The organism is Asanoa sp. NPDC049475 (assembly GCF_040676915.1).
Lineage (GTDB): Bacteria > Actinomycetota > Actinomycetes > Mycobacteriales > Micromonosporaceae > Asanoa.
In genome coordinates, this window is record NZ_JBFAPY010000001.1 from 820,456 (window position 1) to 878,126 (window position 57,671).

The 57,671-nt window shown below is 72.1% G+C and carries 48 protein-coding genes (2 of these 48 only partly in view); 26 read left to right on the forward strand and 22 right to left on the reverse strand.

Annotated features, from left to right (window positions below; translation table 11 throughout):
- On the forward strand, nucleotides 1–499 hold the final stretch of the coding sequence (locus AB0J88_RS03935) for a hypothetical protein (protein WP_364357623.1). It extends 998 nt beyond the left edge of the window; only the last 499 of its 1,497 coding nucleotides appear in the window; the start codon falls outside the window, past its left edge; the stop codon is at nucleotides 497–499.
- A gap of 37 nt (nucleotides 500–536) precedes the next feature.
- On the opposite strand, the gene AB0J88_RS03940 is transcribed toward AB0J88_RS03935, so the two are convergent.
- Both AB0J88_RS03940 and AB0J88_RS03945 read right to left on the reverse strand, forming a co-directional pair.
- Nucleotides 537–1,343, reverse strand: a complete 807-nt coding sequence (locus AB0J88_RS03940) for a chlorophyllase (RefSeq protein WP_364357621.1) — start codon at nucleotides 1,341–1,343, stop codon at nucleotides 537–539.
- 422 nt (nucleotides 1,344–1,765) lie between these two features.
- Nucleotides 1,766–2,680, reverse strand: a complete 915-nt coding sequence (locus AB0J88_RS03945) for an alpha/beta hydrolase (RefSeq protein ID WP_364357618.1) — start codon at nucleotides 2,678–2,680, stop codon at nucleotides 1,766–1,768.
- 86 nt (nucleotides 2,681–2,766) lie between these two features.
- On the opposite strand from AB0J88_RS03945, the gene AB0J88_RS03950 reads away from it, so the two are divergent.
- A complete protein-coding gene (locus tag AB0J88_RS03950) occupies nucleotides 2,767–2,946 on the forward strand; it encodes a hypothetical protein (RefSeq protein ID WP_364357615.1) in 180 nt (59 codons plus the stop codon).
- On the opposite strand, the gene AB0J88_RS03955 is transcribed toward AB0J88_RS03950, so the two are convergent.
- The 7 genes from AB0J88_RS03955 to AB0J88_RS03985 form a co-directional block, all read right to left on the reverse strand.
- Nucleotides 2,943–4,118 carry an acetate kinase gene (locus tag AB0J88_RS03955; protein ID WP_364357612.1) on the reverse strand — a complete coding sequence of 392 codons (1,176 nt, stop codon included), beginning with the start codon at nucleotides 4,116–4,118 and terminating at the stop codon, nucleotides 2,943–2,945. The two genes, AB0J88_RS03950 and AB0J88_RS03955, sit on opposite strands and share 4 nt — an antisense overlap.
- Nucleotides 4,115–6,157: a phosphate acetyltransferase gene (gene pta / locus AB0J88_RS03960; RefSeq protein ID WP_364357609.1), complete on the reverse strand. Its 2,043-nt coding sequence runs from the start codon at nucleotides 6,155–6,157 to the stop codon at nucleotides 4,115–4,117. The genes AB0J88_RS03955 and pta overlap by 4 nt, the downstream gene beginning before the upstream one ends.
- Before the next feature lie 106 nt (nucleotides 6,158–6,263).
- Complete coding sequence (locus AB0J88_RS03965; protein WP_278080947.1) at nucleotides 6,264–6,440, reverse strand: DUF6104 family protein; 177 nt, start codon at nucleotides 6,438–6,440, stop codon at nucleotides 6,264–6,266.
- A gap of 2 nt (nucleotides 6,441–6,442) precedes the next feature.
- Nucleotides 6,443–10,198: a multifunctional oxoglutarate decarboxylase/oxoglutarate dehydrogenase thiamine pyrophosphate-binding subunit/dihydrolipoyllysine-residue succinyltransferase subunit gene (locus AB0J88_RS03970; protein WP_364357606.1), complete on the reverse strand. Its 3,756-nt coding sequence runs from the start codon at nucleotides 10,196–10,198 to the stop codon at nucleotides 6,443–6,445.
- Between the two features lie 133 nt (nucleotides 10,199–10,331).
- A complete protein-coding gene (locus tag AB0J88_RS03975; protein WP_364357603.1) occupies nucleotides 10,332–11,150 on the reverse strand; it encodes an ABC transporter permease in 819 nt (272 codons plus the stop codon).
- A complete protein-coding gene (locus AB0J88_RS03980; RefSeq protein ID WP_364357600.1) occupies nucleotides 11,147–12,061 on the reverse strand; it encodes an ABC transporter ATP-binding protein in 915 nt (304 codons plus the stop codon). The genes AB0J88_RS03975 and AB0J88_RS03980 overlap by 4 nt, the downstream gene beginning before the upstream one ends.
- 65 nt (nucleotides 12,062–12,126) lie before the next feature.
- Nucleotides 12,127–12,771 carry a hypothetical protein gene (locus tag AB0J88_RS03985; RefSeq protein ID WP_364357906.1) on the reverse strand — a complete coding sequence of 215 codons (645 nt, stop codon included), beginning with the start codon at nucleotides 12,769–12,771 and terminating at the stop codon, nucleotides 12,127–12,129.
- A 120-nt stretch (nucleotides 12,772–12,891) separates the two neighbouring features.
- On the opposite strand from AB0J88_RS03985, the gene AB0J88_RS03990 reads away from it, so the two are divergent.
- From AB0J88_RS03990 to AB0J88_RS04035, 10 genes are all read left to right on the forward strand, one after another.
- Nucleotides 12,892–13,623 (forward strand): GNAT family N-acyltransferase, encoded by a 732-nt coding sequence (locus AB0J88_RS03990; protein ID WP_364357597.1) that lies wholly within the window; start codon nucleotides 12,892–12,894, stop codon nucleotides 13,621–13,623.
- Nucleotides 13,620–14,459, forward strand: a complete 840-nt coding sequence (locus AB0J88_RS03995) for a lysophospholipid acyltransferase family protein (RefSeq protein WP_364357594.1) — start codon at nucleotides 13,620–13,622, stop codon at nucleotides 14,457–14,459. Before AB0J88_RS03990 ends, AB0J88_RS03995 begins: the two co-directional genes overlap by 4 nt.
- 68 nt (nucleotides 14,460–14,527) lie before the next feature.
- Nucleotides 14,528–15,361 (forward strand): DUF4097 family beta strand repeat-containing protein, encoded by an 834-nt coding sequence (locus AB0J88_RS04000; protein WP_364357591.1) that lies wholly within the window; start codon nucleotides 14,528–14,530, stop codon nucleotides 15,359–15,361.
- Nucleotides 15,358–15,957, forward strand: a complete 600-nt coding sequence (locus AB0J88_RS04005) for a PadR family transcriptional regulator (protein WP_364357589.1) — start codon at nucleotides 15,358–15,360, stop codon at nucleotides 15,955–15,957. The genes AB0J88_RS04000 and AB0J88_RS04005 overlap by 4 nt, the downstream gene beginning before the upstream one ends.
- Nucleotides 15,958–16,033: 76 nt before the next feature.
- A complete protein-coding gene (locus AB0J88_RS04010) occupies nucleotides 16,034–16,735 on the forward strand; it encodes a response regulator transcription factor (RefSeq protein WP_089247491.1) in 702 nt (233 codons plus the stop codon).
- A gap of 11 nt (nucleotides 16,736–16,746) precedes the next feature.
- A complete protein-coding gene (locus tag AB0J88_RS04015; RefSeq protein WP_364357586.1) occupies nucleotides 16,747–18,381 on the forward strand; it encodes a HAMP domain-containing sensor histidine kinase in 1,635 nt (544 codons plus the stop codon).
- Between the two features lie 5 nt (nucleotides 18,382–18,386).
- On the forward strand, nucleotides 18,387–19,892 hold the full coding sequence (locus tag AB0J88_RS04020) for a trypsin-like peptidase domain-containing protein (protein WP_364357583.1): 1,506 nt from the start codon (nucleotides 18,387–18,389) through the stop codon (nucleotides 19,890–19,892).
- 203 nt (nucleotides 19,893–20,095) lie between these two features.
- The gene (locus tag AB0J88_RS04025; protein ID WP_364357580.1) at nucleotides 20,096–23,479 is read left to right on the forward strand and encodes a cyclic nucleotide-binding protein; all 3,384 of its coding nucleotides are present in this window, start codon (nucleotides 20,096–20,098) and stop codon (nucleotides 23,477–23,479) included.
- Between the two features lie 70 nt (nucleotides 23,480–23,549).
- Entirely contained in the window at nucleotides 23,550–23,705 is a 156-nt protein-coding gene (locus AB0J88_RS04030; RefSeq protein WP_239083594.1) for a hypothetical protein, read from the forward strand.
- Between the two features lie 42 nt (nucleotides 23,706–23,747).
- Nucleotides 23,748–24,554 carry a hypothetical protein gene (locus AB0J88_RS04035; protein ID WP_364357577.1) on the forward strand — a complete coding sequence of 269 codons (807 nt, stop codon included), beginning with the start codon at nucleotides 23,748–23,750 and terminating at the stop codon, nucleotides 24,552–24,554.
- On the opposite strand, the gene AB0J88_RS04040 is transcribed toward AB0J88_RS04035, so the two are convergent.
- Both AB0J88_RS04040 and AB0J88_RS04045 read right to left on the reverse strand, forming a co-directional pair.
- A complete protein-coding gene (locus AB0J88_RS04040) occupies nucleotides 24,548–25,195 on the reverse strand; it encodes a response regulator transcription factor (RefSeq protein WP_364357903.1) in 648 nt (215 codons plus the stop codon). The genes AB0J88_RS04035 and AB0J88_RS04040 overlap by 7 nt on opposite strands.
- Nucleotides 25,192–26,493, reverse strand: a complete 1,302-nt coding sequence (locus tag AB0J88_RS04045) for a sensor histidine kinase (protein ID WP_364357574.1) — start codon at nucleotides 26,491–26,493, stop codon at nucleotides 25,192–25,194. The genes AB0J88_RS04040 and AB0J88_RS04045 overlap by 4 nt, the downstream gene beginning before the upstream one ends.
- A 142-nt stretch (nucleotides 26,494–26,635) precedes the next feature.
- Here AB0J88_RS04045 and AB0J88_RS04050 point away from each other — a divergent pair, with 142 nt between their 5' ends.
- Nucleotides 26,636–27,907: an ABC transporter ATP-binding protein gene (locus AB0J88_RS04050; RefSeq protein ID WP_364357571.1), complete on the forward strand. Its 1,272-nt coding sequence runs from the start codon at nucleotides 26,636–26,638 to the stop codon at nucleotides 27,905–27,907.
- Here AB0J88_RS04050 and AB0J88_RS04055 read toward each other — a convergent pair.
- Nucleotides 27,872–29,185, reverse strand: a complete 1,314-nt coding sequence (locus AB0J88_RS04055; protein ID WP_364357568.1) for a serine/threonine-protein kinase — start codon at nucleotides 29,183–29,185, stop codon at nucleotides 27,872–27,874. The two genes, AB0J88_RS04050 and AB0J88_RS04055, sit on opposite strands and share 36 nt — an antisense overlap.
- 108 nt (nucleotides 29,186–29,293) lie before the next feature.
- On the opposite strand from AB0J88_RS04055, the gene AB0J88_RS04060 reads away from it, so the two are divergent.
- From AB0J88_RS04060 to AB0J88_RS04075, 4 genes are all read left to right on the forward strand, one after another.
- Nucleotides 29,294–30,142: a patatin-like phospholipase family protein gene (locus AB0J88_RS04060; RefSeq protein ID WP_364357565.1), complete on the forward strand. Its 849-nt coding sequence runs from the start codon at nucleotides 29,294–29,296 to the stop codon at nucleotides 30,140–30,142.
- A complete protein-coding gene (locus AB0J88_RS04065; RefSeq protein ID WP_364357562.1) occupies nucleotides 30,142–31,185 on the forward strand; it encodes a 1-acyl-sn-glycerol-3-phosphate acyltransferase in 1,044 nt (347 codons plus the stop codon). The genes AB0J88_RS04060 and AB0J88_RS04065 overlap by 1 nt, the downstream gene beginning before the upstream one ends.
- Nucleotides 31,186–31,233: 48 nt before the next feature.
- Complete coding sequence (locus AB0J88_RS04070) at nucleotides 31,234–34,515, forward strand: hypothetical protein (RefSeq protein WP_364357559.1); 3,282 nt, start codon at nucleotides 31,234–31,236, stop codon at nucleotides 34,513–34,515.
- 90 nt (nucleotides 34,516–34,605) lie between these two features.
- Complete coding sequence (locus AB0J88_RS04075) at nucleotides 34,606–35,625, forward strand: acyl-CoA desaturase (RefSeq protein WP_364357556.1); 1,020 nt, start codon at nucleotides 34,606–34,608, stop codon at nucleotides 35,623–35,625.
- 63 nt (nucleotides 35,626–35,688) lie between these two features.
- Here the strand turns inward: AB0J88_RS04075 and AB0J88_RS04080 are convergent, their stop codons facing one another.
- A complete protein-coding gene (locus AB0J88_RS04080) occupies nucleotides 35,689–36,453 on the reverse strand; it encodes a hypothetical protein (RefSeq protein ID WP_364357553.1) in 765 nt (254 codons plus the stop codon).
- Nucleotides 36,454–36,534: 81 nt separating this feature from the next.
- On the opposite strand from AB0J88_RS04080, the gene AB0J88_RS04085 reads away from it, so the two are divergent.
- The 3 genes from AB0J88_RS04085 to AB0J88_RS04095 are packed head-to-tail and all read left to right on the forward strand — an operon-like array spanning nucleotide 36,535 to nucleotide 38,970.
- Nucleotides 36,535–37,521, forward strand: coding sequence for a cation diffusion facilitator family transporter (locus tag AB0J88_RS04085; RefSeq protein ID WP_364357550.1), 987 nt, complete (start codon nucleotides 36,535–36,537; stop codon nucleotides 37,519–37,521).
- A 52-nt stretch (nucleotides 37,522–37,573) separates the two neighbouring features.
- Nucleotides 37,574–37,867, forward strand: a complete 294-nt coding sequence (locus AB0J88_RS04090; protein WP_364357547.1) for a 4a-hydroxytetrahydrobiopterin dehydratase — start codon at nucleotides 37,574–37,576, stop codon at nucleotides 37,865–37,867.
- Nucleotides 37,864–38,970 carry an FHA domain-containing protein gene (locus AB0J88_RS04095; RefSeq protein ID WP_364357544.1) on the forward strand — a complete coding sequence of 369 codons (1,107 nt, stop codon included), beginning with the start codon at nucleotides 37,864–37,866 and terminating at the stop codon, nucleotides 38,968–38,970. The genes AB0J88_RS04090 and AB0J88_RS04095 overlap by 4 nt, the downstream gene beginning before the upstream one ends.
- Here AB0J88_RS04095 and AB0J88_RS04100 read toward each other — a convergent pair.
- Nucleotides 38,967–39,917: a zinc-binding dehydrogenase gene (locus AB0J88_RS04100; protein WP_364357541.1), complete on the reverse strand. Its 951-nt coding sequence runs from the start codon at nucleotides 39,915–39,917 to the stop codon at nucleotides 38,967–38,969. The two genes, AB0J88_RS04095 and AB0J88_RS04100, sit on opposite strands and share 4 nt — an antisense overlap.
- 48 nt (nucleotides 39,918–39,965) lie before the next feature.
- Between AB0J88_RS04100 and AB0J88_RS04105 the strand changes: the two genes are divergently transcribed.
- Nucleotides 39,966–40,535 carry a helix-turn-helix domain-containing protein gene (locus AB0J88_RS04105; protein WP_364357538.1) on the forward strand — a complete coding sequence of 190 codons (570 nt, stop codon included), beginning with the start codon at nucleotides 39,966–39,968 and terminating at the stop codon, nucleotides 40,533–40,535.
- Between the two features lie 147 nt (nucleotides 40,536–40,682).
- Here AB0J88_RS04105 and rocD read toward each other — a convergent pair whose 3' ends face one another.
- From rocD to AB0J88_RS04135, 6 genes are all read right to left on the reverse strand, one after another.
- On the reverse strand, nucleotides 40,683–41,897 hold the full coding sequence (gene rocD, locus AB0J88_RS04110) for an ornithine--oxo-acid transaminase (protein WP_364357535.1): 1,215 nt from the start codon (nucleotides 41,895–41,897) through the stop codon (nucleotides 40,683–40,685).
- Nucleotides 41,894–42,733, reverse strand: a complete 840-nt coding sequence (gene ddaH, locus AB0J88_RS04115; protein ID WP_364357900.1) for a dimethylargininase — start codon at nucleotides 42,731–42,733, stop codon at nucleotides 41,894–41,896. The genes rocD and ddaH overlap by 4 nt, the downstream gene beginning before the upstream one ends.
- Before the next feature lie 238 nt (nucleotides 42,734–42,971).
- Nucleotides 42,972–43,742, reverse strand: coding sequence for a thrombospondin (locus AB0J88_RS04120; RefSeq protein WP_364357532.1), 771 nt, complete (start codon nucleotides 43,740–43,742; stop codon nucleotides 42,972–42,974).
- A gap of 61 nt (nucleotides 43,743–43,803) precedes the next feature.
- Nucleotides 43,804–45,180 carry an FAD-dependent oxidoreductase gene (locus AB0J88_RS04125; RefSeq protein WP_364357529.1) on the reverse strand — a complete coding sequence of 459 codons (1,377 nt, stop codon included), beginning with the start codon at nucleotides 45,178–45,180 and terminating at the stop codon, nucleotides 43,804–43,806.
- Nucleotides 45,173–46,327: a glutamate--cysteine ligase gene (locus AB0J88_RS04130; protein WP_364357527.1), complete on the reverse strand. Its 1,155-nt coding sequence runs from the start codon at nucleotides 46,325–46,327 to the stop codon at nucleotides 45,173–45,175. Before AB0J88_RS04130 ends, AB0J88_RS04125 begins: the two co-directional genes overlap by 8 nt.
- Before the next feature lie 49 nt (nucleotides 46,328–46,376).
- Nucleotides 46,377–47,186, reverse strand: a complete 810-nt coding sequence (locus tag AB0J88_RS04135; protein WP_364357524.1) for a hypothetical protein — start codon at nucleotides 47,184–47,186, stop codon at nucleotides 46,377–46,379.
- A 102-nt stretch (nucleotides 47,187–47,288) separates the two neighbouring features.
- On the opposite strand from AB0J88_RS04135, the gene lysX reads away from it, so the two are divergent.
- From lysX to AB0J88_RS04155, 4 genes are all read left to right on the forward strand, one after another.
- A complete protein-coding gene (gene lysX / locus AB0J88_RS04140) occupies nucleotides 47,289–50,651 on the forward strand; it encodes a bifunctional lysylphosphatidylglycerol synthetase/lysine--tRNA ligase LysX (protein ID WP_364357521.1) in 3,363 nt (1,120 codons plus the stop codon).
- Nucleotides 50,648–51,433, forward strand: coding sequence for a DUF998 domain-containing protein (locus AB0J88_RS04145; RefSeq protein ID WP_364357518.1), 786 nt, complete (start codon nucleotides 50,648–50,650; stop codon nucleotides 51,431–51,433). Before lysX ends, AB0J88_RS04145 begins: the two co-directional genes overlap by 4 nt.
- Entirely contained in the window at nucleotides 51,369–52,805 is a 1,437-nt protein-coding gene (locus tag AB0J88_RS04150) for an FAD-binding oxidoreductase (protein ID WP_364357515.1), read from the forward strand. Before AB0J88_RS04145 ends, AB0J88_RS04150 begins: the two co-directional genes overlap by 65 nt.
- Nucleotides 52,806–52,873: 68 nt before the next feature.
- A complete protein-coding gene (locus AB0J88_RS04155; RefSeq protein WP_364357512.1) occupies nucleotides 52,874–53,527 on the forward strand; it encodes a DedA family protein in 654 nt (217 codons plus the stop codon).
- Between the two features lie 31 nt (nucleotides 53,528–53,558).
- On the opposite strand, the gene AB0J88_RS04160 is transcribed toward AB0J88_RS04155, so the two are convergent.
- Complete coding sequence (locus AB0J88_RS04160; protein WP_364357509.1) at nucleotides 53,559–54,905, reverse strand: DUF1501 domain-containing protein; 1,347 nt, start codon at nucleotides 54,903–54,905, stop codon at nucleotides 53,559–53,561.
- Nucleotides 54,906–54,909: 4 nt separating this feature from the next.
- Nucleotides 54,910–56,694, reverse strand: a complete 1,785-nt coding sequence (locus AB0J88_RS04165) for a DUF1800 domain-containing protein (RefSeq protein WP_364357506.1) — start codon at nucleotides 56,692–56,694, stop codon at nucleotides 54,910–54,912.
- Between the two features lie 229 nt (nucleotides 56,695–56,923).
- Between AB0J88_RS04165 and AB0J88_RS04170 the strand changes: the two genes are divergently transcribed.
- Nucleotides 56,924–57,671, forward strand: partial view of a carbohydrate-binding protein gene (locus AB0J88_RS04170; RefSeq protein WP_364357503.1) — the 5' portion only. Its footprint extends 632 nt past the window's final position; the window shows 748 of its 1,380 coding nt (coding positions 1–748); it begins with the start codon at nucleotides 56,924–56,926; its stop codon lies beyond the right edge, outside the window.

Sequence of the window (57,671 nt, forward strand, 5' to 3'; positions counted from 1 at the left end):
CGACGGCCAGGGCAAGAACTCGGCGACGGTGTGCTGCGGCGGCTACACGCTCAAGAAGGTGGAGATCTTCAACACCATCGACGGCCCGCGGCTCAGCGACAACAGCCAGGTCATCGACTCCTGGATCCACCACCTGACCCGCGCGTCGGGCTCGCACAACGACGCGATGCAGACCACGGCCGGCAAGAACATCGTGGTCCGGCACAACACGATCGAGGCGTACAACCCTGACACGAAGGATCCGTTCAACGCCTGCCTGATGATCGGCTCGACCACCGGACCGAGCGTCACCAACCTGGTCTACGAGCAGAACTTCTGCAACGGCGGCAACTACTCGATCGGCGTCCGCGAAGACCTCAACGGGTCGGGCATCGTGTTCCGCGACAACCTGTTCGGCCGCGACTTCCGCTACGGCGTGATCGCGCGGCCCACCCAGACCGGCATCAGCTGGCAGAACAGCACCAACCTGTTCGCCGACAACCGCAAGCCGGTCAAGTAGTCACCGTGCCGGCGGGGTCCACTTCGGACCCCGCCGTTCACAGGTGGTCGTCCAGCGTGGCGACGTCGTCGCGGGCGGCGGCCCGGTCGATCCGGGGCTTGGCCGCCGGGTCGCCGTAGAGGGTGAAGCGCAGGAACTCGGTCGTCGTGTCGGCCAGCACCGCGAACGACGCGCCGCCGTCGCGCAGCAGGGTCGCGCCGTGGTCACCCTTGGGAAAGGTCAACAACGCCTTCGGCCAGGGTACGGCGTCGTAGGCGGCCTTACCGGACGCGTACGACACGGTCTCGTCCCGCTCACCGTGCACGAACAGCAGCGGAGCGGCGGGGCCGCGGAACCCGGTGCCGGTGCCGAGCGAGCTGCCGGACAGGACGATCCCGGCGTCCAACCGCGCGTCGCGGGCGAGCGTGAACATCCCGACGGTGGTGATGCCACCGGCGGAGTGCCCCGCCGCGGCCACCCGATCCGTAGCCAGCCGATGGAAGAGTCCGTCACCGCGCCGCCCGTCGAGGGCGAGCACCTTGCCGATCACGTACGAGGCGTCGGCAGGCTGGTTGACCACGTCCAACACGTCGTAATCGGCGGCGTTGCCACTGGTGTGCGGATAAGCCGGCGCCGCCACGACGAACCCGGCGGCGGCCCACTGCCGCAACAACGGCGCGTAGTCCGCCGGTCGCCCACCAAGCCCATGACTGAACAACACAACCGGAAACCGCCCGGCACCCTGGGGATAGAAGAGGGTGGTAGCCAGCTTCCGCCCGTCCCGCGAGAGCGACAGCTCCCGCTCCTCGACCGGGAACGCCCGCGCCGGGGCCGTCCCCCGCAGGGGCGCGGGCGTCGAGATCACGCTGGGAGACGAAACCGGAGCCCGAAACACGGGCGTCTCCGCCGGCACCGCGCCCCCACACCCACCGAGCAACGCGGCCCCCAAAGCAACCATGGCAACCCGAGTCACCGATCGGAACCCCCACCCCTTGCCTCGCGTGAGTGGGGCTTCGGGCGTTCGGTCGGCTTCGCCGAGGGGGAGCCTCGGTGAACGCCCCGTGCCGCTGGCTGGCGTTGGCGCCGCTTCCGGCGGCCCGCCGCGGGGCGGCACTCCCAGAGGCGACATAGCTCCGGGCGGCAGCGGTTCTGGGGTTGGTTGGACGGCAACCGATCGCGCACCTGGCAAGCGCAGCGGAGCGGAGCGATCTCCGGCGGGAGCGACGGTCGTGCCCACGACGAGCCCGGGACCCAGATCTTCGTGGTTCCGCGCTCGAAGCTTCCTCGTCATCCGCAGAGTTGTTTGTCGGGGCCGAAGGCGGTGCGTAGCGGTCCCGTGGCGCATCTGGCGTTCTTGTCGCCGTCGAGGCGCCAGCGTAGGAAGTCCGTGGTCGACGTCATGACCTCATTGAACCCGGGTCGGCCTGGGCTCAGGTAGGAACCGTGGTTGAGGCCTCGTAGCGTCAGGAAGCCCTTGTCCCACGGCACGCGGGCGTAGACGGCGCGGCCGGTGGAGTACGGGACCGTCGGGTCGGCGTCGCCGTGGATGAACAGCATGGTGGCCGGTGGGCCGCCGAACTCGAAGCGCGGGCGGGCGCCGGCTATCACGATCGCGCCCTTGATGCGGGCCGAGTGGCCGCGTTGCAGCATCGCCGCGGCTGTGTACGCGCCGCCTGAGTGGCCCGCCGCTACCACGTCCGCGGTGTCCAGGTGGCCGGCGAACGGGTCACCGGGCACCCCGTCGAGGCGGCTTACCCCCTGCACCACCGCCCACGCGTCGGCCGGCTGGTTGACCAGGTCGTCGCGGGTGTAGCCCGGGGCGTTCTTCTTGGTGTGCGGGTACGCCGGCGCGATCACGACGAAGCCCGCGGCCGCCCAGCGGGTGGTCAGCTGCACGTGGTCTTCCGGGCGGCTCTGCAGGCCGTGGCTGAAGACGACGAGCGGGAACCGGCCCTCGGCGACCTCGGCGTCCCGGGTGGCCGTGCCAGCGGCAGGGCGGCCGGCCGCGGCGGGGTACCAGACCATCGTGGGCAACGGGCGGTCGGCGCCTCGGGCGAAGGCCAGGACGCGCACGCCGACCGGGTAGCTGCCGGACGTGTTGAGGGCCGCGCCGCCCGGCGAGGAAACCACCGGGACGAATGCCGATATTGCGAATATGAGCAGCAAAGCGAGCAGTGCGAGCACCGACCGCCTTCCCCCCATGACCACACGGTAAGTGCTAGGAACCGGACAGACGTCAGCCTTTTCGGTGTTTGGGGCAGTCGAAGCGGTTCGCTATGGTCGTCGGCATGTCTGACGACTACCGGGACCCGAGTGGCAACACGGAGGCCTTCCGCGCCTTCCAAGCCCGCGAGGAAGCCGCTGCCCCCAGCACCGCCGCCCCAGCCGCCAACCGCACCCCGTTGATCATCGGCGGCGCCGTTCTGGCCGCTGTCGTGATCATCGTCCTGGTGTTCGCACTTACCTAGGCCACTACCCCGAGGGTCTGAGTCGCGATCTCCCACTCCTCGTCGGTCGGCACCACACACACCGCCACCGGAGAGTCCGGCGGCGAGATGACGCGCGCCCCCCGGTCCGGGGCCTCGTTGCGGGCCGGGTCCACCACGATGCCGAGCCGGTCCAGGCCGGCCAGGGCGCCCGCGCGTACGGCCGGCGCGTTCTCACCCACCCCCGCCGTGAACGTGATCGCGTCCAGGCGGCCCAGGTCGGCGTAGTAGGCGCCCACATAGGACCTGATCCGCCGGCAGTAGACCTCGAACGCCAGCGCTGCCGCCCGGTCGCCGGTCGCGCGCTTGGCCAGCAGTTCGCGCATGTCGTTGACGCCAGCCAGGCCCACCAGCCCGCTGCGGCGGTTGAGCAGCTCGTCGATCTCGTCGAGCGGCATCTCGGCTACGCGGTGCAGATGGAAGATGATCGCCGGGTCCAGGTCTCCGCTGCGGGTGCCCATCACCAGGCCCTCCAGCGGCGAGAGTCCCATCGACGTGCCGACGCTGCGCCCGCCCTCGACCGCGCACGCGCTCGCGCCGTTGCCGAGGTGCAGGGTGATCGTGTTGACCTCCTCGAGCGGCCGGCCGAGCAGCGCCGCCGTGCGCCGCGAGACGATCGCGTGCGAGGTGCCGTGAAAGCCGTAGCGGTGGATTCCGTACCGCTCGGCCGTCTCGGCGTCGATCGCGTAGGTGCTGGCCGCCGGGGAGAGCGTCCGGTGGAAGGCGGTGTCGAAGACCGCCACCTGGGGTACGCCCGGCAGCAGCGCCCGCGCGACCTGGATGCCCGCCAGGTTGGCCGGGTTGTGCAGCGGCGCCAACGGGACCAGGTCGGCGATCGCGGCGAGCACGGCGTCGTCGACCAGCGCGGGGGCCGTGAAGGTGAGCCCACCGTGCACGACGCGGTGGCCGACGGCGGTCAGCCCGTCGAGCGAGATCTCCGCCATGGCGGCGGCCAGGGCCTCCGCGTGGTTCCTGGGCGCGCCGGGCTCGCTCTCGCCGATGCGCTCGACGGTCCCGGTGGCCACCACGACGGGGGCGGGGCCGGCGGCCTGGCCGGGCGACGCGTCGGCGCCGGGGCCACGGCCGTCCGGCACGTCGAAGAGGCGGTATTTCACCGACGACGAGCCGCAGTTGAGGACCAGGACCCGGCTCATCGGGCGGCCGCCTGGATGGCGGTGATGGCGACCGTGTTGACGATGTCCTTGACCGTCGCGCCCCGGGACAGGTCGTTGACCGGGCGGCGCAGGCCCTGCATGACCGGGCCGACCGCGACCGCGCCCGCGGAACGCTGCACCGCCTTGTACGTGTTGTTGCCCGTGTTGAGGTCCGGGAAGATGAAGACCGTCGCCCGGCCGGCGACCAGGCTGCCCGGCAGCTTCGTGGCGGCGACCTCGGCGTCGATGGCCGCGTCGTACTGGATCGGCCCCTCCACCGGCAGGTCCGGCCGGCGTTCGCGCACCAGGGCGGTCGCCGTCGCCACCTTGTCGACGTCGGCGCCCGCGCCCGACGTGCCGGTCGAATAGGACAGCATCGCCACCCGCGGCTCGATGCCGAACGCCGCGGCCGTCTCCGCGCTCGAGAGGGCGATGTCGGCCAGTTGGGCGGCGTCCGGGTCGGGGTTGACCGCGCAGTCTCCGTAGACCAGCACCCGGTCGGCCAGCAGCATGAAGAAGACGCTGGACGCGACCGACACCCCGGGCACCGTCTTGATCACCTCGAACGCCGGCCGGATCGTCGCCGCCGTCGTGTGGGTCGCGCCCGAGACCATGCCGTCGGCCTGGCCGGCCAGCACCATCAGCGTGCCGAAGTAGTTGGGGTCGGCGACCACGTCGTGCGCCAGGTCGAGCGTCACGCCCTTGTGCGAGCGCAGGCCGGCGTACGTGGAAGCGAACTCGTCCCGCCACGCGCTGGTGGCCGGGTCGACCACGGTGGCGCCGGTGATGTCGACGCCGAGCTCGCGTACGCGGCGCGCGATCTCGTCCTCGGCACCGAGCAGCGTGAGGTCGGCGACGCCGCGGCGCAGCAGGATCTCCGCCGCCCGCAGGATCCGCTCCTCGGTGCCTTCGGGCAGCACGAGCCGGCGCCGGGCGGAGCGGGCGCGGTCGATCAGGTCGTACTCGAACATCAGCGGGGTGACCCGCGACGACCTGGCCACCTGCAGCCGGTCGGCCAGCGTGGCGGTGTCGACATGCGACTCGAACGCGCCGAGGGCGGCCTCGACCTTGCGGGGGCTGGTCGCGCTGGGCCGGCCCTCGATCCGGGACGCCGCCGCGACGGTGTGGTAACTGTCGGAGTCGACCGAGAGCACCGCCAGCCCGCTGTCGAGGCGGTCGATCAGCCGCATCACCCGCTCGTCGGGGCGCTCGCCGAGCGTCAGCATGAGCCCGGCCACCGCGACCAGCCCGCTCGCGTGCGCGCTGGACGCGGCGACCAGCAGGTCGGCCCGGTCGCCCGGGGTGATCACCAGGCAGCCGTCGGTCAGGTGGTCGAGGAACGCCGGCACGTGCGCGCCGCCGACGACCAAGTCGAGCACGTCGCGGTCGAGGGCGCCGGCATCGCCGGTCAGCACGGTCGCACCCAGCGCCGTCGCGACCTCGCCCACCGTCGGGGCGGAGACCGTGGGGATCTCGGGGATGACGTACGCGGGAACGGGCAGGGCCGGCGCCGCGAGACCGACCGGCGCCCGGTTGGCGATCACGGTGAGCACGGTGGCGCCAAGGTCGGTCAGGCTGTGGTACGCGGCGCTCATCGCGGACGCCGGGTCGTCGGTCCGCCCGTCGACCACGGCGACGGCGACGCTGCCGAGCTCGGTCGCCAGGCGGGCGTTGAAGCCGAGCTGGCGGGGGTCGTCGTTGTCCTCGAGGTCGCTGCCGATCACGACCATGGCCGGCACCTGCCCCTCGACGGCCCGGTAGCGCTCGACGATCTGGGAGATGAGCTCTTCCCGGCGCCCGGCCGCGACCATGGCGGTCGCCTCGGCATAGGTCGCGCCGTGCAGGTCGGCGGCCGGCAGCGAGATCGCGTAGCGGCGCCTCAGAAGATCGAGGATCGGGTCCTGCCCGGGCACCGTCACCAGCGGCCGGAAGGCGCCGATCCGTCCCACCTGTCGCGAGAGCAACTCGGCCAGGCCGAGCGCCACCGTCGACTTGCCGCCGCCCTCACCGAAACTCGCGATATAGACACTGCGCCCCACCAAGCCAACCTACCCAGGTTGACTCGCCCTTGCCTTAAGCGCCTGGACCTTCGGTCGGCGAAATCAAGCCCAAGAAACTTGGTCGGTGGGGCGCAGTGATCAGGCTCTAGTCCTCGTCGTCGTCGAGCCGCGCCAGGAACGTGGCGAAGCGCTCCATCGGCGTCTCGAACTCCGGGTTGTCGTCGACGAAGTCGCGGAGCCGGTCGGCGACCCACTCCAGCGACACCGTCTCCTCTCCGCGGCGCGAGACCAGTTCCTCGATGCCGCGGTCGGTGAAGTACATGCTCAGCTCTCCGATGCGGGCCGGGGGAGGGCGGCCTCGACCAGCGCGGTCTGCTCGGCGTCGTGGAGCTTTGTCGAGCCCACCGACGGCGCGGCGGCGGCCGGGCGGGAGATCCGCCGGAGCCGGACGCCCTCGAGGTGCTCGAGCAGGTTCAGCGCCACGAACGACCAGGCACCCTGGTTGGCCGGCTCCTCCTGGACCCAGGCGAAGTCGACCGCGTTCGGGAACTGGGCCAGAGCGGCCTTCACCTCGTCGACCGGGAGCGGGTAGAGCTGCTCCATCCGCACCAGCGCGGTGTCGGTGATCTTGCGCTCGGCGCGGGCCTGCACGAGGTCGTAGTAGACCTTGCCGGAGCAGAGCAGCACCCGCCGCACGCCCTGCGGGTCGAGGCCGCTGGTGTCGGGGATGACCGGCTGGAACGTACCCGTGGTGAAGTCCTCGACCGAAGACACGACCAGCTTGTGTCGCAGCAGCGACTTGGGCGTGAACACGATCAGCGGCTTGCGCTTGGGCGAGAGCGCCTGGCGACGCAGCAGGTGGAAGTAGTTGGCCGGGGTCGTCGGGATGACCACCCGGATGTTGTCTTCCGCTGCCATCTGCAGCCAGCGCTCCGGGCGGCCCGAGGTGTGGTCGGGACCCTGGCCCTCGTGGCCGTGCGGGAGCAGCAGCGTCAGTGCCGACTGCTGGCCCCACTTGACCTCGCCCGAGGTGATGAACTCGTCCGCCACCGACTGCGCCCCGTTGGCGAAGTCGCCGAACTGCGCCTCCCACAGCACCAGCGCCTGCGGGTTCTCGACCGAGTAGCCGTACTCGAAGCCCATCGCCGCGTACTCGGAGAGCAGCGAGTCGTGGACGAAGAACCGCGCCCGGTCCTTGGTCAGCGTCGCCAGCGGCAGGAAGTCCTTGCCGGTGTCGGCGTCAACGACCGAGGCGTGCCGCTGCACGAACGTGCCACGGCGCGAGTCCTGGCCGGCCAGCCGCACCGTGACCCCGTCGGCCAGCAACGTGCCGAGGGCGATGATCTCGCCGAAGCCCCAGTCGATCTGGCCCTCGACGGACATCTTGTGCCGCCGGTCGAGCAGCTGCTGGAGCCGCTTGTGCGGGGTGAAGCCCTCCGGCAGGTTGACGTGGGCCTCGCCGACCGCGCGCACGGCCTCGACGGGGACGGCGGTCTCGACCGCGGGCTCCGGCTCGGGCTGCCGGCTGCGGACCGGACGAGTGCCCGTGGCCGCCGCGTCGCGGGTCGCCTTGAACACCTGCTCGAGCTGCGACTGGTAGTCGCGCAGCAGCTCTTCGGCGTCGTCGACCGTGATGTCGCCGCGACCGATGAGCTCCTCGGTGTAGAGCTTCCGGACCGAGCGCTTCTGGTCGATGATCGAGTACATCAGCGGGTTGGTCATCGAGGGGTCGTCGCCCTCGTTGTGCCCGCGCCGCCGGTAGCAGACCAGGTCGATGACGACGTCCTTGTTGAACGCCTGGCGGTATTCGAACGCCAGCCGCGCGACGCGGACGACGGCCTCGGGGTCGTCGCCGTTGACGTGGAAGATCGGCGCCTGGATCATCCGCGCGACGTCGGTCGAGTAGAGCGACGAGCGCGAGTATTCCGGGGCGGTGGTGAAGCCGACCTGGTTGTTGACCACGACGTGCACCGTGCCGCCGGTGCGGTAGCCGCGCAGCTGCGAGAGGTTGAGCGTCTCCGCGACCACGCCCTGGCCCGCGAACGCGGCGTCGCCGTGGATCGCCAGCGGCAGGACGGTGTAGCCCTCCAGCTTGAGGTCGATCCGGTCCTGCTTGGCCCGGACGATGCCCTCCATCACCGGGTCGACCGCTTCGAGGTGCGACGGGTTGGCGGTCACCGAGACGCTGATCGCGTGCTCGCCGTCGGGCGTCGTGAACTTGCCGGTCTGGCCCAGGTGGTATTTCACGTCGCCGGAGCCGTGCGCCGACTTCGGGTCGATGAAGCCCTCGAACTCCGAGAAGATCTTCTCGTACGGCTTGCCGACGATGTTGGCGAGCACGTTGAGCCGGCCGCGGTGGGCCATGCCGATCACGACCTCGTCGAGGTCACCCTCGGCGGCGGTCTGCAGCACCTCGTCGAGCAGCGGGATCAGCGACTCGCCGCCCTCCAGCGAGAAGCGCTTCTGGCCGACGTACTTCGTCTGCAGGAAGGTCTCGAAGGACTCGGCGGCGTTGAGCCGGTTGAGGATGTGCTTCTGCTCCTCCGGCGACGGCTTCTCGTATTTCCGCTCTATCCGCTCCTGGATCCAGAGGCGCTCCTCCGGGTCCTGGATGTGCATGTATTCGATGCCGACCCGGCGGCAGTAGCTGTCGCGCAGCACGCCGAGGATGTCGCGCAGCTTCATCGTCTGCTTGCCGGCGAAGCCGCCGACCGGGAAGCTGCGGTCGAGGTCCCACAGGGTCAGGTCGTGCTCGAGCACGTCGAGGTCGGGGTGCTTGCGCATCTTGAACTCGAGCGGGTCGGTGTCGGCCATCAGGTGGCCGCGCACGCGGTACGCGTGGATCAGCTCGATCACCCGCGCGGTCTTGTCGATCGAGCCCTCGGAGCTGGTCGCGACGTCGCGCATCCAGCGGACCGGCTCGTAGGGGATCCGCAGCGAGGTGAAGATCTGGTCGTAGAAGCCGTGCTCGCCCAGCACCAGCTCGTGGATCACTTTGAGGAACTCGCCGGACTGCGCGCCCTGGATGATCCGGTGGTCGTACGTGCTGCTCAGCGTGATGATCTTGCTGACGGCCAGCTCGGCCAGCCGGTCCTCGGACATGCCGGCGTACGGCGCCGGGTATTCCATGGCGCCGACGCCGATGATCGTGCCCTGGCCGATCATGAGGCGCGGCTGGGAGTGGACCGTGCCGATGCCGCCCGGGTTGGTCAGCGAGATCGTGGTGCCGGCGTAGTCGTCCATCGTGAGCTCGTTGCGCCGGGCACGCCGCACGATGTCCTCGTAGGCCTGCCAGAACTGGCGGAAGTCCATCGCCTCGGCGCCCTTGATCGACGGCACGACCAGGGTGCGGGTGCCGTCGGGACGCTTGAGGTCGATCGCGATGCCGAGGTTGACGTGCGCGGGCTGCACCAGCGCGGGCTTGCCGCCGACCTCGGTGAACGAGTTGTTCATCGCCGGGATCTCGCGGAGCGCCCGGACCATCGCCCACCCGACGAGGTGGGTGAAGCTGACCTTGCCACCGCGGCCGCGGGCCAGGTGGTTGTTGATCACGATGCGGTTGTCGACGAGGAGCTTCGCGGGCACGGCCCGGACGCTGGTCGCGGTGGGGACGGCCAGGGACGCGTCCATGTTCTGGACGATCTTGGCGGCCACGCCGCGCAGCGGGGTGGTCTCGGCCGTCTTGGCGGCCTCGGGCTCCTTGCTCTTCGCCGCGGGGGCGGCGGGCTTGGCGGGGGCGGGTGCCGTCGCGCGGGGTTGCGCCGGCGCCTTCGTGACTGTGTCCACCTTGCCGTCACTCTTCGTGGTCGCGGCGGGCTTGGCCTTCGCCCGGGGCTCCGGGGACGTGGTCGCGCCCGGTGCGTCGGTGCCGGCCCGGGCGGCGGTCTTGGTCGCCGTCGCGGCGGTCGCCTGGGTTGGCGACGCGCCGTCGTTGTCCGGGCGGTAATCGGCGAAGAAGTCGTGCCACGCCGGGTCTACGCTCGTGGGGTCCGCGAGATAGCGCTGGTACATCTCGTCGACGATCCACTCATTGGGGCCGAAACCCGCGAGTGGGTTATCAGATGTCTGCTGGCTCGACACGGCCGGTAATCGCCTCTTCCGCGCGCTGTGTGTGGGTGTGAGAAGACGGATCCAAGGCTACGCCGCGCGACATGGACAGCCCTCGGCGACGTCCGTCCGTGTCACGTCTCACAGGTTAAAACGCGCGCGGGTGTTAGGAGATGTCGCGCTTGCGTGTGATGAGGGTGCCGATCAACCCCGCGACCAGGGCATATGCGATCAATACGGCCGCACCGGACCAGCGGGGTGGGCTGCCCGGCAGGTCGGTGCCGGTGACCAGCAGGCCGGAGGCCAGCGGCGGGATGACGAGCTGGAGGTTGTTGAACCAGTCGCCGAAGCGGTCGGCGAACACGCCCAGCAGGATCGCGCCGGCGAAGAACCCGCCGATGTAGAGCGCGCTGGTGGTGATCGTGCCGGCGAGCTGGCTGGGAATCAGCACCCCGAAGCCCACGCCCATCACGGCCCAGAGCAGGTAGGCCAGGCCGTTGAGCAGGATCGCCTGCCAGATGGCACCGTCGCCCAGCAGCGTCGGTAGGTCGTAACCGCCGAGGATCAGCGGAGCCACGACCAGGTTGAGCAGTGTGGTGCCGGCCCAGAACAGCACGCCGACGATCCCGGCGGCCGCGAGCTTGGCCAGGATGACCGCGGTGCGGTGCGGGGTGGTCAGGAACGTCGTGGTCGCGGTCTGGTGGGCGAACTCGTTGGTCACGACGATGACGCCGATCAGCAGCACGATCAACAGGCCGAGGAACTGGCCGCTGGTGTAGAGGTTGGCGGCGATGTTGGGGGCCTCGCGCGCGGCGTTGAACTGCGCGTCGTCGGTGGGCGTGCCCTCCGGTGGGTTGACCAGTGCCCAGGTCTGCAGCCAGTTGAAGCCGGTCGCGATCGCCCACAGCACCAGCGCGATGAGCCCGAACACCCACCACGTGCTCACCGTGCGGACCTTGAGCAGCTCGCTGCGCACCAGCCTCATCGGATGCCCGCCTTTCCGGCCGTGAGCTCCAGGAAGACGCCCTCGAGGTCGGGGCGCTCAGGGGTCAGCTCGTGCAGCTCGACCCCGGCGGCCAGGGCCGCCTTGCCGATCGCGGGCGCCTCGACGCCGGTGACCAGCAGCACGCCGTCGCTCCCCGGGGTGACGGTGGCGCCCGGAACGCCGGCCAGCGCGGCGGTCAGCCCGTCGCCCTGCGGCGTGCGGACCCGGACATGGGCGGTGGTGGTCATCGACGTGACGACCTCACCCATCGGACCCTGCCGGATCAGCTTGCCGTTGGCGATGATCACGACGTCGTCGGCCAGCAGCTCCATCTCGGAGAGCAGGTGGCTGGAGACCAGGACGGTGCGGCCCTCGCGGGCGAGCCCCTGCAGCAGGCTGCGCATCCAGCGGATGCCCTCGGGGTCGAGGCCGTTGGCGGGCTCGTCGAGGATCAGCACCCGCGGGTCACCCAGCATCGCCGCGGCGATGCCCAGCCGCTGGCGCATGCCGAGCGAGTAGCCCTTGAACTTGCGCTTGGCGGCCGGGGTGAGGCCGACGAGCTCGAGCGCCTCGTCGGCCCGCTTCTTGGGCAGGCCGGCCGCCGCGCAGATCACCCGCAGGTGGTTGATGCCGGTGCGGCCCTTGTGCGCGCTGGACGCTTCGAGCACCGCACCCACCGTGCGCAGCGGATCGCGCAGGTCGGCGTAGCGCTGGCCGCCGATCGTGGCCGACCCGGAGGTCGGTGTCACGAGGTTGAGCAGCATGCGGAGCGTGGTGGTCTTGCCGGCCCCGTTGGGGCCGAGGAAGCCGGTGACCCGGCCCGGTCGGACGTTGAACGAGAGTCCGTCGACAGCCAGCAGTGTCTTGTAGCGCTTGGTGAGACCGGAGACCACTATCTCGGCGTCGGACATCTCGCTCCTTCCCCCGGGGTGACGTCGCCGCACACCATACCGGCGGGGTAGGACGAATGTTGCCCTCAAATCGCCACCCAGGTGGCCCGGGCATGGGCCAACAGCCTGCCGTCCGGTGTCCAAAGGGCCGAGTGCACCGCGGCGCGCCGGCCTTCGGTGCCCGACAGCATGCCGACCACCACCGACTCGCTGCCCGGCGCCGGCGGCTCGCTGATCACCGCGGCCATCCGGCCCAGCACGTACGCCCGACCAGGGCTGAGCACCGACCAGCCGCCGGGACAGTCGAGCGCCGACCACACCGTCTCGGTGGTCACCCGCGCCGGCGCGGTGAACGGCGCCGCGACGACGCCGTCGACCGGCCCGGGAAAGATCCGCAGCCCGTCGGCGCGCTCCGGTCCGCAGACGTAGCAGGTCGGGAACGGGTGGTCGGTGAACCCCGCGTAGTGGGCGGACGCCTCTTTCGCCGCCTCGACCGTGACCCGCGGCGCGACAGCCTCGAACGCCGGCACCGCGCGGGCCGTCGCGATCACCTGGCCGGCCGGGTCGACCACCTCGTCGCCCTCGGCGGTCAGCCGCACGTCGAGCGGCGGCGGTTTGAGCAGCGTGACCTCGGGGACGCCCGGCTGCTGGACCAGCGCGGCGAACGTGCCCGCGGAGTAGCCGCCGTTGCCGGTGCCCGGCGGACCGTTGAACCGGCTGGCGATGACCATCGAACGGCTGTTCACCAGCACACCTTCCCACAAGCATCGAGGTCCGGCGTTCACTCAATCGACATCCCCGCACCCGTTCTCCGACACGCGTGTGGTAGCCGGCGCACTTACACAGAACGCATGGACCTCCTGACCAGGACCGGCGGTTACACCCTGCTGATCGCGGACGACGCGCAGCAGGTCGCCGCCGCGCAACGGCTGCGCTACCAGGTGTTCGCCGAGGAGCTCGGTGCGACCCTGCACACCACGGTCCCCGGCCACGACGTCGACGAGTTCGACCAGGCCTGCGACCACCTGATCGTCCGCGACGACACGTCCGGGGCGATCGTCGGCACCTATCGGATGCTGTTGCCCGGGCGGACCACCAGCCGCTACGGCGACACCGAGTTCGACCTGTCCGCTCTCGACCCGCTGCGCGACGCCCTCGTTGAGACGGGCCGCTCGTGTGTCGCCCCGGAGCATCGTTCGGGCGCGGTGATCAACCTGATGTGGGCCGGCATCGCGCGCTACCTCCACCTGCACAACAAGCGCTGGCTGGGCGGCTGCGCCTCGATCCCGCTCGACGACGGCGGCACGCTGGCCGCCGGGGTCTGGGAGCGGGTGCGCACCAAGCACATCTCCCCGCCCCGGATGCGGGTCGCACCGCGGCACCCGTGGGAGATCCAGCCCTCCGAGGCGATCTCGAGCGCGGCCATGCCCCCGCTGCTGCGCGGCTACCTGCGGCTCGGCGCGTGGGTCTGCGGCGAGCCGGCGTACGACCCGGACTTCGACTGCGCCGACCTCTACGTGCTGCTGTCCCTGGACCGGATCGACCCCCGGTACCTCCGCCACTTCCTGGGAGTCGACCAGTGAGTCTGTGGCGGCCGCGCAACGACTGCGGCATCCCTTGCCTCGACACCGCTGAACAGCCGACCGAAGCGCCGAAGGCGATCCAGGTGCTGCGGTTCGTTCGGCTGCTCGGCGCGCTGGTCTTCGGCGCCCTGCTGATCCCGGTGCTCCCGTTGCTGCACGAGGCGGGTCGCGACCGGGTCGCCCGGGCGTGGGGCCGGGCGACCCTGGCCGCGCTCGGCGTGCGGCTGCGGGTGCGCGGCCGCTCGCCGCGCGGCGGTTCGTTGGTGGTGGCCAACCACGTGTCCTGGCTGGACATCGTCACGCTGCTCGCGGTGGCGCCCGGCCGGATGCTGGCCAAGGTCGAGGTGCGGAACTGGCCGCTGTTCGGGAAGCTGGCCGCGTCCGGCGGCACGATCTTCATCGACCGTGCCCGGCCGAAGACGCTGCCGGACACGGTCGCCGACGTGGCCGCGGCGCTGCGCGCGGGTGCTGTCGTCACGGTGTTCCCGGAGGGCACCACCGGCTGTGGCGAGTCGGTCGGGCCGTTCCGCCCCGCGATGTTCCAGGCTGCCGTCGACGCCGGTGCGACGATCGTTCCGGTGGCCTTGCGGTACGGCGGCCCGGCCGCGTCCTTCATCGGTGACGAGACGCTCTGGGCCTCGGTCCGTCGGGTGCTCGCGCTGCGTACGCCGGTCGCGTCGGTCTCGGTCGCGCCCGCGCTGCACCCGGAGCCTGAGGCGTCCCGCCGAGCGCTGGCCCGGGTGGCTCAGGCCGCCGTCGGCACGCCGGTCTTCGTGCCGGTGCCTGTCCCGGTCGAGGAGACCCCGCTGCCGATCCCGGTGGCCCTGGCCGCGTAACCCTCCCGAGCCGCTGGCATAACGCGATACATCGCGATATGCTCAAGCGGCTTTCGGGAGGTGAGCCCGTGTCCAACACCTGGACCGTGGAGCAGCCGCAGCGGCTCGACATCGACGCGCCCTTCGACCGGGTCGACGTCAACCTGGTCTCCGGCCGGGTCAACCTGGTCGGCGGCGAGGACGGTCCGGCGCGGGTCGACGTCACGCGGGCCGGGCGCACTCCCGTGATCGTCGAGGTGGTCGACCGTACCCTCGTGATCCGGCATCACAAGCTGCCCCGCTTTCCCGGCGTGTTGTGGTGGATCGGGCAGCTCCGCCGGCGGTTCCGGGTCGAGGTCTCGATCAGCGTGCCCCGCACGACCAGCGCCTACGTCCGACTGACCGACGGTCCCGTGGTGGCCGCCGGTCTGCGCACGGACACCGAGGTCCAGGTGACCTCGGGCCGGATCACGCTGATGGGCCTGGGCGGGCGCACCCGTGCCAAGGTCGTCTCCGGACCTGTCGAGGCACTGGGCGTCGACGGCGACCTGAGCCTGCGGACCGTGTCGGGCGAGCTCGTGCTCGCCGACAGCGCCGCGGACCGGGTCGAGATGTCGACGGTCTCCGGCTCGGTCACCTGTGATCTCGACAACCCGCACCATCGCGAGCTCCGGCTGCACGCCACCTCCGGCAGCGTCACCGTGCGGGTCCGGCAAGACGCCGACCTGGCCGTCGACCTGCACACCCAGTCCGGCCAGATCACCACCGCGTTCCCCCAGTTGGCCACCGAACGACACGGCTCGTCGCAGCACCGGCGCGGCGAGCTCGGCGGCGGAACCGGCAAACTCTGGGCGACGACCGTTTCCGGCAGCATCGCGCTGCTGTCCCGCCCGGTCGACGACGGAGGGGAGACGCCGGCATGACGGCCGTGTTCAGCCATGGGCGGTTGCGTCTCTACCTGCTCAAGCTGCTCGACGACGGCCCGAAGCACGGCTACGAGCTGATCCGGCTGCTGGCCGACCGGTTCCACGGCACCTATGCGCCCAGTGCCGGCACGATCTATCCGCGGTTGTCCCGGATGGAGAGCGAGGGCCTGGTCACCCATGCCGCGGCGGGCGGGCGCAAGACGTACTCGATCACCGACGCCGGTCGCACGGAACTGCGCCAGCGGGCCGGTGAGCTCGACGCGTTGGAGAAGGACATCAACGCGTCGGTAGCCGACCTGGCCGCCGAGATCCAGGCCGAGGTGCACGGCTCGGCTCGCGACCTCAAGCGCGAGCTGAAGGAGGCGGCCCGGCAGACCCGGCGGGGGACCTCCTGGGTGGTCGACGTCCAGCTCGGCGGGCGGTCAGCCCAACCGGCCGCCGACCCGCAGGCCGACTTCGACCGGCGCCTGGTGGCGTTCGCCGACGAGGTGCGTGCGCTGGTCCGGCGTGGGCGGTTCAGCGACGACCAGCTGCGCACGGCGACCAGACTGCTCGACGGGGTCCTCGACGGACTGCGCCGGATGCAACGGTAGGAATCGCCCATCGCGCACAGCGGACTTTCAGGTTCAATCCAGCGGCGGCACAGCGTACGGGTAAATGATGGGTGTCATGGCCGCTCCACAGACCGAGGCGAGACTGCTAGTCGTCGAAGACGACCCGAACATTCTCGAGCTGCTCTCCGCCAGCTTGAAGTTCGCCGGCTTCGAGGTGAGCACCGCGACCAGCGGCAGCTCCGCCGTCAGCGCCGCCAAGGATCGCCGGCCGGACCTGGTCGTCCTCGACGTGATGCTTCCCGACCTCGACGGCTTCGAGGTGATAAGGCTGATGCGCGAGGGCGGCACCCGTACCCCTGTGGTGTTCCTGACCGCGCGTGACGCCACCGACGACAAGATCCGCGGCCTGACCCTCGGCGGCGACGACTACGTCACCAAGCCGTTCAGCCTCGAAGAGCTGACCGCCCGCATCCGCGCCGTGCTGCGCCGCACCACCTCCGGTGACCAGAGCACCTCCCGGCTCACGTTCGCCGACCTCGAGCTCGACGAGGAGACCCACGAGGTCTACCGGGCCGGCGCGCGGGTCCAGCTTTCCCCCACCGAGTTCAAGCTGCTGCGCTACCTGATGCTCAATGCCAACCGGGTGCTGTCCAAGGCGCAGATCCTCGACCACGTCTGGAACTACGACTTCCGCGGCGACGACAACATCGTGGAGAGCTACATCTCCTACCTGCGGCGCAAGATCGACAACGGGCAGCCGCGGCTGATCCACACCCTGCGTGGCGTCGGATACGTCCTGCGCAAACCGACGGCCTGACCGGGGTGCCGATGCTGGCCCCCCTGCGTGGCACCCCGCTGCGCGTCAAGCTCGTCGCCGCGGTGCTGGCGCTGGTCACGGCCGCCCTGTTGGTGATCGGCGCGGCCAGCACCTTCTTCCTGCGCAACTACCTGCTCGACCAGGTCGACGGCAACCTGCGCAGCCTCAACAACAACGTGCAGGCGCTGCTCCGCGACAACATCCAGTTCGCGGTCGGCGACAACGCGTTCGCCGTCGCGTCCACCCCGGCGCAGCCGACCCTCAACGACCTGAGCAGCAAGCCCAGCCAGCTGTTCACCCCGGACGGGCCGGACCTGCCGCAGAACTACCAGGGCCTGCAGCAGTCGCTGCGCCAGCACCACAACGACCCGTTCACGGTCAAGGCGATCGGCAGCCAGGCCCGCTGGCGGGTGCTGATGGTGCAGCCGCAGGACAGCAGCGCCATCGTCGCGGTCGGGTTCAACCTCGCCGACGTCGACCACACCGTCAAACAGCTGCTCTGGATCGACGGCCTGGCCGGGGGCACGGTACTGATCGTGCTCGCGACCGTCGGCGCCGCGATAGTGCGCAGCAACCTCAAACCGCTGCGGCAGATCGAGCGCACGACGGTGGCGATCGCGGCCGGCGACCTCAGCCAGCGCGTCCCCGATCCTGAACCCGGCGTCGAGGAACCCAAGACCGAGCTCGGCCGGCTGTCCCGGGCACTGAACTCGATGCTCACCCAGATCGAGACCGCGTTCGCGGCCCGGGCCGACTCCGAGGCCGCCGCCCGCGACGCGGCCTTCGCCGCACAGGCGTCGGAGGCGCGCGCCCTGCGCTCCGAGGAACGGATGCGGCAGTTCGTCGCGGACGCCTCACACGAGTTGCGTACGCCGCTGACCACGATCCGCGGCTTCGCCGAGCTCTACCGGCAGGGTGCCGCCGCGGGCTCGCCGGAGGACACCGCACGGTTGGTCCGGCGGATCGAGGACGAGGCCGCCAGGATGGGTCTTCTCGTGGAGGACCTGCTGCTGCTCGCCCGCCTCGACCGGGAACGACCGCTCTCGCTGTCGCCGGTCGAGCTGCGCGTACTGGCCAGCGAGGCGGTGCAGGCCGCGCAGGCGATGGCGCCGGACCGCGACATCTCGATCGAGGTCGCGCCGCGGGCCGGGCTGCTGGTGGTCCAGGCCGACGACGCCCGGCTCCGGCAGGTGCTGGGCAACCTCCTGACCAACGCCATCATCCACACGCCGCGGCCCGCGAAGATCACTGTGCGCCTGCGCTCCGACGGCGGCTCGGCGATCGTCGAAGTGGTCGACACGGGCCAGGGCCTCCCGCCCGAGCAGGCCGAGCGCGTCTTCGAGCGGTTCTACCGGGCGGACGCCGCGCGCCGGCGCGACCGGGAGGCCAACAGCACCGGCCTCGGGCTCGCCATCGTCGCCGCGCTGGTCCGCGCCCACGGCGGCAGCGTGGAGGTCGACAGCGTGCCCGGCAAGGGCTCGACGTTCCGGGTCCGGCTGCCGCTGGCCACCGGAGAGGACGACCACGACGCCGACGGCGCGGGTCCCGACCCGGCCGCCGGCGGCAACGGGGCGGGTCAGAACGGCCACTCTCAGACAACGCTCAGCCCGGCCCCAGGCCGGTCGCAGAGCGGTGGGGAAAGGTAAATGTCATGACCGAGCACGAAAGCGACCCCCGGCACGATCCCGCGCGGGGCACCGAGCCGACGAGCGTACCCGCGCCGGAGCAGCCGCGACCGCTCGGCGCCGACCAGCCGACCGAGCAGTACGCACGCCCCACCGACCCCCAGCCGGTCAGCGGCACCCCCGTCACCGGGACGCCGGCCACTGACCAGCCGCAGAGCCCGTGGCAGGCGCCGGCACCGCACTACCCGCAGCCGGGCCACCCGCAGGCCGGCTCGGGCTATCCGCAGTACAGCTACCCCTCGGCCGGCTACGGCGGCTACCAGCCGGCCGGATCGCCCGAGGCGGGCCACACCGCGCAGCACGGCACGCCGCTCCCATGGGTCGGCCCCGGAGGCCCGGGCGGCCCGCCGCCCGGCCAGCCCTGGCAGCAGCACGCGCCCGGGCCGCGCCGGCCCAACAAGGTCGGTCGGTGGATCGCCGCGGCCGCGGTGGCGCTCGTGCTGCTGCTCGGCGCCGGCCTGGTCGGTGGCGTGATCGGCGCCGCGCTCAACGGCAACGACGCCGACAACGCACGCGCCCGTGCGGCGGCCGCACCCGTGATCAACCGCTCCTCGCTCGCCGAGATCGCGCAGAAGGTGGAGCCGAGCATCGTCTCGATCACCACCGGCAGCGGTGAGGGCTCCGGTGTGGTCCTGACCGACGACGGCTACGTGCTGAGCAACAACCACGTCGTGGCCAGCGCCAGCGGCGGCAGCGTCACGGTGGTCTTCGACAACGGCAAGCGTGCCACCGCCAAGGTCGTCGGCACCGACCCGAAGAGCGACCTCGCGGTGGTCAAGGCCGACAACGTCTCGGGCCTGAGCCCGGCGAAGTTCGGCGACAGCGCCGCCGTGCAGGTCGGCGACACCGTGCTGGCCCTGGGCAGCCCGCTGGGCCTGCAGGGCTCGGTCACCGCCGGCATCATCAGCGCCAAGGACCGCACCATCCGCACCCAGTCCGAGCAGGAGCAGCAGCCGAACCCGTTCGGTGGTGGCGCCAACCAGCAGCCGACCGCGACCTCGCTGTCCGGCCTGCTCCAGACCGACGCGCCGATCAACCCGGGCAACTCGGGTGGCGCGCTGGTCAACACCAACGGCGAGGTGATCGGCATCAACACCGCGATCGCCACCTCGGGCCAGGGCAACGGCAGCATCGGCGTGGGCTTCGCGATCCCGAGCGCCAAGGCCGAGCAGGTCGCCAACGCCCTGCGCAACGGTGAGAAGGTCTCGCACGCCGCGCTCGGTGTCTCGGTCACCGAGACCGAGCAGGGCAACGGCGCCCTCGTGAGCGCCGTCAGCGCGAACAGCGCGGCCGCCAAGGCCGGGCTCCAGCAGGGCGACATCGTGACCAACTTCGGCGGTCAGGCGATCAACACCTCGGACGAGCTCGTGGCCGCGGTCCAGTCGCACAAGGTGGGTGACCAGGTGCAACTGACCTACACCCGAAACGGATCGGAAAACACCGCAACCGTGACGCTCACCGAAGCGTCATAAGAGCTAGATACGCGCACACCTGGGACCCGAAGGCCGCGTGACCCGCGGTGACGGTCCTCCTCCCAAGGTGGCGGGTGACACGGCCCTCGGGGGTTGGCTGTGTCACCCGCCTCCGCCTTGTGTCGGGTAGCGGACGCGAGGTCGATTCCGATCTATGAGCGGCCTACTCTCCATCCCCGGTGGGGTGACGGAGGGTGGGCACCGTGACGGTCGTCGAGACCCGGGTGAGTGTGTGGGAGGCGCTGGCCGGGCGGGCGCCGGGGCAGCCGGTCGGCCCGCACGACCCCGGCATGTGGGCCGCCGTCGTCGAGCGGCTCAATCCGGCCCGGGCCAAGCCCGTGCTGCGCGCCGGGATCGAGCAGGTCGACCTCGTGTCGGTGCGCGACGTGCCGTACGTGATGCTCCGCTCGCCCGACGACCGCGGCGCCGCCTGCTACCTGCGGCTCACTCCCGAGGAGTGGCAGCTCGCGACCTTGATGGACGGCACGCGCACGGTTGCCCGCCTCGTCGCCGAGTTCGCCCGGATCGGTGGTCGCCTCGCGCCGGACCAGGTCACCCGCGTGGTCGCCGACCTGGCCGCCAACCGCATGCTGGCCGAGCTGCCCGTCGACGCGTTCCGCCCGCTGGCCCGCGTGCACCGTCGCCCCTGGCCGATGCGGCTGGGCCGCACGCTGCTGGCCTTCGCGCAGGGCCGGCGCACGGTGATCGCCGACATCGACCCGCTGGTCGGCTTCCTCTACCGGGCCGGCGGCCGGTTCCTCTTCCACAAGGCCGTCGCCGCGCTGCTGGGCGTCGTCGCCGTGGCCGGCCTGCTCGCCTTCGGCTGGACCTGGTGGCACGGGGAGGAGTCGGTCTTCCTGACCGGCGGCTCGTACGCGACCGGCGCCGCCGTCCTGCTCGGCCTCAACGTGCTCGCGCTGGCCTGTCACGAGCTCGGCCACGCGCTGGCCACCAAGCACGCCGGCCGTCGGGTGCCGGCCGCCGGCTTCCTCGTCTACTTCGGCATCCCGTCCGTATTCGTCGACACCACCGACGTGTGGATGGCCGGCCGCCGCGCACGGATGACCACCACCGCCGCCGGTCCGGCCGCCGGACTGGTGCTGGCCGGCATCGCGGGGCTCGTCGGCGTGTTCGTGCCCGAAGCCGCGCCGTGGACGTTCAAGCTCGCCTTCGCCTGGTACCTCAACGCCCTGTTCAACCTCAACCCCTTCCTCGCGCTCGACGGCTACTACCTGCTGATGGACTGGCTGGAGATCCCGAACCTGCGCGCCCGGGGCCTCACCTACGTCGTCAGCCGGCTCCGCCGCCGCCCGCCGCGCTGGTCGGAGCTCGACCGCGAGGGCCGGCTCGTCGCGCTCTACGGCACGGTCGCCGTGCTGTGGGTGGCGATCGCGGTCAACCTCGGCTGGCGCATCTGGACCGACCGCGTCGCCGGGCTGACCATCGGGCTGTGGCGCTCCGGCTGGCCCGCGCGGATCCTGCTCGCCGCCGTCATCTGCGGCCTGGCCGCGCCGCTGGTCTACCTCCTGTTCGGTTGGCTCGCCTGCCGCGTTCGCGCGCTGCGCCGCCGGCTCGCCCAGCGCCGCAGCGACCTCGACGCGCCGCGCCGGCTCGACGCACTGCGGGCGTCCGCGCTCGGCCGGCTGCCCGGTGCCGCGCTCGGCGACCTCGCCGCGGCCGCCACCTGGGTCCGCCCGCGCACCGGTCAACAGCTCGTCCTCGCCGGCTCCGCACAGCGTGCCGTCTACGTCGTGGTCGACGGCGCGGTCGAGGCCCGCCGCCCCGACGACCCGTCCGGCCTGGTCCGGCAGCGGCTCGGCGCCGGTGGCGTGGTCGGGCTGGCCAGCGCGCTGAGCGGGGCACCGGCCGCGCTCGCGTGGCACACCGCCGGCACGACGCTGCTGTCCATCCCGCCGTCCGCGGTGTCCCGCGCGATCGGCCCGGTGCCGGGGCCGCCGCCGGCCGAGTGGGACCAGGCCGACCGGCTGTTCGCCGAGGCGCCCGCGCTCCAGTCGCTCAGCGCGGAGGACCGGATGGGGCTCGTCTCCGCCGCCCGCCCGATCCTGCTCGCGCCCGGCGAGCCCGTCTCGCTCCAAGGCGCCACCGACGCCGTGGTCGTCGAGTCCGGCACCGTGGTCCTGCCTGACGGCACCGACCTGCGCCGAGGCACCCTGATCGGCCCGATCGGCGACGGGCCGGGCGGTGTCGTCGCGACCGCGCGCACGCCCACCCGGCTGTGGTCCGTGCCCGCGCTTCCCGGCGTGCCGTTGCTGCTCGGTGCCGATCCGGCCGTGGTCGCCTCGGTCGCCGGCGCCGGTCCGCAGGTCGGCGTGCACCCGTCGGGCGGCTACCCGCCGTTGGCCGCGCCGCCCGGGCCGCCGCCCGTGATCGACGAGACGGTCGACGGTCGCTTCGAGCGCCGGCTGTGGTGGCTGACCGCCCTGCTCCTGCTGCTCGCGCTGTTCCTGACCGCCACCAACTTCCTGCCCGGGCCGGCCTGGGCCGAGATGCCGGCCGACCGCGCGCTGCTGTCGACCACGCGGGGCACCGCGGACGTCCAGGTCAACGGCAAGCAGCTCAAGCTCGGCTCCGGGGGCCAGGTGTACGTGACCGAAGGCGACCAGGTGCGCCTGCGGGACCGGTCCTCCGCGACGCTGACCTTCCGCGGCGGGTCCGTGACCGTGCTGTGTGCCGGCAGTGGCGTCGCGGTCGGTCCGCTGTGGAGCGAGGGTGCCCGGCGCACGGTGCCGCACGGGTCGTTGCGGCTGGCCGACGGGCGGGTGCTGGTCGACACCGCGAGCACGCGCAGCACGTTCCGGGCGCTGGACCTGTCGCTCGAGGCCGCCGGGGTGCGGCTGACGAACGACGACGCCGCCTGGTACCGGGTCAGCGCCGGCGGCGGCACCATGGTCTCCACCGGTTCCGTAAGGGTCGACGGCGAGGTCCAGCCGGCCACCGACGCGGCGCTCGACTGCGGTGACGGTCGCGAGGTGCCGCGCCCGGCCGGGCCGACCGAGGAGCCGTCGCCGAGCGAGGAGCCTTCGCCGACAGACTTCCCGTCGCCCACGGCCACGCCGAGCGTGACGCCGACTCCGCCGGCCGGCACCGACGACGATGACGACGGCAATGGCGATGACGACGACAACCCGCCGGCCGGTCAACCGGGCGACAACCCGGTCCCACCCGTCACCCGCCCGCCGACTACGACACCACCGACGACCCCGCCGACCTCGCCGCCGTCGAATGATCCGCCCGTGATCACGGGCATCAGTGCGGACCCCAACCCGATGGGTGGTCCGTGCGGAGGCACCGCCACGACCACGGTCGTCGTCAAGGTGGACGACGAAGATGCGGTATCAGGCAGCGGATCGTGGTCGATATCCCAGCTCGAGCAGGGTGACGGCTTCTCACTCGATGGCAAGGGTGGGACCTTCAGTGGGCGCGTAGCCGTGCCCTACACGGAGGCCTCTGAGTCAGGCCGCTTCTCGGTCTTCATCTCGGTGACCATCTTCGATTCAGCTGAACAACAGTCGAAGGAGGCAACGATCACCGTGCCTCTCGCTGCTTGCACACCGATTATCGGCTAAGGGAGAGTTCGTGCTCTGTTGGTTTTGTCCTAAGTCGGCGCGGGGGTCGTGCCGGTTCTGTGGGCGCGGGGTGTGCGAGGACCACGCCCGGTTCGGTCCGTTCCTGCTGGAGGTGCACCGGTCGGAGACCCGCAACCGCGCCGAAGGGCTCGTGGTCGAGGACGCCGTGCAATGTGGCACGTGCCGGCCGCGTCCCCAGCCGGTGCCGATGCCGGAGCTCGACTGACGGGGCTACCGTAGGAGCGCCGTCGATGGGGAGGGGCCAACGATGAGTGACTTCGACGAGGTGCTGGAGCGGTTGGTGGTCGACCCGGCGTTCGCCAGCGCCCTCGCGTCCGACCCAGGGCTGGCCCTGGCCAGCTATTCGCTGAGCGACGACGAGATCGCCCTGCTGCACACCCAGGTCGGCGGCGAGTCGACGACCGAGCACGCGGTGGAGACCCGGGCCAACCAGTCGAGCACGTTCGGCCTGCTCGGCTCGCTGGGCGGGCTGCTCGCCGACGGCGGCCCGATCGGCGGCACGTCCGGGCTCGGGCACGCGGCGACGAGCGGCTTCGGCTCGGCCGCCGGCACGTCGGGCCTGGGTCCGGCCGGCTACGACGGGGCGAGCTTCGGCCCGTACGCGCAGGCCGAAGGCACCCACGGCGGCATGGGCGGCCTCTCCGGCTTCGGCGACGAGATCGGCCGAGGGCTCCAAGAGACGGGCACCGACGCGATGGGTCCGGCCCCGCAAGGGACCGCGGGCCTCGGTCCGGCACCCGCGGGCGGCCACGCCGGCCTCGGCCACGCCGCGCCGGAGACGCCGAGCTCCGTGGTGCCCGAGGGCTACCACACCCGGGTCGACGTCGACGGTGACGGCGACTGGGACAAGCACGTCCTGCTCGGCCGGGGCGGCGGCGTCGACATCATGGTCGACAACGACCGCGACGGCCGGGTCGACTTCGTCGGTCACGACACCGACGGCGACGGCCTGGTCAACTCCGCCGACTACGACAAGGACGGCGACGGCGTCTTCGAGAAGACGATGTACGACGACAACGGCGACGGCTGGATGGACCGCACCGTCCATCACTGACCGGCGCGCAGATAGGTCAGCACGGCGACGACCCGCCGGTTGCGGTCGTCGTCGGGCGGCAGGTCGAGCTTGGCCAGGATGTTGCCGACGTGCTTGCCCACCGCCGCCTCGGAGACGACCAGCAACCGGGCGATGGCCGCGTTGGAGTGTCCCTCGGCGACGAGCTGGAGCACCTCGCGCTCCCGGTTGGACAGTTGGTCGAGCGGGTCGCGCCGGCGGCGTACGAGTTGGGAGACGACCTGCGGGTCGACCACCGTGCCGCCGGCGGCGACCTGGCGCAGCGCGGCGATGAACTCCGCGATGTCGACCACCCGGTCCTTGAGCAGGTAGCCCACGCCTCGGCCGGCCCCCGAGTCGAGCAGCTCGGCGGCGTAGCTCTCCTGCACGTACTGGCTGAGGGCCACCACCGGCAGCCCGGGAAGGCGGCGGCGCAGCTCGACCGCGGCCCGCAGGCCCTCGTCGGTGAAGCCCGGCGGCATCCGGATGTCGGTGATCACCAGGTCCGGCACCTCAGCGTCGACGGCGGCCACGAGGGCGGCCGCGTCGCCGACCGCGGTGACCGTGAAGCCGAAGCGGTCGAGGATGCCGGTCAGTCCCTCGCGCAGCAGCGTGCCGTCCTCGGCCAGCACGGTCCGGATCACCGCCACGGCAGTTCCACCCGCAGCAGGGTCGGCCCGCCGGCCGGGCTGGACAGCCGGGTCGTGCCGCCGACCGCGGCCACCCGGTCGGCGAGCCCGGTCAGCCCGCTGCCGTCGCCCGCCTCCGCGCCGCCTTGGCCGTTGTCGCCGACCTCGACGACCAGCGTCCGGCCGTCGCGCGTCGCGGAGACCCGGACCTCCGTCGCGCCGCTGTGCTTGGCCACGTTGGCCAGGGCCTCGGCGACGACGAAGTACGCGGTCGACTCGACGTGCTCCGGCGGCCGCTCCGGCAGGTCGACCGCCACCGTCACCGGGACCGTCGAGCGGTCGGCGAGCTCGCGTGCCGCCGCCTCCAGGCCGCTGTCGGTGAGCACCTGCGGGTGGATGCCGCGGATCAGCTCCCGAAGCTCGGCCATGAGCTGCTTGGCCTGGTCGTGCGCGACGCCGACGCTGCGGGCGGCGGGGCTGTCCGGCGGCAGGTCGAGCTGGGCCACCCCGAGCTGCAGGGTCAGGCTGACGAGGCGCTGCTGTGCCCCGTCGTGCAGGTCGCGCTCGATCCGCCGGCGCTCGGCGCTGAAGCCGTCGACCAGCCGGGCACGGGAGCTGACCACCTCGGCCAGCCGGCTGCGGGCCTGTTCGTCGGCGCTGCCGAGCAGTACCCGGGCCAGCGCGCCGTGGGCTCCCGCGACCACGCCGAACAGGTACGGCACGGCGGGCAGCAGGACCAGACCGAGCAGCGCGTACGGCAGCGCCTCCGATGGCGTGTCCACCGCCGCCGCGCCGAGCGTGATCGGGTCGCCGGCGCTGACGACGAAGGGGCTGGAGATCAGCGCGACGACCATCAGCACGCCGATGCCGGCCACGAAGTAGACCAGAGGCACCACGGAGCTCAGGGCGAAGCCGTAGACCACCGCCCGCCAGGTGGCCGGGTCGATGTAGCGGTCCGCCAGCCAGCGGATCCACAGGCCGGGCGCGGGTGGCGGCAGCCCGGGCAGCGGCCGGTCGTCGACCAGGCGGAGCCGGAACCGCTCCACGGCGGCCAGGAGGACGGCGCTGACCGGCGCGACCGTGCCGAGCAGCACGGTGCCGACGCAGACCAGCAGCACGAGTTGCGTACCGGACAGGTTGGTCTCGCCCCGGATCAGCCGGTCGCCGGCGATCACCCAGGGGAGCGCGACGGTGCCGAACACCAGCATCGCCACGAACCCGATCGGGGCCGTGCTGATCAGGTAGCCCAGCGAACGCCAGGGCCACGCGGTCCGCAGGAAGGTCGGTCTGGCCAGAGCACGCAACGCGGTCATGGCGACGACGCTAACGGCGGGACCGTCGGGTACGCCCTACGCCTGCCGCTAGTCCTGAGGTAGAGCCAGCTATACGCGTCCGAGATTGCACTGGTGTTGCGGGTCATCGAAGACCACCATTACGGACAGGGAGGTGTTCGCGGTGGTGGCCATCGCCACGGATCAGTTGACCAAGGTCTTCGACGACGGCACGGTCGCGGTCGACCAGGTCAGCCTGCTCGCCGCGCCCGGCGAGTTCCTGGTACTGCTCGGGCCGACCGGCTGCGGCAAGTCGACGATCCTCCGGCTGGTCGCGGGGCTCGAGGTGCCGACCGCCGGGCGGGTGCTGCTCGACGGCCGGGTGGTCGACCACCTGCCGTCGCGGGAGCGCCGGCTGGCGATGGTCTTCCAGGACTACGCGCTCTATCCGCACCTGACCGTCGCGCAGAACATCGGCTTCCCGCTGCGGGTGCGGCACGAGTCCGCGACCGACGTGGCGGCCCGGGTCAACGAGGTCGCCGAGCAGTTGGCCATCACCGGCCTGCTGCGCAAGCTGCCAGGGGCGCTCTCCGGTGGTGAGCGGCAGCGGGTGGCGATGGCGCGGGCGATCATCCGCCGACCGCAGGGCTTCCTCCTCGACGAGCCACTGTCCAACCTGGACGCCGGTCTGCGTGCGGAGCTGCGCTCCGACGTGGCGGCGCTGGCCCGCCGGCTCGGCGTGACCACCCTCTACGTCACGCACGACCAGGCCGAGGCGATGACCATGGCCGACCGGGTGGCGGTGCTGCGCCGCGGGGTGCTGCAACAGGTCGGTCCGCCGGCGGAGGTCTACAACGACCCCGCGACGCTGTTCGTCGCCGCGTTCCTCGGCACACCGCGCACCAGCCTGCTGGAGGGCGCGGTCTACGCCGACGGCGACCGGGTCGTGATCGACCTCGGCTCGCAGGTGGTCGAGCTGCCCGCCGGCCACCCCGTGCGCGCCCGGCACACCGACCGGGTCACGGTCGCGCTCCGCGCCGACGCGCTCACGCCGGCACCCGCCGGGCACACCGGTCCGGTGCTGTCCGGCACCGTCCGCCAGGTCGAGCACCTCGGGCACGAGGCACTGGTGCACGTCGACACCGGCGCGCTGCCCACCTCGACCGAGCGGTCCCGGCTGGAGCTGCCCGGGCCGCAGGCCGCCGCCCTGATGCGCGAGGCGCCCCGGCCGGCGGCGGCGCGCACCGAATACGGCTTCTATCCGGCGTACGACCCGGAGCTGCCCGGAGAGCCGCCCCCGATCGGTGAGGTGGTGCTGCGGATGCCGGCGGTCGGGGTGCCGCGCTTGGCCGAGACCCTGCGGATCGCCGTCGACATCGACCGCCTGCTGCTGTTCGACCGGGCAGGGGCGCGGATCCGCCTAGCCGCTCGGGAAGCCGGCCAACGCGACGTCTAGGCGTTCGGCGTACGGCCGGCTGATCGCGCCCTCGCCGGCCCGGACGGCGACCTTCTCCCGGAGCTGGTTGACCCGGTCGGGCCGGGTCTCCTCCGCGTCCAGCTGCCGCAGCAGGTTGCGCAGGTCGGTCGCGATGTCCTGGCGGATGTCACCGGCCTGTTGGCCCTCGGTGATGAGGCCGTCGACCCGGCTCAGCGCCTCGCCGAACGAGACGGGTCCGGCGGCCGTCGGCGTCGGTGCCGGCGGCTCGGCCACGGACGACGGCGTGGCGGTCGGCCGCGCCACGACGTCGCCGTCGGGTGACGACGGGTCCTCGTGGAGCAGCGGCACCAGAACGGCGGTGGCCAGCAGCAGCACGGCAGCGACCGCGGCCGCGACCAGGAGCCGGCCGCGGCGCGGTGCCGGGGCCGGGCCGAGGGCCGGGGCCGGCGGTGGGGTAGCGGCGGGCGGCGCGATCGCCGCACGTAGCTCGGCCGCCGCGGCGTGCGCCGTCGGCCGGGACAGCGGGTCGCGGGCCAGGCACCGCATGCAGAGCTCGGCCACCGCGGGCGGCAGCCCGGGCACGTCGGGCGGCGCCGGAGCGAGCCCGGTGGACCAGGCCCGCGTCAGCTCCTCCCAGGTGTCGGCCGGCACCGGCACGTGCCCGGTCAGCGTCTCGTAGAGCAGCACGCCGAGCGCGTAGCTGTCGGTCGCGGGCTGGGCCGGGGTGCCGTCGAGGCGCTCCGGTGCGACGTACGCCGGCGTGCCGAAGGTCTCGCCCTCGGCGTCGTCGTCCGGCGCACCGACCCGGGTGGCGATCCCGAAGTCGAGCACCTTCGCGCCCGTCGGGGTCATCATCACGTTGGCCGGCGTGACGTCGCGGTGCACGATCCCCAGCCGGTGCGCGGCGGCGAGCGCCTCGGCCACCTCGGCGCACACCCGCACCGCGTCGAGCCAGGGCAACGGACCCTCGGTCAGCCGGGCCTCCAGCTCCTCGCCGGTGAGCAGCTCGAACACCACGAACGCGGTGACCGTGCCGTCCGGCGCGACGGTCTCGGCGTAGTCGTGCACGGTCGCGACGTGCGGGTGCACGAGCTGCGCGGCGGCGCGGGCCTCGTCGCGGACCAGGTCGCGGAACCGGGCGTCGGCCGCGAGCGAGGCGGCGAGCACCTTGACCGCCACGGTCCGGTCGAGCACCTCGTCGCGGGCTCGCCAGATCACCGACATGCCGCCCGCGCCGACCCGGTCGATCAGCCGATAACGACGGGCAAGGAGGGCACCCGGGGTGAGCGTGGACATACGGTCGACACCTACCGGCAGTCTGGCGTGGGGAATGGATTCAATCTCGGCGATGCCCGGGTGGCTTGTCAACCGGAAGGGTCGCCGCCCTCGTGCCAGGATGGAGCCGTGGGTGCGGGTCGAGTGGCGTTCGTGCTGGGTGGCGGCGGAGTGCTGGGTGCCGTCGAGGTCGGCATGCTGCGGGCGCTGTTCCGCGCCGACATCAAACCCGACATCGTCATCGGCACCTCGATCGGCGCGGTCAACGGCGCGATGGTGGCCGCCGACCCGACCGAGGCGGTCACCGACCGGCTGGTGCGGCTCTGGGCGAGCCCGGAGGCCAGCGAGGTGTACGGCGACTCCGTGGCCCGGCAGCTGCGTCGGTTCGCCGCGCGCACGCACCTGCACTCACCCCGACCGTTGCGCCGGCTGCTGGAGCGCGAACTCGGCGAGGACGCCACGTTCGAGGAGCTCAAGGTGCCGTTCCGGTGCTGCGCGGCGAGCATCGAGCGCGCCGCCGAGCACTGGTTCTCCAGTGGTCCGCTGGTCGACGCGGTGCTGGCCAGTGCGTCCGTGCCGGGACTGCTGCCGCCGGCCCGGATCGGCGACGAGCACTACGTCGACGGCGGGATCGTGAACTCCATCCCCATCGGCGAGGCGGTCAGCAGTGGGGCGCGACACATCTTCGTGCTCCAGGTCGGGCGGATCGAGCGCCCGCTGACACCTCCGCGCCGTCCGTGGGAGGTGGCCCAGGTGGCATTCGAGATCGCCCGTCGGCACCGTTTCGCCCGCGAGGTGGCGGCCTTGACCGACGATGTACAGGTGCACGTGCTTCCCACGGGGGGCCTCGAGCCCCGAGACGACACGCCCTGGGCCTACCGCGACATGGCGGCGGTCGGCCGGCGGATCAGCCGCGCCTACACGGCTTCCCGTCGCTATCTGGCCCAGCACCCGCGGGCCGGGCGGGACGACGACTGATGCCGCCCCCGCCGCTCTGGCTGCGCCGGATCGTGCTGGCGCCCCTGGTCGTCCTGTTCGCGCTGGTGCTGCTGGCCACGCTGCCGGCGTGGCTGCTCCTGGCCGCCGCGGCGTCGCCGCTCGTGCCCGGCCGGCTGCGCCCGCTGCGCGTCATCTGGCTCGGCACCGTCTACGTCGTCTGGGACGCGGTCGCCCTGATCACGATGTTCGCGCTGTGGGTCGGTTCCGGCTTCGGCTGGAAGGTGCGCTCGCCCGCCTTCCAGCGCGCGCACTACGTACTCACCGGTGCGTTCCTGCGGTTCCTCTTCGCTCAAGCGCGATGGACGCTCAAGCTGCGGCTCGACATCGCCGGCAGCGACCCGGACACCGCGCAGCCCGGGCGGCCCGAGCTCGTCGTCTGCCGGCACGCCGGACCCGGTGACTCGTTCGTGCTGGTGCACGCGCTGGTCAACTGGTTCGACCGCGAGCCGCGGATCGTCCTGAAGGACAGCCTGCAGTGGGACCCGGCGGTCGACGTGATGCTCAACCGCCTGCCCAACCGGTTCATCGCGCCGCAGCGCGACCCCGACGGGCTGGAGAAGCTGGTCGGCAACCTCGCGGTCGGCCTCGACGAGAACGACGCCTTCGTGATCTTCCCGGAGGGCGGCAACTTCACGCCGCGCCGCCGGATCCGGGCGATCGAGCTGCTGCGCTCACGCGGGCTCCACCGGATGGCGGCGAAGGCCGAGAAGATGCGCAACGTGCTCGCGCCACGGCCCGGCGGGCTGCTGGCCGCCCTGGACGCCGCACCCGACGCGGGCGTGATCTTCGTGGCGCACACGGGCCTCGACCGGATGCTCACCGTCAGCGACGTCTGGCGCGAGCTGCCGATGGACAAGCAGATCACCATGCGGTTCTGGTCGGTCCCGCCGGAGGAGGTGCCGCGCGGGCGCGAACAGCGCATCGAATGGCTGTACGACTGGTGGGCGAAGATCGACGCGTGGATCGAGGAGAACCGGCCCGTGGTGGCCGCGCCGCCTGAGCACCACCTGACAGCGACCTGAGTACGCGCACTCTCCTGCCCGGGCGTCGAACCGGACAGGATGCTGTGCGTGAGCTATCCCTGCCCGTTCTGCCAGACGCCCGCTTCGTCGGAGACCGGCTGCCCCGGCTGCGGCCGAGGCCCCGATCGCGACGCGGCGGAGGTCGTGCGCCTCAACCACGAGATCGCGACGCTGGCCGTGGCGGTCGAGCAGGCCCGCCAGGCCTACGCCGACCTTTCGTCCCGGCTCGCGGCCGCCCACCGGCAGCGGGACGAGGCGGCCGGGCGGGTCCGGGCGGCGGCCTTCGCGGCGGCGGCTCCGGTCGCCGCGCCGCCAGGGCCACCGCCGCCGGCCAGGCCTGAGACGAGCCCGCGTGCGGCCCAGAACGTCCTGTTCACCCTCGGCGGCCTGCTGTTCGGCGCCGCCGCCATCATCTTCACCGGCGTGGCCTGGACCTACGGCGAGACGGGCCGGGCGGTGAGTCTGGCCGTGGTCACCGCGCTCGTGCTCGCCGTGCCGCCGCTGGCCGCGTGGCGTGGCCTGCGCTCGACGGCGGAGACCTTCGCGGCGCTCGGCATGCTGCTGCTCGTGCTCGACGGCTACGCCGCCTGGTACTCGGACCTGCTCGGCTTCGGCGGTCTCGACGGTGCGTTGTACGCGGCCCTGGTCTGCGTGGTGACGGCCGCGGCCGGTGTGGGTTACGGGCGGCTGACCGGCCTGCACGCGCCCCGGCTGGCCGCGTTGGTGGCCGTCCAACCGCTGCTGCCGCTGCTCGCGTCGTGGCTGGATGCCCCGGCGGGCGGCTGGGCGCTCGCCTTCGGCGCCACGGCGGCCGTCGACCTGGTGCTCGTCCGGGCCGGCGGCCTGGCGACCCGGGTGTTGGGTTGGGTCGGCTACGGGTGCGCACAGATCGCATCGGGGATGTGCGCGCTCGTGGTGTTCTTCGTCAGCGGTGACACCCCGGCCCTGCTGACCGGCCTGCCGGTGCTGTTGGTGGCGGCGCTGCTGGTGGCGGCCGGCATCGTCGGCCGGGTCCGCTGGCTCACGGTCGCGGGTGCGGTCACCGTGCCGCCGGCCGTGGCGGTCGCGGTGCTGCGGCCCGTCATCGAGCTCAGCGACCACGTCTCGCTGTTCGTCGCGGCCGCGACGGTGTTGGCGATCGCGCTGGCCGCGGTCCGGCTGCCGGCCGCCCGCGCCGGCGCGCTGCTCACCGCCGGCGCGTACCTGCTGCTCGTCGCGACGATGGCGGGATTCGTGGCGCTGGCCACGATGGACGCTTCGCTGCCGCCGTTCACCGCCGACGCCGTGCTCGACCGGGATTGGCTGCCGGACTGGCAACTGCCCGTTGGGCTGGCGCTCGGCACCGTCGCGCTGGCGCTGCTGGTGCCGGCCGACTGGCGCCGGGCGGCCCTGAGCGGCGGTGGCGTGCTGGTGGTGCTCGCGCTGCCCACCGACCTCGCGCTGCCCTGGTGGGCGATCTCCGCCCTTGGCCTGGCGATCGCGGCGGTGCTGCTGCTCGTGGACCGCCCGGGCTGGGAGCCGAGCGCGGCAGCGGCGCTGCTGACCGGCCACGCCGTGGTGGTCGGCCTGGCCCGGCCCTGGTCGACGGCGGCGGCGTTCGGTGCGCTGGCGCTGCTGGGGTGCGCTGCCGCCGTCCGGGGCCGGCGGCCCGCGGTGTGGTGGTGCGGTGCGGGCCTGGCTGCGGTGCCGGCGGCGGTCGCCGCGACCGTGTACGCCACCGGTGCGGGCGGTGCCTGGCCGGCCCGCGCGGGCCTGGCCGCCCTCGCGGTGCCGCTGGCCGCGACGCTGGTGTTCGCCCTTCGAGAGCGGTTCGTCCGCTACGCACCCGCGGGGGTCGGCGCGCTGGCCGTCGGTGCCCTCGTGGCCGGCATCTGGCCGCCCTTGTCCGCGCTGACCGAGCCGGCCGGCGTCTACCCGGCGATCGCGGTGCTGGCGCTGGCCGTCGCGGCCGCGGGTCTGCGAGGGATGCCTCGGCTCGTGGCCGGCCTGGCGGCCGTGCCGTTGGTGCTGCTGGCGACCGTCCTGGCGGCGCTCGCCGTGATCGTGCCGCTGTTCGCGCCCTACGGCTGGTGGGAGAAGGCGTGGACGGGCGCGCCGGCGGGCGTCGGCCTGCCGTCGGGCACCATCGACGTCACCGCCGGCCCGGCGGCAACCCTGCTGATCCTCGCGGCCGCATGCCTGGCCACGCTCGTGCACAAGCCCGACGACGATGGCAAGTTGGTCCGGAGCAGCGGGCTGATCGCGGCGTTCCTCGGCGCGTGCGGGGTGCTTGCCGTGCTGGTGGTGGCCAGTGCGCCGTGGCCGGTCCTGCCGGCGGTCACGCTCGCCGCGGGCCTGGCCTTCGGGATCGCGGCCGCCGTCCGGCCCAAGGCCGGCGTCGCCGCGGTGCCGGGCCTGTTGCTCGTCGGGGCGGGGCTCTCCGGCCTGCTGCCGACGCCCGCCGCGACCCTCGCCGGTTTCGGCGCGGTGATCACGGCCGGCGCCTTCGCCGGTGCCGCCGGCGGTGCGGTCGCCGCGCGGATCGCCGGCTGGCTGGCCGCGATCATGTCGGCCTCCGGGTTCGCCGTCGCGGCGGTGCTGGCCGCGGATCTTCCGCTGCGCCAGGCGTCCTTCCCGGTCCTCGGGGTCGGTGCGGTCGCGCTTGGCCTCGGCTACCTGCTGCGCCGCCATCGGGACGGCATCGAGGGCCCGGCCGTCGACGCGGTGGGCCACGTCGCGGTGGTGCCGGCGCTGCTGCTGGCATGGGGCGACGTCGCTATGGCGGCGGGGGTGGCGACCGCCTGGGGCGCGGTGCTCGCCGTCCGGGCCGTCCTGCCCGGCGAGCGCGCCCGGCTGCCGCTCGCCTTCGCGGCCGGTGGCAGCGAGCTTCTCGCCTGGTGGTTCCTGCTGGTCACCTGGGAGGTCGCGCTGCGCGAGGCGTACACGCTGCCCGCGGCGGCCCTCGCCCTCGGTGCCGGCTACCTGAGCCTGCGCCGCAACCCGCGGCTCGGCAGTTGGCTCGCCCTCGGGCCGGGCCTCGCCGCCGCGCTTCTGCCGAGCCTCGCGGCGGTGCTGGTGGCCGGCGGCCAGATCGAGCGGCGGCTGCTGCTCGGTGCCGGAGCGGTGGCGATCGTGCTCCTCGGCGCGCACCGTCGCTGGCAGGCGCCGGTCGTCGCGAGCGGGCTCACGCTGGTCGTGCTGACCCTCCACGAGCTGGCGGTGTGGGACCTGCTGCCGCGCTGGGCGTACCTCGCCGGTGGTGGTTTGATCTTGATCGCGGTGGCGATGACCTATGAGCGCAGGCTCCGTGACCTGCGCAAAGTGCGGGGTGCCCTGGGCCGGATGACCTGAGCGTGACGACGCCATGGTGGGGTTGGCACCACCATGGGTTCGGGGGATCACGGGCTCGTTCCGGAGCCCGCCGACCGGGAGGCTGGTCCCATGACAGTGATCGCCCAGGAACGCCCCCGGGCCACAGAACAACGCGGCAGTGACTACGCCCGACTCTCCCGCGAGATCGCCGCGGCCGGTCTGATGCGGCGCCGGCCCGGCCGGTACGCGGTGACGATAGGCCTGACCGCCCTGCTCTTCGCCGGCTCCTGGGTGACGTTCGTCTTCGTCGGCAACTCGTGGTGGACCCTGGCCGTCGCCGCCCTATGCGCGATCGCCACCACCCAGGTCGCCTTCCTCGGCCACGACGCCGGGCACAAGCAGATGTTCCGCAGCCGGCGGGCCGCCGAGATCGCCGGGCTGACAGTCGGCAACCTGGCGACCGGGCTCAGCTTCGGCTGGTGGATCGACAAGCACAACCGGCACCACGCGAACCCGAACCACGAGGACCACGACCCGGACGTCGGCGAGGGCGTCATCGTATGGACCGAGAAGCAGGCCGCGAAGCGCACCGGCTGGGGCCGCTGGATGGCCCGCAACCAGGCGCGGCTGTTCTTCCCGCTGCTCACCCTCGAGGGCCTCAACCTGCACGTGTCGAGCATCAAGGCACTGTTCGACGTGCCTATGCGGCACCGCCGCACCGAGGCGCTGTTGCTGATCATGCACACCGTCGGCTACCTCGCGCTGGTGTTCGCCGTGCTGCCGCCCGGCAAGGCGCTCGCCTTCATGGCCGTGCACCAGGGCCTCTGGGGCGTCTACATGGGCATGTCGTTCGCGCCCAACCACAAGGGCATGCCGGTGCTGACCGCGGCCGACGAGCTCGACTTCCTGCGCAAGCAGGTGCTCACCTCACGCAACGTGCTCGGCGGCAAGTGGGTCGACGTGACGCTCGGCGGGCTCAACTACCAGGTCGAGCACCACCTGTTCCCGAGCATGCCGCGGGCCAACCTGCGCCGGGCGGCGCCGATCGTCCGGGCGTACTGCGCCGAGCACAACATCCCCTACCACTGGGCCGGGATGGTCGAGTCGTACCGGCAGGCGCTGACCTACATGCACAACGTCGCCAGGTGAACGGCCCGTACCCCCACCGGAGCGGGGGCGCCGGTGGGGGTACGGGAGGGGGAGAGGAAGGCCTTACTTGGCGCCGAGGGCCTGGAGCAGCGACTCCGGGGCCTCGACCACCTGGGCGGCCGGCGGCTCGGCGACCGTGACCGGCGCGCCGAAGTCCGAGTACGTGGTGGTCATCCGGCCTAGCTGCGGGTCGATCGAGCTGAGGTCGAGGGTCAGTTCGGTCAGCCGGCCCGAGTCGTCGACCGCGGCGGTGAACGGCACGGCGTTGCCCTTGCCGCCCAGCACGTCGACGGAGACGCCGCTGCCGGCGACCTTGGTCAGGTCGATGGTGCCCTGGTAGGAGCCGTCGCCCGACTTGGTCACGTCGGCCATCCGCTCGACGAACTTGCCGGCGCCGGCCGCGTCACCGTCGGGCAACGCGTCGAAGGTCGTGCCGGCCAGTCGGGCGCCGTCGATGTGCAGCCACTTGCCCGGCTCGACGCCCGGCACACCGGTCGCCTGCAGCCAGGCGTCCTCGCCGATCGAGCGCAGGTCGATGTTCGAGCTGTTGCCGACCCGTACCGTCATGGTGGCCTTGTCGGCCTTCGGGTCGAGGTTGCCGGTGCTGGTGACCGTCGAGGACTCCAGGGTGACCTTGACGGTGTCGTCGTTCAGCTTCTGCGCGGCCGCGGTGAGCTCCGCGGTCGCCGTGCTCGGCGGCGACGCCTCCGTCGCGCCGGCCGACGGGGTGGCCGAAGCGCCCGGGGCGGTGGTGTTGCCGCACCCGACGAGTCCGATGCAGAGCGCGGCGAACACGCCGAGCCCGGTGGTCGCAAGTCGTATCCGCATGCGGGCAAACGTGCCCGATCCACCCCAGCGGCAAACGTCGATCAAGCGCCAACAGGTCGGTCGTGGGGCCATGATGAGCGCATGGGACGGCGTTTGCACCGGCTGCGGCACGCGTTGCGTCCGCACTCGCACGACACCGCCGACCAGGTCGACCGCGAGCTGGAGACCAGCCGGGCGGGAATCCGCGCGGTCTGGGTCTCGCTCGCCGTGCTCACGGTGACCGCCGCGCTGCAAGCGGTGGTCGTCGTCTGGTCGGGCTCGGTCGCGCTGCTCGGCGACACCCTGCACAACGTCGCGGACGCGCTGACCGCGGTGCCGCTGTTCATCGCGTTCGTGGTCGGGCGGCGGCCGCCGAACCGGCGCTACACGTACGGCTACGGGCGGGCCGAGGACCTCGCCGGCGTCGTGATCGTGCTGTTCATCGCGGCGTCCGCCGTGCTGGCCGCGGTGGAGGCGATCCGCCGGCTGCTGCACCCGGCCGACGTCGACCACCTGCCCGCGGTCGCCGTGGCCGGGGTGCTGGGCTTTCTCGGCAACGAGGTGGTCGCGCAGTACCGGATCCGGGTCGGCCGGCGGATCGGCTCGGCCGCGCTGGTCGCCGACGGGCTGCACGCGCGCACGGACGGGTTCACCTCGCTCGGCGTGCTGCTCGGGGCCGGTGGCCTGGCGCTCGGCTGGCGCTGGGCGGACCCGGTCGTCGGCCTGCTGATCACCGCCGCGATCCTGCTGGTGCTGGCCGGCGCGGCCCGGCAGGTGTACCGGCGGTTGATGGACGCCGTCGACCCCCACCTGGTCGACACCGTCGAACGGACGCTGCGCGAGACCGCCGGCGTGCTCGACGTCGGCACCGCGCGGCTGCGCTGGATCGGCCACCGGCTGCGGGCCGAGTGCGAGATCGTGGTCGACGAGCGGCTCGACGTGGTGGCCGCGCACGACATCGCGGTGGTGGCCGAACATCGGCTGCTGCACGCCGTACCCCGGCTGGCGTGGGCGCTGGTGCACGCCGACCCGAGGGCACGCGACGGCGCCGACCACCATGCGGTGGTGGCCCATCACCACCGCCCGTAAGCCGCTCGTAACGGGCATTGCGCCCGTGCCCGAGCCAGGTAGGGTCTGTCCCGTGGCAGAGGTGTTGGGCGCCGACGAACTGCGGACGGCGCTGGCCGAGCTCGACGGTTGGGCGGGTGACCCCACGGGGATCAGCCGCGACGCGGAGCTGGCCAGCTTCCCAGGTGCGATCGCGGTCGTCGACCGCGTCGCCGAGGTGGCGGAGGAGCTCGACCACCACCCCGACATCGACATCCGGTGGCGGCGCCTGCGGTTCACGCTGAGCACCCACTCCGCCGGCGGCGTGACGGCCAAAGACCTCGACCTGGCCCGCCGCATCGACACGATCGTGCGGGAAGCGGCATGAGGTTCGAGATCAGCCGCGTGCTCGACGCGATCGAGAGCCGGCTCTGCCTTGACCCGGCGCTGGCCCGCGCGGTCGTCGACCTGGGCGAGGTCAGCCGCTTCGTCGACCTCGACGGCGGCCGTCCGGCGACCCTCCTGCGGCTCGGCATCGCGGTCGACGCGCTGGGTCGCCAGGTCGAGGAGGAGAACGTCCCGGTCTACGTGATCGCGCCGCGCGCACTGATCTCCGACGCCGACCTGACCTCCAACGAGCGCATGGTGGTCCGCCGCTGGGCCGACGACGGCCGCATCGAGGTGCTCCGCGACCCGGCTGACCGGCTGCTCGAGGTCGCCGAGCTGCTCGGCCTGCCGGTGCTGAGCCGCAACCGGTTCGACGGCGCGCGGCAGCGCTACGGCTGGCTGGCCCAGCCGGGCCGGCTGCTCGCCCCGGTCACCGGCCCCGGCGGCCCGACGCTGATCGCCCGGGTCGGCGGCGGCGCCCAACCCGGCAACGCCGACCCGTCACCGGCCGGCATGAAGCTGCTGTCCCGCCTGTGGCGATGCCCCGAGCCGGGCTGCTCGTCCTACGGCGCCAGGCCGGCGGGCCGCCCCGGTGGCCAGCCTCCGCCGACCCTGCGCACCGGCGTGCCCACCTGCCCCCGGCACGAGCAGCGCCTCGGCGACGGCGGCCCGCGCCCCCGCGTCGAGGTCCTGTCCGCCCGGGTCGGCGGCGTGGTCCGGCAGCGCTTCGTGGTCGCCGCCGACCAGCCGGTGGTCGTGGGCCGCGCCCCCGACCGCGGTGTGATGCTCGGCCAGTGGCTGACCGACGAGGCCCGCCGCTGGATCAGCCGCAACCACGTGCGCTTCGAGCTGCACGGCAGCGACCTGGTGGCGCAGGACGTGAGCACCAACGGCACCGGCGTGCGGCCCGGCGGCTCGATCGACGACGACAACCGGCTGACGCTCAAGTCGCAGAGCCGCGCCCTCGCCATGGGCGACGTGATCGAGCTCTTCCCGGGCGTCCAGGTCGCCCGCTCGCGCACGTGGACCACGGGCGGCGTCACCAACCCGCTCTCGGTCATGGCCGAGGCCCCGACGACGACGATGCGCGCCCTGGACCGCTAAGGCACGGTCAGCACAATCCGGCCGAAGACCTCGCCGGCGTCCATCTTCTGGTGCGCCAGCACCGCCTGGTCCAGGCGCAGCACCTCGTGCACCACCGGTCGGAGCTCGCCACGGGCCGCAGCGGCGAACTGCCCCGTGCGCACCGCCCGCCGGGCCGACTGCGGGGTCGTCGCGGCGCTGTAGGTCGCGAAGGACAACGAGCGCTGGAACGCGCGCGTCAACGTCGTGCCGAAGTCCGCCGGGGGTTGGCCGCCGACCGCTCCGACCATCACGAGCCGGCCGTTGGGGTTGAGCCGGTCGATGAACGACGGCATGTGCTCCCCGGCTACGACGTCGATGATGACGTCGTAACCCGCCGGCCCTCCCGCTCCGGAGCGATCCAGCACGTGGGTCGCGCCGAGGTCGCGAAGCCGGCGGCCGCGCTCCGCGGACGACGTGGTGACCGTTACGGCGCCCGCTCGGCCACGGGACGCCAGCTGGACCGTCATGATCCCGATGCTGCCGGCCGCGCCACGCACGAGGACGGCCTCGCCCGGCGAGAAGTGCGCGTGGGCGAGACCGAAGTGGGCCACGACCCCGGCGCTGCCGAGCGTCACGGCGTCGACGGCGGAGAGCCCCGCGGGCAGGGACACGACGTCTCCGGCGGCCGCGATCGCCTGCTCGACGTAGCCGCCGCCGGTGCCGGTGAAGGCCCACACCCGCTGCCCGACCAGTGCGCGGTCGACGCCGTCGCCCACCGCGGTCACGGTGCCCGCCACTTCGCCGCCGGGGATGTGGCCTTCTCGAATGCCGGGGATCGCTCCGCTTCTGATCATGACGTCGACACCGCCCACGCCGATCGCCTCGGTGGCGACGAGCACCTGTCCTGGGCCGGGGACCGGACCGGAGACGTCGACGACGACCAGCCCTGCGGGGCCGCCGAACTCCTTGATCGCAACTGCCTTCATCGTGGCGACGCTAACGGACGCCGGCGTCCGTTTAGCTAAAGTGAGAGAGTGGCCAGCGCTTTGACTCAGACCCTGCGGTCGGACGCCCGCGACAACCGCGAGCGCATCCTCGATGCGGCGCGGGCGGTGTTCGCCGCGAAGGGCCTGGACGTGCCGATGCGCGCGATCGCCCGGCGCGCCGGGGTCGGCCCCGCCACCCTCTATCGCCACTTCCCGACCAAGCAGGCGCTGGCCACCGAGGCCTTCGCCGAGCAGATGCGGGCCTGCCAGGACATCGTCGACGAAGGCCTCGCGAACCCGGATCCATGGCAGGGCCTGCGCGTCGTCATCGAGAAGCTCTGCGAACTGCACGCCCGGCACCGGGGCTTCGCGGCGTCGTTCGCGGCGGCCTTTCCAGGCGCGATGGACCTCGCGGCGCGGCGGGAGCGGGCGTTGGTCTCGCTCGCCGAGCTCGCCCGCCGCGCCAAGGCCACCGGCCAGCTGTCGCCGGACTTCACCCTCGACGATCTCGTCCTCGTGCTGCGGGCCAACGGTGGCCTCGACGCCATGTCCACCACTGCGCGGGTGGCCGCCTCCCGGCGCTTCGCCGCCCTCGCGATCCGCGCATTCCACGCTTGATCGGCGGCTGCCGGCTTGACCGGCGCCAGCGGGCGTGTCCGGTGGAGGCCGGCTGACCGGCCATAGCCGGCGCGTCCGGCGGCGGCCGGCCTGATCCGTGCAAACGAAACGCCCCCGGGGCTACCAGGGGCGTTTCGCAGATTCGGGTTATTTCAGGATCGCCCGCAAGGCCGCCACCGCCACGTCGATGTCGTCCTTGTCGATGATCAGCGGCGGGGCCAGGCGCAGGGTCGAGCCGTGCGTGTCCTTGGCCAGTATTCCGCGCTCGGCCAGCCGTTCGCAGGCCTCGCGGCCCGTCATCAGCGCCGGGTCGACGTCGATGCCCGCCCACAGGCCGCGGCCACGGACGGCCAGCAGGCCGTCGCCGACCAGGGTGTGGAGCTCCGCCAGCAGGTACGCGCCGTTCTCCTTCGCGGCGGCCTGGTAGCGGCCCGTCTCGAGGAGCTTGACCACCTCGATCGCGACCGCGCAGGCCAGCGGGTTGCCGCCGAACGTGGAGCCGTGCTGGCCCGGCTTGATCACGCCGAGCACGTCCGAGTTCGCGGCGATCGCGGACACCGGGACGATGCCGCCACCGAGGGCCTTGCCCAGGACGTAGACGTCGGGGACGACCGACTCGTGGTCGCACGCGAAGGTGTCACCCGTGCGGCCCAGGCCGGACTGGATCTCGTCGGCGACGAACAGCACGTTCTGCTCGGTGCACAGCGCGCGCACGCCGGGCAGGTAGCCGTCCGGCGGCACCACGACGCCCTGCTCGCCCTGGATCGGCTCGATCAGCACCGCGACGGTGGTCTCGTCGATCGCCTCGGCCATCGCGGCCAGGTCGCCGTAGGGAACAATCCGGAAGCCCGGCGTGTACGGCCCGAAGTCGTCGTGCGCGTCCGGGTCGTCGGAGAACGAGATGATCGTCGTCGTGCGCCCGTGGAAGTTGCCGGCGGCGACCACGATCGTGGCCTGGTCGGCCGGCACGCCCTTGACCCGGTAGCCCCACTTGCGCGAGATCTTGATCGCGGTCTCGACCGCCTCGGCGCCGGTGTTCATCGGCAGGACCTGGTCCTTGCCGCACAGCGCGGCCAGGCGCGAGCAGAACTCGGCGAACTGGTCGTGCACGAACGCCCGGCTGGTCAGCGTCACCCGGTCGAGCTGGGCGTGCGCCGCGGCGGTCAGCACCGGGTTGCGGTGCCCGAAGTTGAGCGCCGAGTAGCCGGCCAGGAAGTCCAGGTAGCGCCGGCCGTCGATGTCGGTCACCCAGGAGCCCTCGGCCGACGCGATCACGACCGGCAGCGGGTGGTAGTTGTGTGCCGTGTGGCGCTCCGCGTCGCGGATGGCCGCGGGCGTCCGCAGCACGTCGTCGAGAATCATGAGGTCGCTCCTCCGCCCGGACGCAGTTCGAGCGTGCAGCACTTGGCGCCGCCGCCCGCTTTGCGCAGTTCAGACATGTCTACACCGATTGTGCGGTATCCCCGCTCGCGCAGCGCGGCACCCAGCTCGACCGCCTGGGACGCCAGCACCACCGTCTTCCCGTCGCTGACCGCGTTGAGGCCGAGCACCTCCGCGTCGGCGACCGAGGCGATGACCGCGTCCGGGAACAGCCGGCGGAGCACCGCCTGGGACCCGGGCGAGAAGGCCTCGGGCAGGTAGGCGATCTTCGCCGGCCCGGTGCCGTCGGAACCGGCCAGCACGCACAGCGCCGTGTCGAGGTGGTAGAAGCGCGGGTCGACCAGCTGCAGCGTGATCACCGGGCGCTGCAGGACCTCCTGCGCCCGGGCGTGCGCCGCGTGCGTCGTGCGGAACCCGGTGCCGGCGAGCACCACGTCGCCGGCCAGCATCAGGTCGCCTTCGCCCTCGTTGACGAACTTCGCCTCGTGTACGGCGTAGCCGGCGCGCTCGAACCACGACCGGTAGGCCGGGCCCTCGTCGGCGCGCTCGGGGTCGCGGAACTGGACAGCGAGGACGGTGCCGTCGACAACGGTCGCCCCGTTTGCGGCGAACACCATGTCGGGCAGACCGGGCAACGGGTCGATCTCCTCGACCGTGTGCCCCAGCTCCAGGAAGGTCTCCCGCAGCTTGGTCCACTGCTCGATGGCCAGCGCCGTGTCATAGGGCGCGGTGGGGTCCATCCACGGGTTGATCTTGTAGTTCACGGCGAAGTACGTCGGCCGGCACATGAGGTACCGCCGTCCGCCGACCGAGTCCATCGTCATGCCGGCAACGCTATGTGCGCAGGTCACACGCGGGCCATGGGAAACGATTGCGTCCTGCGGAAGATCGTTGCGTGATTCCGGGGGCCGACCCGTGATTCGTTGCGTGCTCCGGAGAGCATTTTGGGGGGCAGCGCGTAGGCGCTGCCCCCCAACAACCACAGGTTCTGTGAACCACTTCCCCCTGGTCGTGCCGGAACGGTTGTCCGTGCCGCTCCGAGATCAGTAGTGCCCGCTAGAAGCGGTCCACAAACTGTGAGTCAAGCCACCCGCGCAGGCGCTCGACCCAGTCGGCGTCGGTGGTCGGCCACGAGAAGGTGCCGGTGAAGGCCAGGATGCCGATCACCACGGCGGCGCCGCCGATCAGCAGGCCGAGCACCGCGTCGAGCTTGCCGGCCACGTGCCGCTTGCGGGTCGCGGCGAACGCGGACACCGCCATCAGGAAGCCGATCGCGCCGACGGCGATGCCGTAGCCGGCGAGGGCGCCACTGAGCACGAGGAACGCGCCGGTGATCGCGAAGACCAGGCTGAGGGTGGCGAGCACGCTGGTGCGCGGCTTCGGGCCGACGGCCACCTCGGGGGTCGGCTCGGACCGGTCGTCGGTGACGGGCTCGGTCGGGCGGGCATCGGTCGGGCGGGTCTCGTCGCGCAGGTCGGTGCCGGCGAGCCTGCGCTCTGCGGCGGTGGGTGCGTTCGGCCCGGCCGGTGACGTCGGCACGCCGGCGGGAGCGGGCGAGGGAGGCGCAGTGGCGCGGCCGGTCGCCGGGTCGCTGACCCGGCCACGGTCGCGGTCCGACCAGCGGCCCCAGAGCGTCGGCCGATCGGTGCGGTCAGCGCGCTCGGCGGCCTCCGCCTGCTCGGCCCGCTCGACGCGTCCGGCGCCGACGGTGCTGTCGGTGCTGTCGGTGGTGGTCCGGTCCCGGACCACGGTCTCATCAGTCGCGGCGCGTTTCTCGTCCACGTCGACGCTCTCCTCGCGCCGCGCGAACGACGGAATCTTGACCACTGGACACCTCCATCGATGACTACGAAGGAAGGCATTACCCAACGTGGTCAAGATCCACACCTCAGTGGATGCCGAGGGCCTCCACCGCCTTCCGGGCGGCGATCAGAACCGGGTCCCAGACCGGCGCGTACGGCGGCGCGTAGCCGAGGTCGAGCCCCACCATGTCCTCGACGGTCATCTTGTTCCACAGTGCCACGGCCAGCGGGTCGATCCGCTTCGCCGCCTCGGAGCGGCCGACGATCTGCGCGCCGAGCAGCCGCCCGGTGCCCCGCTCCGCCAGCAGTTTGATCGTCATCGGGTCGGCGCCGGGGAAGTAGCCGGCCCGGTTGGTGGATTCGACGGAGGCGGTGACGAAGGAGTAGCCGGCGGCCTCGGCCTCGCGGGAGAGCAGCCCGGTGCGGGCCACCTCGAGGTCGCAGACGCGGGTCACCGCCGTGCCGATCACGCCGGGGAAGGTCGCGTACCCGCCGCCGATGTTGATGCCCGCGACCCGGCCCTGCTTGTTGGCGTGCGTGCCGAGCGGGATGTGCACCGGCCGGCCGGTGACCCGGTGGACCGACTCGACGCAGTCGCCGACCGCCCAGACGCCGGGCACGTCGATCACCCGCATCCGCAGGTCGACCCGGACACCCCCGGTCGGTCCCAGCGGCAGGCCGGCCGTGCGGGCGAGCGTGGTGTTGGGTTTGATTCCCAGGCCCAGCACGACGATGTCGGCGGGGATCGTGCCCTCGTCGGTCTGCACCGCGGAGACCACGCCGCCGCGGTGCTCGAGCCCCGTCACCGCGCGGCCGGAGAGCACCTCGATGCCGAGCGAGCGGAGCCGGTCGGCGACCAGCGCGCCCATGTCGGGGTCCACCGTCGACATCGGCTGTGGCCCGCGCTCGACCAGCGTCACCGCGAGCCCGCGATTGATCATCGCCTCGGCCATCTCGACGCCGATGTAGCCGCCGCCGACGACCACCGCGCGAGCCGGCTTGGGGTCGCGGAGCAGCCAGCCGTGCAGCGCGTCGCCGTCGTCGAGCGTCTGCACGCCGAACACGCCGCTGATGCCCTCCTCGGCCCAGTGCGGATGCACGGGCACCGCGCCGATGGCGTACACGAGCTGGTCGAACGGCTCACGCACCTCGCGCCGGCCCTCGTCCAGGGCCACCGCGACCACCTCGCGCCGGTCGAGGTCGATGTCGACCACCTCGTGGCGGGTGCGCACGTCGATGTCGAAGTCGCTGTGGAACACCCCGGGCGTACGGGCGATCAGCTCGTCCCGCTCGTCGACCAGCCCACCGACCCAGTACGGGATGCCGCAGGCCGAGTAGGAGGTGAACCGGCCGCGCTCGAAGGCCACGATGGACAGGTCGTCGGCGGGGCGGCGGCGCCGGGCCTGGGACGCGGCCGACATGCCGGCCGCGTCGCCGCCGATCACGACGAGGCGCTCAGCCACGGGTCTGCACCGCGAGGTAGTCGATCACTTGGCTCATCTCCCCGGTGCGGTTGAAGACCGAGCGCTGCCGGGCGGCGCCGGTGCCGTGCGTGTGCAGGCGGCCCAGCAGGTAGCCCACCGTCTCCAGGTCGCCGTGGCGTTCCAGGTGCGGCCCCACCCGGTCGAAGAGCCGGCGGACCAGCTGCCACGCCGGGTGGGTGCCACCCTCGAAGAGGTCACAGGCGAGCCCTTCGAGCCCGTCGTGCGCGGCCCGCCAGTGGGCCGCGACCAGCATATGGTGGTCGATCGGCAGGGCGGGGCGGCCGGCCTCGATGTCCTCGATCGCCGCCGCGACCAGACCCCGGATCAACGCGGCGATCAGGATCGTGTCGTCGATGGTCAGGCAGACGTCACCGATCCGGATCTCGACGGTGGGCAGGTGCGCGGAGAGCCGGGCGTACCAGTAGAGCATCCCCGAGTCGAGCAGCATGCCGGAGTCGATCAGCTCGTCGACCAGCGACAGGTAATGCGCGTGCGACTCCAGCCACGGCGTCGGGCCGACCGGGGGCCAGCGGTTCCAGAGCACCGAGCGCCAGCTCGCGTAGCCGGTGTCGAGTCCGTTGTAGAACGGCGAGTTGGCGGTGGCCGCGTGCAGCACGGGCAGCCAGGGGCGCAGATGGTTGAGCACCTCGATGCCGATGTCCGGGCCGGGGATGCCGACGTGCACGTGCATGCCGTTGTAGCCGGGGCCGGGGGAGACGTTGCCGTAGCGCTCGATCATCCGGTGGAACCGTGGGTTGTCGACGATCCGCGGGCTGTGCTCGTCGTCGGGGCCGGCCGGCCCGGTGCCGACGGCGAGCAACTGGTAGCCGGCCCGCTCGGCGGCGCTCGACAGCCCCGAGCGCAGCAGGCCGAGCGAGTGCGAGAGCGCGTCGAGGTGCAGGCCCGGCGGGCTGCCGATCTCGATCTGGCTGGTCAGGAACTCGTGCTGCACCTGGCCGCGCAGGTCCGGCGGCACCTCGGCGAGGACGGCCTCGACGGCCTCCGCGGCCGCACCGGATGCCCGGTCGACCAGCAGGAACTCCTCCTCGACGCCGACGGTCAACAACGCGCTGTCGACGTCCCGCTCGTCCGCCGAGCCGGCGGCGTCCCGCACCACGTTTGACATGCAACCATCGTTACCCAGCCTTCCGGTTCGTGAAGCCTCGCCGCTGTGATCATGAGGACGGCACGTCCGGGCCATCGGGGGTTGTGGGGGAGTCCGGTCGCCCGGCGATCACGTTCTGCACCCAGTTCTTACCGGCGATCATCGGCGCCCGCAGGCGGCGCTCCCGCACGATCGCGCGGGCCATCTTGCGCTGGGCGCGGGGTTTGTCGCGCTGGTAACGCCAGCGCGCCCAGGGCGAGTGCGGCCGGGCCAGCCGGATCGCCCCGACCAGGATCAGGATCGGCAGGAACAACCCGATCAGGCCCGTCCAGATCTTGCCCTTGATGAGGGTGATGCCGGCGAGGCCGAAGTTGAGCACCAGGGCGATCGTCCCGACCAGCCAGGTGACGAGCGTGGACTCGCCCGCGCCGGAGGTGGACGTGAAGTTGTCGACGCCGATCGGGCGCAGCCCGAGCAGCAACAGCCCGGTGAACGCGATCGCGATGAACACCGCGTCGATCGAGGTGCGTCCCTTCTCGGACCAGTAGACGTCGTCGAGATGGAGGATCAGCGAGAACTCGTCCAGCACCAGCGCCGTACCCAACCCGAAGAGGCCCGCGAAGACCGCGTTCGCCGCGGCGTTGTCGGTGTTCAGCGCGAAGCCGGTGACGCCCGCGATGATCATGAAGATCACCCCGAAGACGACGTGGTGGATGTGCGTCCCGCCCGGGCTGACGTTGCCGGGCCACCACTTCACCTCGGCTCTGATCATCCGGACCGAGAACCGGATGAAGCCGAACGTGACGATGAAGCCGGCGAAGAAACAGAACAGTGGCAGGCGGTTCGTGTCGACGATCGTCCGCGTGAACCAGCCGCCCACCGCCGCTCACCTCCCTGCCGTCTTTTAAGTCCGTTTTATGAGAATCATTCTAGGTAGCTGCCTATGGTCGGAGTTGGGTTCCGAGAACACGGGAGGGGCGCCGTGACCACGACAGTCGACGAGGTATCGGAGACCGCCGCGGCGATGCCGATAGCCCGCCCGCGCGCCCTGCGCTGGGGCCGTTACGTGCCGCGCATCTTCGGGCTGGTCATGTGGTTCGTCGCGATCGTCTCGGGCATCGCGGCCATCGGACACATCTTCAACACCGGCGTGCAGCCCGTACGGGAGACCATCGACGCGCTGATCATCCCCGCGCCGGCCAACATCGCGTACGCCGTCTTCCTGGCCGTGCTGGCGACGGCGACGCTGCGCCGCAAGCGGGTGGCCTGGTGGATCCTGACCGTCTACTTCAGCCTGAGCGTGCTGATCACCTTGGTCCTCGCCATCGTGCTGTCCACGGTCTCCGACGCGGAGCTCCTCGACGACGCCGGCAATCGGCTCTTCGACAGCACCGGCGAGCTGGCCCTGCTCTGGGGCTCGCTGACCATCGCCGTCGTCGCGCTGGCTGTGCTCGTCATGTTCCGCGGTGAGTTCTACGCGCACGTGGCCAAGGGCAGCGTCCGCCGCGCGCTCGCGGTCTTCGTCGGCACGCTGATCGTCGGGATCGGACTGGGGCTCAGCCTGGTCACGGCGTTCCCCGGCAGCTTGCAGGGCACCGGCAACCAGCTCGCGTACGCGACGGAAAGGGTGCTCGGCGGTGGTTTCAGCTTCGACATCACCCGGGTCGGCCAGGCGCCCGGCTGGGTCAGCTTCGTGCTCGGACTGTTCGGTGCGGCGGCGGTGTTCGCGGCGCTGGCCACCCTGCTGCCCTCGCAGCGCCGCAACGCCGAGCTGCACCCGGCTGACGAGCGGCAGATCCGCACGCTGCTGGCCAGGTACGGCGACCGCGACTCGCTCGGCTACTTCGCCACCCGGCGCGACAAGTCGGCGATCTTCTCACCGACCGGCAAGTCCGCGGTCACGTACCGCGTGGTCAACGGGGTGAGCCTGGCCAGCGGCGACCCGGTCGGCGACCCGGAGGCGTGGGGACCCGCGATCGACGCCTGGCTGGCCCAGGCCCGCTACTACGCCTGGACGCCGGCGGTGATGGGCGCCAGCGAGGAGGGCGCGATCGCGTACGCCCGGACCGGGCTCAAGGTCATCCACCTCGGCGACGAGGCGATCCTGCTCACGCGGGAGTTCACCCTGGAGGGCCGCGAGATGCGCCCGGTGCGGCAGGCCGTCAACCGGGTCGAGCGGGCCGGCTACACGGCGACCGTGCGCCGGCACTCCGACATCCCCGAGGAGGAGATGAAGGAGCTGACGCGGCTGTCCACCGTGTGGCGCGACACCGAGAGTGAGCGCGGCTTCTCGATGGCCCTCGGCCGGCTCGGCGACCCGTCGGACGGGCGCTGCGTGCTGGTCGAGGCGATCGACAAGAACAACCAGGTCAAGGCCATCATCTCGTTCAGCCCATGGGGTACGCACGGCGTCTCGCTGGACCTGATGCGGCGCGCGCCCGACGCGGAGAACGGCGCCATGGAGTTCATGGTGGCGCAACTGATGGAGAACGCGCCCCGGCTCGGTGTCGACCGGGTATCGCTCAACTTCGCCGTCTTCCGCGCGGTCTTCGAGGAGGGCGCCCGGATCGGCGCCGGCCCGATCCTGCGGCTCTGGCGCAAGCTGCTGCTGTTCTTCTCCCGCTGGTGGCAGCTCGAGTCGCTGTACCGGTCGAACGCCAAGTACCACCCGGTCTGGGCGCCGCGCTTCCTGTGCTTCGGCGAGCGGCGCGAGCTGGTCCGGGTCGGCCTGTCGTCCGCGATCGCCGAGGGCTTCCTGGCGCTGCCCGGCACCACCGGCGACCAGCTCGACGTGCTCCCGCCGGACGCCGACGAGCGCGCCCGGGCGGCCGAGGAGATCGACGCCGCCGAGGCACCGCCGCCGCCCGGCTCGATCGACCACAAGGCGCCCGAGCAGATGCGGGTCCGGCTGGCCAAGCGGGAACGGCTGATCGAGTCCGGCATCGACCCGTACCCGGTCAACTACCCCCGTACCGACACCTGTGCCGAGGTGGCCGCCGCGCACCGCGACCTCGGGCCGGGAAAGCGCAGCGGCGACCAGGTCGGCGTCGCCGGCCGGGTCATGCTGATGCGCGACCACGGCGGCATCCTGTTCGCGACGATCCGCGACTGGAGCGGCGACCTGCAGGTCATGCTCAGCGGCGACACGGCGGTCGACAAGTGGGACGACGCGATCGACATCGGCGACCACGTCGGCGTGCACGGTGAGGTGATCACCACCCGGGCCGGGGAGCTGACCGTCGAGGCGACCTCGTGGCAGCTCAACGCCAAGTGCCTGCGGCCGCTGCCCGACAAGCACCGTGGCCTGGCCGACCCCGAGGCCCGGGTCCGGCAGCGCTACCTCGACCTGGTGACCAACAAGCGCTCGCGGGACATCCTGAAGGCGCGGGCCAACGCCATCTTCGCGCTGCGGGAGTCGCTGGTCGGGCGCCGCTACCTGGAGGTCGAGACGCCGATCCTCCAGCGGATCCACGGTGGGGCCAACGCCAAGCCGTTCACCACCCACATCAACGCGTACGACCTGAAGCTCTATCTGCGGATCGCGCCGGAGCTGTATCTCAAGCGGCTGGCGGTCGGCGGGGTCGAGCGGGTCTTCGAGCTCGGCCGGACGTTCCGCAACGAGGGCGCCGACTACAGCCACAACCCCGAGTTCACGGTGCTCGAGGCCTATCAGGCGTACGCGGACTACGACACCATGCTGCATCTGACGCGGGAGCTGATCCAGGAGGCGGCGATCGCGGCGTACGGGCAGGCCGTGGCGCGTCGCCCGGGCACCGACGAGGAGGTCGACATCTCCGGCGACTGGCCGGTGCGCACCGTCAACGAGGCGGTGTCGACCGCGCTGGGCGAGGTGGTCGACGCGGACACCGACGTGGCGACGCTGCGCCGCTACTGCGACAAGGCCGAGATCGCGTACGACCCGAAGTGGAACCGCGGCGCCGTGCTGCTGGAGCTCTACGAGCACCTGGTGGAGGGCAAGACCGACCTGCCGACCTTCTACAAGGACTTCCCGACCGAGGTGTCGCCGCTGACCCGGCAGCACCGGCACGACGCGCGGCTCGCCGAGCGGTGGGACCTCGTCGGTTTCGGGTTCGAGCTCGGCACCGCGTACTCGGAGCTGATCGACCCGGTCGAGCAGCGCCGCCGGCTCACCGAGCAGTCGCTGCTGGCCGCCGGCGGTGACCCGGAGGCGATGGAGCTCGACGAGGACTTCCTGCAGGCGCTCGAGTACGCCATGCCGCCGACCGGTGGACTCGGCATCGGCGTCGACCGGGTGATCATGCTGCTGACCGGCCGGTCGATCCGCGAGACACTGCCGTTCCCGCTGGTACGCGCGGCGTCGTGAGGCCACCGCGCTGGCCGGCCGTCGCGTTCGCGGCCTCGTCCGCGCTCTACAGCTCGTGGCTGCTCGGGCCCTGGCTGAACCCGCGACTGGGCCTGGCCACCGGGTTGGCCAGCGACCTGGCCGCCACCGACCAGCCCTGGCACGAGCTGTTCCGGGCCGCCGACCTGGCCGCCGGCTCGCTGGCGCTGCTCGGCTCGGCCCGGATGCTGCTCGGTGGCCGTCAGGACCGCCGGCTGCGCTGGCATGCGTTGAGCCGATTCGAGCGCGCGGCCTGGCTGTGCGCGGCGGCCTTCGGCGTGGCCACCGTCTTCGACGCCAGCCTGACGGCGCTGACCTGCGCGCCCTCGATCGACCCGGGCTGCGCGGAGCTCTCCGGTGAGCTGGCCGAGGTGGCCCTCGATCCGCACACGCTGACCTCGGTGTTCGCGGCGCTCGGCGGGATCGGCTCGATGATCTCGTTCTGGCTGGCGTCGCGACCGGGCAGCGCGGACCGCACCTGGGCCGGCGGCGTGGCCGTCGGCAGCGTCGTGGTCAACGCGGGTCTGCTGGTCGAACTGGTGCGGGAGGGCCAGCACGAGGGGGTGTGGCAGCGGGTCGAACTGGCCAACCTGGCCGCGTGGCTGCTCTACGCGGCCGTGCGCAGCCTGCAATCGCCCCGAACCCGCTCCGAGCCTCCGGCCGATATGCGTAGAATATTCGGATTCGGAGGTGCTCGCGATGACGATTCACGCGACGACCGTCCAAGGCGGTCTGGCAGCCCTGTCCGACGAGATGATCGCTGAGCTGCGGGAGCGGGTCTCCTGCCCCGTGCTGGCGCCCGAGGACCCCGGGTTCGGTGAGGTCCGTGCGGTGTTCAACGCGATGCATCCGGGCGACCCGTCGCTGGTGGTGAGCTGTTTCGGCACCGCCGACGTGGTCGACGCGGTCACCTTCGCCCGCGACAACGGTCTCGCCGTGTCGGTGCGCGGCGGTGGGCACTCGATCGCGGGACTGTCCGCATCGGACAGTTGCCTGCTGATCGACCTGGCGCCGATGCACGCGGTGCAGGTCGATGCCGCCGCCCGGCTCGCGCGGGTGCAGGGCGGGGCCGTGTGGGCAGACGTCGACCGGGAGACCCAGGCGTTCGGGCTGGCCACGCCCGGTGGCGTCGTGTCCGACACCGGCGTCGCCGGGCTCACCCTCGGTGGCGGCTACGGCTGGCTCCGCCGCAAGTACGGGTTGTCCTGCGACCACCTGGTCGCAGCGGAGGTGGTCGGCCCCGACGGCCAGGTGCGGATCGCGTCCGAGACCGAGAACACCGACCTGCTGTGGGCGCTGCGCGGCGGTGGTGGCAACTTCGGCGTGGTCACCTGGTTTACGTTCTCGCTCGAAGAGGTCGGCCCGATCGTGGCGTTCGGCGGCACGTTCTATCCGATCGAGGAAGCCGCGCAGGTGATCCGCGGCTGGCGCGACTACGTCGCGATCGCGCCCGACGAGGTCACCGCCACCTGCCTGACCATCACCATGCCGGCCGACCCCGCGCTGCCCGAGGCGGTGCACGACCGGGCGTGCGTGGTGATCGGCGCGGTCTACTCGGGAGACGCCCAAGCGGGCATGGACATCCTGCGGCCGTTGCGCGAGTTGGGCACACCGCTGATGGACATGTCGCAGCCGATGCCGTTCACGGAGGTCCAGCAGGGCTTCGACGCGTTCTTCCCGCGCAACACGCTCCAGGCGTACTGGAAGTCGCGTTACCTCTCGTCGCTGAGTGACGAGGCGATCGACTTCGTGGCCGATCGGGCGCTGGACCGGCCCAGCCCGTTCACGCTGGTCAACGTCTTCCACATGGGCGGGGCGATCGCGGCCGTGGCGCCGGACGCGACCGCGTTCGCCCAGCGCTCGTCGCCGTTCCTGCTCTCGATCGACGGCAACTGGACCGACCCCGCCGACAACGACGCCAACATCGCGTGGGTCCGGCGGACGTTCGAGGAGTCGGCGAACTACGGCGACGACGGCGTGTACCTCAACTTCACCGGCAGGTCGGAAGAGCCGCCGGACATCGCCGTGGACAGCGCGTTCGGGACCAACCTGCGCCGGCTCGCGCAGATCAAGGCGAAATACGACCCGACGAACATGTTCCGCTCGAACAACAACATCACGCCGGCGTCCGGCTGAACTTCAGCATGCTTTCAGGTTGGTCGGGTAGTAATTCCAGATCCCCCCGACCTGAGGAGTTATGGCACATGGCGCTGGCCGCGCAAGGCGACCCTCGCGATCTTGGTGGGCTGACCGGCTGGGTGGCAGGGGTGATCGACTCCCTGGGCACCGTCGGCGTCGGCCTGCTGGTCGCGCTGGAGAACCTGGTGCCGCCGATCCCCAGCGAGATCGTGCTGACGCTCGGCGGCTTCCTCGCCAACCAGGGCCGGATGAGCCTGGCCTGGGTGATCATCGCGGCGACGGCGGGCTCGGTGGTCGGCGCGCTGATCCTCTACTGGCTCGGTCGCGGCCTGGGCGAGGACCGGCTCAAGCGGTGGCTCGACCACATCCCGCTGGTCGACACCGACGACCTGGAGAAGGCCGACAAGTGGTTCGAGCGGCACGCGAACGCCGCCGTCCTGTTCGGCCGGTGCGTGCCGGTGGTACGCAGCCTGGTCTCCATCCCGGCGGGCGCCAACGAGATGCCGATCGGCCGCTTCGTCGCCTTCACCACCCTGGGCAGCGGGGTGTGGAACTCGCTGTTCGTCGGCGCAGGCTTCGCGCTCGGCTCCAACTGGCAGCGGGTCGACCAGTACGCGCAGTACTTCGACTACGCGATCTACGCGCTGGTCGTGGTCGGCGTCGTGCTCTGGGTGCGCAAGAAGATCCGCAAGCGCAACCGCGTCAAGGCGCTGCGGTGAAGGCTGGTGCGCGAGCAGGGCTGAGCCCGGCCTACGTCCGGAAGACGCCGATCTTCTTCGCTTCGTACCCGGGAAAGATCTTCTTCCAGTCCTTGACGCCCATCCGGGTGCCGAGCAGCTCGGTCATCACGTCGCGGTAGTCGTTGGCGCCGGCCAGGTCGCCCTGGTCCAGGGAGCCGGCGGACAGGCCCGGCCACCGGCCGTGCACCCTGCCGCCGTTCATGCCGCCCCCGAGCAGGAGCATCAGCCCGCCGTGGCCGTGGTCGGTGCCGGAGTTGCCGTTGGCCTCGACCCGGCGCCCGAACTCGCTCATCGTCACGATCGAGGTGTTGTCGAGCGCGGACCCGAGGTCGGTGGCGAACGCGCCGAGCGCGCCGGCGAGCTCGTTGAGCCGGTTGCGCATGTCGCCGCCGTCCGGGCCGCCGATGTTGGTGTGCATGTCCCAACCGCCGATGTCGACGGCCGCGACCCGCAGGCCGACCTTGGCCTTGATCAGCCGGGCAACGTCCTTGAGCTGGTCGGCGAAGCCACCGCCCGGCCACTGGGCACTGCCCTGGTAGTCGGACTGGGCGATCTTGCGAGCCGTCGAGATGGACTTGAGCGTCTCGGCCGCCTGGCCGCCCAGCGGGTGGTCGCCGACGCCGGTGTAGAGGGCCTTCAGCGCGGTCAGCGTCTTCTCTCGCATCCCGCTGCCGGCGCGCAGGTCGAAGTCGCGGATGCCCTGGAGGACGAGCTTGCTCTGGCCACCGACCAGCGACCGGGGCAGGGCCGAGCCCTCGGCGACCGCGCGGAACGTGGTGCCGGGGCCGAGCTGTTCGAGCACCCGGTCGAGGAAGCCGGTGTGCACCGCGGTCGACGCCGCACCCCGCTCCAGGCAGTCCTGCGCCTGGAAGTGCGACCGGCTGGCGTCCGGCGACGCGACCGCGTGCACCGCGGCCATCTTGCCGGCCTCCCAGAACGGCACCAGCGGCGCCAGTCCCGGGTGCAGGCCGAACCGGTCGTCGCCGGCCAGCAGCGCGCCCGGCTGCACGGCGATGCCGCCGCGGGCGTTGAGGTAGTTGCGGTCGCCGCGCGGCACGACGACCGAGAGGCCGTCCATGCCGCCGCGCAGGAAGACCACGACCAGCGTGCGGTTGGTGGTCGACGGGGCGCCGAAGGCCACCCGCGTCGTGGCCACCTGGTTGGCCAGGCTGGCCACGCCGACCGCGCCGGCACCGGCCAGCACTCGGCGACGGGTGAAACCCTTGCGCCACTGGTCGCGCTGCGCCTGAAGGTCGGCGGCTACCGCCTCCGCCTGCACCCGGATGGCCGCTTCCGGCAGGTTCGGGCCGTGGCGGGCCAGCTCGTCGCTCGTACGCGGTCCATTCTCGACAGTCATGGCCTCACCGCAGCGCGTGGTAGATGGAGTCGAGCAGCAGGGGCGCCAGATGCTCCACCTTGCCGCCCAGGCTGCTGTTCCGGACGGCGGTGCCGTCCTTCGCGCTGAGGAAGGAGAGCAGCGCCTTGCGGTGCGAAGCGCTCAGCTTCTGGAACACCAGCCGGTCCGCCAGGCTGTCGACGTACGGCCCGGTGGTGCCGGGCCGCTTGCCGACCAGACCCTCCACCTTGGGGTACGACAGCCCGCGCTCGTAGCCGCCGATCAGCGCCCGGTGCGCGTTCCACAGCGAGAGCGTGGCGTGCGCGGACCGCCAGGCGGCCGCGACGTCCGGGTAGCCGTTCGGTGGCACCCACGCCATGGGAGCCTGGCCGAAGCGCTGGGTCATGAAATAGAGGCCCTCGACGCCCGCGCGGGTGTCGGAACCGGGTGCGATGCCCAGCGCCCGGGCCGTGGCCACGAAGTTCTCCAGCGGGCGGCGGGTCTTCATGCCGGTCGCGATCCAGAACTCCTGCGACCGGAACAGCACCCGCAGCACCGGCGCGATCGCGGTGCCGTTCTCCAGGTACGTGTCGGCGAGCCGCTGCACGAGGCCGTTGGGCGGCGCGTCACAGACGAACCGCACGGCCAGCTTGCGCGCGATGTTCTTCGCGGTCGACGGGTGCGTGGCCAGGTATCTCAGGTAGCGCTCGCCGACGTCGAGGCCCTTGGAGCGCGACGGGTTCTTGTCCTTGAAGCCGAGCACCTTCACGGGGTCGACCCAGTGCCGCTCGGCCGCGTAGCGGAACTGCCCGTCGTCGGTCACCGTGCGCCCGGTCAGGATGTACGCGCTGTTGCGCACGTCCTTCTCGTTGTAGCCGCCGTCGATGCCGACGGTGTGCAGCTCCAGCAGCTCGCGGCCGTAGTTCTCGTTGACCGACCGCCGGTCCGAGGCCGCGTTGTCGAGATAGCGCAGCATCGCCGGGTGCCGGGCGCTGGCCTTGAGCATGTCGGAGAACTTGCCGAGCGCGTGCTTGCGGATCACGTCGTTGTCGTACGAGGTGCGCACGTCCCAACCGCCGTCGAACGGGTTGGTCACGTTGAGGTGGTTCGACCAGAAGTCGACCATCACCTCGAAGAGCTGCCGGCTGCTCCACATTTGGCGGGCGATGGTCGCCTGGCCCAGCTCGAACTGCGCCTGGAAGTCGCCGTCCTTGACCGTGCGGCGGATCTGCGCGGTGCTCATCGCGACGGTCGGGAACGCCTTGAGCGCGCTGGCCGCCACCGGGTCGTCGACCTTGCCCGGGTTGAGCTGCCGCTCGAGCCACTCGTCGATGCCGGTCTTCCCGGCCGCCTCGACCAGCGCCCGCGTCGGCCCGAAGGTGGTGCGCCGCAACATGTGCAGGATCGGGTCGCGGCTGAGCAGGTTCGGGTTGGTCGGCGTCTTCTTGGCCGCGGCCGCGGCGGCCGCGCCGGCGGTGTCCATCAGGCCGGCCGCGCCGAGGTCGATCGAGTCGCCCAGCGACTGCGTGTAGCTCGCGTCCCGGTCGGCGAACGCACCGGCGTCCCGCGGCGAGCGGGTCGAGGTGGCGGAGTCGCCGAGCGCGGCGGAGATGCCGCCACCGCCCAGCACGGCGGCCGCCGACCCGACCGCGCCCGTGGCGACCACGGCGGCGCCGGCTCCGATCAGCACCTGCCGGCGGTTGCGCACCAGTTTGAGCAGCGTGGGCTCGCCGGCCTTGGCCAGCCGGGCAACCCTGGGCACGAGCGGGTCGGGCGCCCGGTGCCGGGACGCACCCTGCCGTTGCGCCATGCCCCCACACCTCACATGCCCAGGTCCCGCACCGACTGATCCACGGCGGACCATAGATGGACGCACCCGCAACCCTCAATGCGAGCGACGGTTTGTTAAGCCCGCCCTAAAGATTGCCGCCTGGCGGGAGCCCTCCCAGGAAAGCATTGACATGCGTCCCTGGGTTCGCTAGAACTCACGTGAGAGCGCTCTCACGTAGCCCATCCCCCCACAAAAAGAGCGAGGCTTCATGAAACGTCGCGCACTCGTATCGATCGCCACAGCGGTGATCACCGTCGCGGCCGTCTCCGCCGCTGTCAGCGCCAACGCCTCCCTGCCGTCCACTCCGTCCGGTTGGACGCTGGCCTGGAGCGACGACTTCAACGGGTCGGCCAACAGCCTGCCCTCGTCCAGCAACTGGATCATCGACACGGGCACCAGCTATCCCGGAGGCCCTGGCAACTGGGGCACCGGTGAGATTCAGACCTACACCAACAGCACGTCCAACCTGAGCCTGGACGGCTCGGGCAACCTGCGGATCACCCCCATCCGCAACGGCTCCGGGCAGTGGACCTCGGCCCGCATCGAGACGCAACGCAGCAACTTCAAGCCGCCGTCCGATGGCGTCCTGCGCATCGAGGGGCGCATCCAGATGCCCAACGTGACCGGTGCGTCGGCCGCCGGCTACTGGCCGGCGTTCTGGGCGCTCGGTGCGCCGTACCGCGGCAACTACTGGAACTGGCCGGCCATCGGCGAGTTCGACATCATGGAGAACGTCAACGGGATCAACTCCGTCTGGGGCGTGCTCCACTGTGGAGTCACTCCGGGCGGCCCGTGCAACGAGACCAACGGCCTCGGCGCGAGCCGGGCCTGTCCCGGTTCCTCGTGCCAGTCGGCCTTCCACACCTACCGGTTCGAGTGGGACACGAGCGTGAGCCCGCAACAGCTGCGCTGGTACGTGGACGGCACGCTCTTCCACACCGTCACGTCGGCGCAGG

Coding starts and splice junctions, on each gene's coding strand:
- AB0J88_RS03945 (WP_364357618.1), bottom strand. CDS start 2,680: ATGGGGGGAAGGCGGTCGGTGCTCGCACTGCTCGCTTTGCTGCTCATA.
- AB0J88_RS03950 (WP_364357615.1), top strand. CDS start 2,767: ATGTCTGACGACTACCGGGACCCGAGTGGCAACACGGAGGCCTTCCGC.
- AB0J88_RS03955 (WP_364357612.1), bottom strand. CDS start 4,118: ATGAGCCGGGTCCTGGTCCTCAACTGCGGCTCGTCGTCGGTGAAATAC.
- AB0J88_RS03965 (WP_278080947.1), bottom strand. CDS start 6,440: ATGTACTTCACCGACCGCGGCATCGAGGAACTGGTCTCGCGCCGCGGA.
- AB0J88_RS03975 (WP_364357603.1), bottom strand. CDS start 11,150: ATGAGGCTGGTGCGCAGCGAGCTGCTCAAGGTCCGCACGGTGAGCACG.
- AB0J88_RS03980 (WP_364357600.1), bottom strand. CDS start 12,061: ATGTCCGACGCCGAGATAGTGGTCTCCGGTCTCACCAAGCGCTACAAG.
- AB0J88_RS03985 (WP_364357906.1), bottom strand. CDS start 12,771: ATGGTCATCGCCAGCCGGTTCAACGGTCCGCCGGGCACCGGCAACGGC.
- AB0J88_RS03990 (WP_364357597.1), top strand. CDS start 12,892: ATGGACCTCCTGACCAGGACCGGCGGTTACACCCTGCTGATCGCGGAC.
- AB0J88_RS04005 (WP_364357589.1), top strand. CDS start 15,358: ATGACGGCCGTGTTCAGCCATGGGCGGTTGCGTCTCTACCTGCTCAAG.
- AB0J88_RS04010 (WP_089247491.1), top strand. CDS start 16,034: ATGGCCGCTCCACAGACCGAGGCGAGACTGCTAGTCGTCGAAGACGAC.
- AB0J88_RS04015 (WP_364357586.1), top strand. CDS start 16,747: ATGCTGGCCCCCCTGCGTGGCACCCCGCTGCGCGTCAAGCTCGTCGCC.
- AB0J88_RS04020 (WP_364357583.1), top strand. CDS start 18,387: ATGACCGAGCACGAAAGCGACCCCCGGCACGATCCCGCGCGGGGCACC.
- AB0J88_RS04035 (WP_364357577.1), top strand. CDS start 23,748: ATGAGTGACTTCGACGAGGTGCTGGAGCGGTTGGTGGTCGACCCGGCG.
- AB0J88_RS04045 (WP_364357574.1), bottom strand. CDS start 26,493: ATGACCGCGTTGCGTGCTCTGGCCAGACCGACCTTCCTGCGGACCGCG.
- AB0J88_RS04055 (WP_364357568.1), bottom strand. CDS start 29,185: ATGTCCACGCTCACCCCGGGTGCCCTCCTTGCCCGTCGTTATCGGCTG.
- AB0J88_RS04065 (WP_364357562.1), top strand. CDS start 30,142: ATGCCGCCCCCGCCGCTCTGGCTGCGCCGGATCGTGCTGGCGCCCCTG.
- AB0J88_RS04075 (WP_364357556.1), top strand. CDS start 34,606: ATGACAGTGATCGCCCAGGAACGCCCCCGGGCCACAGAACAACGCGGC.
- AB0J88_RS04080 (WP_364357553.1), bottom strand. CDS start 36,453: ATGCGGATACGACTTGCGACCACCGGGCTCGGCGTGTTCGCCGCGCTC.
- AB0J88_RS04085 (WP_364357550.1), top strand. CDS start 36,535: ATGGGACGGCGTTTGCACCGGCTGCGGCACGCGTTGCGTCCGCACTCG.
- AB0J88_RS04095 (WP_364357544.1), top strand. CDS start 37,864: ATGAGGTTCGAGATCAGCCGCGTGCTCGACGCGATCGAGAGCCGGCTC.
- AB0J88_RS04100 (WP_364357541.1), bottom strand. CDS start 39,917: ATGAAGGCAGTTGCGATCAAGGAGTTCGGCGGCCCCGCAGGGCTGGTC.
- rocD (WP_364357535.1), bottom strand. CDS start 41,897: ATGATTCTCGACGACGTGCTGCGGACGCCCGCGGCCATCCGCGACGCG.
- ddaH (WP_364357900.1), bottom strand. CDS start 42,733: ATGGACTCGGTCGGCGGACGGCGGTACCTCATGTGCCGGCCGACGTAC.
- AB0J88_RS04130 (WP_364357527.1), bottom strand. CDS start 46,327: ATGTCAAACGTGGTGCGGGACGCCGCCGGCTCGGCGGACGAGCGGGAC.
- AB0J88_RS04150 (WP_364357515.1), top strand. CDS start 51,369: ATGACGATTCACGCGACGACCGTCCAAGGCGGTCTGGCAGCCCTGTCC.
- AB0J88_RS04155 (WP_364357512.1), top strand. CDS start 52,874: ATGGCGCTGGCCGCGCAAGGCGACCCTCGCGATCTTGGTGGGCTGACC.
- AB0J88_RS04160 (WP_364357509.1), bottom strand. CDS start 54,905: ATGACTGTCGAGAATGGACCGCGTACGAGCGACGAGCTGGCCCGCCAC.
- AB0J88_RS04165 (WP_364357506.1), bottom strand. CDS start 56,694: ATGGCGCAACGGCAGGGTGCGTCCCGGCACCGGGCGCCCGACCCGCTC.